This is a genomic window from Arthrobacter sp. 01T419 (assembly GCF_056398865.1).
Genome location: NZ_JBFTQF010000005.1, coordinates 1 through 55,469 on the forward strand (window position 1 = coordinate 1; position 55,469 = coordinate 55,469).

At 63.0% G+C, this 55,469-nt stretch carries 47 protein-coding genes, 1 tRNA gene and 3 pseudogenes; 21 read left to right on the forward strand and 30 right to left on the reverse strand.

What is annotated here, in order from left to right; translation table 11 throughout:
• Positions 1 to 786, forward strand: a pseudogene (locus AC1DLO_RS09065) (DUF3417 domain-containing protein); the annotation flags it as partial.
• Between the two features lie 73 nt (positions 787 to 859).
• Positions 860 to 2,194: pseudogene (gene glgC / locus AC1DLO_RS09070) on the forward strand (glucose-1-phosphate adenylyltransferase); the annotation flags it as partial.
• Between the two features lie 16 nt (positions 2,195 to 2,210).
• Here glgC and AC1DLO_RS09075 read toward each other — a convergent pair.
• The 6 genes and pseudogenes from AC1DLO_RS09075 to AC1DLO_RS09100 form a co-directional block, all read right to left on the reverse strand.
• Entirely contained in the window at positions 2,211 to 5,639 is a 3,429-nt protein-coding gene (locus AC1DLO_RS09075) for an error-prone DNA polymerase (protein WP_476889974.1), read from the reverse strand.
• 43 nt (positions 5,640 to 5,682) lie between these two features.
• Positions 5,683 to 7,284 (reverse strand): DNA polymerase Y family protein, encoded by a 1,602-nt coding sequence (locus AC1DLO_RS09080; protein ID WP_476889973.1) that lies wholly within the window; start codon positions 7,282 to 7,284, stop codon positions 5,683 to 5,685.
• Positions 7,281 to 7,937: a hypothetical protein gene (locus tag AC1DLO_RS09085; protein WP_476889972.1), complete on the reverse strand. Its 657-nt coding sequence runs from the start codon at positions 7,935 to 7,937 to the stop codon at positions 7,281 to 7,283. Before AC1DLO_RS09085 ends, AC1DLO_RS09080 begins: the two co-directional genes overlap by 4 nt.
• Before the next feature lie 176 nt (positions 7,938 to 8,113).
• A pseudogene (locus AC1DLO_RS09090) lies at positions 8,114 to 8,482 on the reverse strand (L-serine ammonia-lyase, iron-sulfur-dependent, subunit alpha); the annotation flags it as partial.
• 228 nt (positions 8,483 to 8,710) lie between these two features.
• Positions 8,711 to 10,075, reverse strand: a complete 1,365-nt coding sequence (locus AC1DLO_RS09095) for a DUF3100 domain-containing protein (protein WP_476889971.1) — start codon at positions 10,073 to 10,075, stop codon at positions 8,711 to 8,713.
• Positions 10,072 to 11,307, reverse strand: coding sequence for an amidohydrolase (locus AC1DLO_RS09100; protein WP_476889970.1), 1,236 nt, complete (start codon positions 11,305 to 11,307; stop codon positions 10,072 to 10,074). The genes AC1DLO_RS09095 and AC1DLO_RS09100 overlap by 4 nt, the downstream gene beginning before the upstream one ends.
• A 200-nt stretch (positions 11,308 to 11,507) precedes the next feature.
• On the opposite strand from AC1DLO_RS09100, the gene AC1DLO_RS09105 reads away from it, so the two are divergent.
• Complete coding sequence (locus AC1DLO_RS09105) at positions 11,508 to 12,509, forward strand: Lrp/AsnC family transcriptional regulator (RefSeq protein ID WP_476889969.1); 1,002 nt, start codon at positions 11,508 to 11,510, stop codon at positions 12,507 to 12,509.
• Here the strand turns inward: AC1DLO_RS09105 and AC1DLO_RS09110 are convergent.
• Genes AC1DLO_RS09110 through AC1DLO_RS09135 form a run of 6 tightly spaced genes read right to left on the reverse strand, consistent with a single transcriptional unit; the run spans position 12,473 to position 18,642 of the window.
• The gene (locus AC1DLO_RS09110) at positions 12,473 to 14,230 is read right to left on the reverse strand and encodes an ABC transporter permease subunit (protein ID WP_476889968.1); all 1,758 of its coding nucleotides are present in this window, start codon (positions 14,228 to 14,230) and stop codon (positions 12,473 to 12,475) included. The two genes, AC1DLO_RS09105 and AC1DLO_RS09110, sit on opposite strands and share 37 nt — an antisense overlap.
• Positions 14,230 to 15,756, reverse strand: coding sequence for an ABC transporter substrate-binding protein (locus AC1DLO_RS09115; RefSeq protein ID WP_476889967.1), 1,527 nt, complete (start codon positions 15,754 to 15,756; stop codon positions 14,230 to 14,232). Before AC1DLO_RS09115 ends, AC1DLO_RS09110 begins: the two co-directional genes overlap by 1 nt.
• Before the next feature lie 34 nt (positions 15,757 to 15,790).
• The gene (locus tag AC1DLO_RS09120; RefSeq protein WP_476889966.1) at positions 15,791 to 16,693 is read right to left on the reverse strand and encodes an MFS transporter; all 903 of its coding nucleotides are present in this window, start codon (positions 16,691 to 16,693) and stop codon (positions 15,791 to 15,793) included.
• Entirely contained in the window at positions 16,680 to 17,072 is a 393-nt protein-coding gene (locus AC1DLO_RS09125; protein ID WP_476889965.1) for an MFS transporter, read from the reverse strand. Before AC1DLO_RS09125 ends, AC1DLO_RS09120 begins: the two co-directional genes overlap by 14 nt.
• Positions 17,069 to 17,863, reverse strand: coding sequence for an ABC transporter ATP-binding protein (locus tag AC1DLO_RS09130; RefSeq protein ID WP_476889964.1), 795 nt, complete (start codon positions 17,861 to 17,863; stop codon positions 17,069 to 17,071). Before AC1DLO_RS09130 ends, AC1DLO_RS09125 begins: the two co-directional genes overlap by 4 nt.
• Entirely contained in the window at positions 17,860 to 18,642 is a 783-nt protein-coding gene (locus AC1DLO_RS09135; protein ID WP_476889963.1) for an ATP-binding cassette domain-containing protein, read from the reverse strand. The genes AC1DLO_RS09130 and AC1DLO_RS09135 overlap by 4 nt, the downstream gene beginning before the upstream one ends.
• A gap of 133 nt (positions 18,643 to 18,775) precedes the next feature.
• Between AC1DLO_RS09135 and AC1DLO_RS09140 the strand changes: the two genes are divergently transcribed.
• On the forward strand, positions 18,776 to 19,564 hold the full coding sequence (locus AC1DLO_RS09140; RefSeq protein WP_476889962.1) for an alpha/beta fold hydrolase: 789 nt from the start codon (positions 18,776 to 18,778) through the stop codon (positions 19,562 to 19,564).
• Positions 19,565 to 19,571: 7 nt separating this feature from the next.
• Here AC1DLO_RS09140 and AC1DLO_RS09145 read toward each other — a convergent pair whose 3' ends face one another.
• Positions 19,572 to 20,417, reverse strand: a complete 846-nt coding sequence (locus AC1DLO_RS09145; protein WP_476889961.1) for a phosphotransferase — start codon at positions 20,415 to 20,417, stop codon at positions 19,572 to 19,574.
• Between the two features lie 367 nt (positions 20,418 to 20,784).
• Between AC1DLO_RS09145 and AC1DLO_RS09150 the strand changes: the two genes are divergently transcribed.
• Positions 20,785 to 21,339: a hypothetical protein gene (locus tag AC1DLO_RS09150; protein ID WP_476889960.1), complete on the forward strand. Its 555-nt coding sequence runs from the start codon at positions 20,785 to 20,787 to the stop codon at positions 21,337 to 21,339.
• A 7-nt stretch (positions 21,340 to 21,346) separates the two neighbouring features.
• Here the strand turns inward: AC1DLO_RS09150 and AC1DLO_RS09155 are convergent, their stop codons facing one another.
• A complete protein-coding gene (locus AC1DLO_RS09155; RefSeq protein WP_476889959.1) occupies positions 21,347 to 22,222 on the reverse strand; it encodes a caspase family protein in 876 nt (291 codons plus the stop codon).
• 189 nt (positions 22,223 to 22,411) lie between these two features.
• On the opposite strand from AC1DLO_RS09155, the gene AC1DLO_RS09160 reads away from it, so the two are divergent.
• A complete protein-coding gene (locus AC1DLO_RS09160) occupies positions 22,412 to 22,783 on the forward strand; it encodes a sec-independent translocase (RefSeq protein ID WP_476889958.1) in 372 nt (123 codons plus the stop codon).
• A 4-nt stretch (positions 22,784 to 22,787) separates the two neighbouring features.
• Here the strand turns inward: AC1DLO_RS09160 and AC1DLO_RS09165 are convergent, their stop codons facing one another.
• On the reverse strand, positions 22,788 to 24,509 hold the full coding sequence (locus AC1DLO_RS09165) for an amidase (RefSeq protein ID WP_476889957.1): 1,722 nt from the start codon (positions 24,507 to 24,509) through the stop codon (positions 22,788 to 22,790).
• Positions 24,506 to 25,552, reverse strand: coding sequence for an agmatine deiminase family protein (locus AC1DLO_RS09170; RefSeq protein ID WP_476889956.1), 1,047 nt, complete (start codon positions 25,550 to 25,552; stop codon positions 24,506 to 24,508). Before AC1DLO_RS09170 ends, AC1DLO_RS09165 begins: the two co-directional genes overlap by 4 nt.
• Before the next feature lie 150 nt (positions 25,553 to 25,702).
• Here AC1DLO_RS09170 and AC1DLO_RS09175 point away from each other — a divergent pair, with 150 nt between their 5' ends.
• Positions 25,703 to 26,338, forward strand: coding sequence for a TetR/AcrR family transcriptional regulator (locus AC1DLO_RS09175; protein ID WP_476889955.1), 636 nt, complete (start codon positions 25,703 to 25,705; stop codon positions 26,336 to 26,338).
• Positions 26,339 to 26,347: 9 nt separating this feature from the next.
• Here AC1DLO_RS09175 and AC1DLO_RS09180 read toward each other — a convergent pair whose 3' ends face one another.
• Positions 26,348 to 27,334 (reverse strand): LacI family DNA-binding transcriptional regulator, encoded by a 987-nt coding sequence (locus AC1DLO_RS09180; RefSeq protein WP_476889954.1) that lies wholly within the window; start codon positions 27,332 to 27,334, stop codon positions 26,348 to 26,350.
• Positions 27,335 to 27,481: 147 nt separating this feature from the next.
• Here AC1DLO_RS09180 and AC1DLO_RS09185 point away from each other — a divergent pair, with 147 nt between their 5' ends.
• The 3 genes from AC1DLO_RS09185 to AC1DLO_RS09195 are packed head-to-tail and all read left to right on the forward strand — an operon-like array spanning position 27,482 to position 30,836.
• Positions 27,482 to 27,697, forward strand: a complete 216-nt coding sequence (locus tag AC1DLO_RS09185; RefSeq protein ID WP_476889953.1) for a hypothetical protein — start codon at positions 27,482 to 27,484, stop codon at positions 27,695 to 27,697.
• Complete coding sequence (locus AC1DLO_RS09190) at positions 27,694 to 29,190, forward strand: sodium:solute symporter family protein (RefSeq protein WP_476889952.1); 1,497 nt, start codon at positions 27,694 to 27,696, stop codon at positions 29,188 to 29,190. The genes AC1DLO_RS09185 and AC1DLO_RS09190 overlap by 4 nt, the downstream gene beginning before the upstream one ends.
• A 41-nt stretch (positions 29,191 to 29,231) precedes the next feature.
• Positions 29,232 to 30,836 carry an amidohydrolase gene (locus tag AC1DLO_RS09195; RefSeq protein WP_476889951.1) on the forward strand — a complete coding sequence of 535 codons (1,605 nt, stop codon included), beginning with the start codon at positions 29,232 to 29,234 and terminating at the stop codon, positions 30,834 to 30,836.
• Here AC1DLO_RS09195 and AC1DLO_RS09200 read toward each other — a convergent pair.
• Genes AC1DLO_RS09200 through AC1DLO_RS09215 form a run of 4 tightly spaced genes read right to left on the reverse strand, consistent with a single transcriptional unit; the run spans position 30,833 to position 34,696 of the window.
• Positions 30,833 to 31,690, reverse strand: coding sequence for a ribokinase (locus AC1DLO_RS09200; RefSeq protein ID WP_476889950.1), 858 nt, complete (start codon positions 31,688 to 31,690; stop codon positions 30,833 to 30,835). The genes AC1DLO_RS09195 and AC1DLO_RS09200 overlap by 4 nt on opposite strands.
• 46 nt (positions 31,691 to 31,736) lie before the next feature.
• Positions 31,737 to 32,246, reverse strand: a complete 510-nt coding sequence (locus AC1DLO_RS09205) for a nucleoside deaminase (RefSeq protein WP_476889949.1) — start codon at positions 32,244 to 32,246, stop codon at positions 31,737 to 31,739.
• Positions 32,247 to 32,257: 11 nt separating this feature from the next.
• Complete coding sequence (locus AC1DLO_RS09210; RefSeq protein WP_476889948.1) at positions 32,258 to 33,235, reverse strand: nucleoside hydrolase; 978 nt, start codon at positions 33,233 to 33,235, stop codon at positions 32,258 to 32,260.
• A gap of 33 nt (positions 33,236 to 33,268) precedes the next feature.
• Positions 33,269 to 34,696: an MFS transporter gene (locus AC1DLO_RS09215; protein WP_476889947.1), complete on the reverse strand. Its 1,428-nt coding sequence runs from the start codon at positions 34,694 to 34,696 to the stop codon at positions 33,269 to 33,271.
• Positions 34,697 to 34,855: 159 nt separating this feature from the next.
• Here AC1DLO_RS09215 and AC1DLO_RS09220 point away from each other — a divergent pair, with 159 nt between their 5' ends.
• Entirely contained in the window at positions 34,856 to 35,641 is a 786-nt protein-coding gene (locus AC1DLO_RS09220) for a GntR family transcriptional regulator (RefSeq protein ID WP_476889946.1), read from the forward strand.
• Between the two features lie 87 nt (positions 35,642 to 35,728).
• On the opposite strand, the gene AC1DLO_RS09225 is transcribed toward AC1DLO_RS09220, so the two are convergent.
• Together AC1DLO_RS09225 and AC1DLO_RS09230 are read right to left on the reverse strand one after the other, a co-directional pair.
• Positions 35,729 to 36,508 carry an SDR family NAD(P)-dependent oxidoreductase gene (locus tag AC1DLO_RS09225; RefSeq protein ID WP_476889945.1) on the reverse strand — a complete coding sequence of 260 codons (780 nt, stop codon included), beginning with the start codon at positions 36,506 to 36,508 and terminating at the stop codon, positions 35,729 to 35,731.
• 79 nt (positions 36,509 to 36,587) lie between these two features.
• Complete coding sequence (locus AC1DLO_RS09230) at positions 36,588 to 37,202, reverse strand: TetR family transcriptional regulator (RefSeq protein ID WP_476889944.1); 615 nt, start codon at positions 37,200 to 37,202, stop codon at positions 36,588 to 36,590.
• Between the two features lie 163 nt (positions 37,203 to 37,365).
• Between AC1DLO_RS09230 and AC1DLO_RS09235 the strand changes: the two genes are divergently transcribed.
• Entirely contained in the window at positions 37,366 to 38,250 is an 885-nt protein-coding gene (locus tag AC1DLO_RS09235; protein WP_476914464.1) for a ScbA/BarX family gamma-butyrolactone biosynthesis protein, read from the forward strand.
• A gap of 4 nt (positions 38,251 to 38,254) precedes the next feature.
• Here AC1DLO_RS09235 and AC1DLO_RS09240 read toward each other — a convergent pair whose 3' ends face one another.
• Complete coding sequence (locus tag AC1DLO_RS09240) at positions 38,255 to 38,911, reverse strand: ScbR family autoregulator-binding transcription factor (protein ID WP_260404716.1); 657 nt, start codon at positions 38,909 to 38,911, stop codon at positions 38,255 to 38,257.
• 33 nt (positions 38,912 to 38,944) lie between these two features.
• Between AC1DLO_RS09240 and AC1DLO_RS09245 the strand changes: the two genes are divergently transcribed.
• Both AC1DLO_RS09245 and AC1DLO_RS09250 read left to right on the forward strand, forming a co-directional pair.
• Positions 38,945 to 39,895: an NAD-dependent epimerase/dehydratase family protein gene (locus tag AC1DLO_RS09245; RefSeq protein ID WP_476889942.1), complete on the forward strand. Its 951-nt coding sequence runs from the start codon at positions 38,945 to 38,947 to the stop codon at positions 39,893 to 39,895.
• Between the two features lie 232 nt (positions 39,896 to 40,127).
• Positions 40,128 to 40,203, forward strand: a tRNA-Ala gene (locus AC1DLO_RS09250).
• Between the two features lie 216 nt (positions 40,204 to 40,419).
• Here the strand turns inward: AC1DLO_RS09250 and AC1DLO_RS09255 are convergent.
• The 4 genes from AC1DLO_RS09255 to AC1DLO_RS09270 all read right to left on the reverse strand — a co-directional run bounded on the left by AC1DLO_RS09255 (position 40,420) and on the right by AC1DLO_RS09270 (position 44,324).
• Positions 40,420 to 41,226, reverse strand: coding sequence for an amino acid ABC transporter ATP-binding protein (locus tag AC1DLO_RS09255; protein ID WP_476889941.1), 807 nt, complete (start codon positions 41,224 to 41,226; stop codon positions 40,420 to 40,422).
• Entirely contained in the window at positions 41,223 to 42,152 is a 930-nt protein-coding gene (locus tag AC1DLO_RS09260) for an amino acid ABC transporter permease (protein ID WP_476889940.1), read from the reverse strand. The genes AC1DLO_RS09255 and AC1DLO_RS09260 overlap by 4 nt, the downstream gene beginning before the upstream one ends.
• 12 nt (positions 42,153 to 42,164) lie before the next feature.
• Complete coding sequence (locus AC1DLO_RS09265) at positions 42,165 to 43,103, reverse strand: ABC transporter substrate-binding protein (RefSeq protein WP_476889939.1); 939 nt, start codon at positions 43,101 to 43,103, stop codon at positions 42,165 to 42,167.
• A gap of 843 nt (positions 43,104 to 43,946) precedes the next feature.
• Positions 43,947 to 44,324, reverse strand: a complete 378-nt coding sequence (locus tag AC1DLO_RS09270) for a cupin domain-containing protein (protein WP_476914465.1) — start codon at positions 44,322 to 44,324, stop codon at positions 43,947 to 43,949.
• 278 nt (positions 44,325 to 44,602) lie between these two features.
• Here AC1DLO_RS09270 and AC1DLO_RS09275 point away from each other — a divergent pair, with 278 nt between their 5' ends.
• Positions 44,603 to 45,727: a class I SAM-dependent methyltransferase gene (locus AC1DLO_RS09275; RefSeq protein ID WP_476889937.1), complete on the forward strand. Its 1,125-nt coding sequence runs from the start codon at positions 44,603 to 44,605 to the stop codon at positions 45,725 to 45,727.
• 31 nt (positions 45,728 to 45,758) lie between these two features.
• Here AC1DLO_RS09275 and AC1DLO_RS09280 read toward each other — a convergent pair whose 3' ends face one another.
• Positions 45,759 to 46,649, reverse strand: a complete 891-nt coding sequence (locus AC1DLO_RS09280; protein WP_476889936.1) for an aminoglycoside phosphotransferase family protein — start codon at positions 46,647 to 46,649, stop codon at positions 45,759 to 45,761.
• Positions 46,650 to 46,777: 128 nt separating this feature from the next.
• Between AC1DLO_RS09280 and AC1DLO_RS09285 the strand changes: the two genes are divergently transcribed.
• The 4 genes from AC1DLO_RS09285 (at position 46,778) to AC1DLO_RS09300 (ending at position 51,263) form a co-directional block, all read left to right on the forward strand.
• Positions 46,778 to 48,031, forward strand: a complete 1,254-nt coding sequence (locus tag AC1DLO_RS09285) for an ROK family protein (RefSeq protein ID WP_476889935.1) — start codon at positions 46,778 to 46,780, stop codon at positions 48,029 to 48,031.
• A gap of 101 nt (positions 48,032 to 48,132) precedes the next feature.
• Complete coding sequence (locus AC1DLO_RS09290) at positions 48,133 to 49,488, forward strand: extracellular solute-binding protein (RefSeq protein WP_476889934.1); 1,356 nt, start codon at positions 48,133 to 48,135, stop codon at positions 49,486 to 49,488.
• Between the two features lie 3 nt (positions 49,489 to 49,491).
• A complete protein-coding gene (locus AC1DLO_RS09295) occupies positions 49,492 to 50,388 on the forward strand; it encodes a carbohydrate ABC transporter permease (RefSeq protein WP_476889933.1) in 897 nt (298 codons plus the stop codon).
• Entirely contained in the window at positions 50,385 to 51,263 is an 879-nt protein-coding gene (locus AC1DLO_RS09300) for a carbohydrate ABC transporter permease (RefSeq protein WP_184735515.1), read from the forward strand. The genes AC1DLO_RS09295 and AC1DLO_RS09300 overlap by 4 nt, the downstream gene beginning before the upstream one ends.
• Before the next feature lie 51 nt (positions 51,264 to 51,314).
• Here AC1DLO_RS09300 and AC1DLO_RS09305 read toward each other — a convergent pair whose 3' ends face one another.
• A complete protein-coding gene (locus AC1DLO_RS09305) occupies positions 51,315 to 51,518 on the reverse strand; it encodes a hypothetical protein (RefSeq protein ID WP_265981384.1) in 204 nt (67 codons plus the stop codon).
• Between the two features lie 449 nt (positions 51,519 to 51,967).
• Here AC1DLO_RS09305 and AC1DLO_RS09310 point away from each other — a divergent pair, with 449 nt between their 5' ends.
• On the forward strand, positions 51,968 to 52,936 hold the full coding sequence (locus AC1DLO_RS09310; protein ID WP_476889932.1) for a methylenetetrahydrofolate reductase: 969 nt from the start codon (positions 51,968 to 51,970) through the stop codon (positions 52,934 to 52,936).
• 66 nt (positions 52,937 to 53,002) lie between these two features.
• Positions 53,003 to 55,336 carry a 5-methyltetrahydropteroyltriglutamate--homocysteine S-methyltransferase gene (metE, locus tag AC1DLO_RS09315; protein ID WP_476889931.1) on the forward strand — a complete coding sequence of 778 codons (2,334 nt, stop codon included), beginning with the start codon at positions 53,003 to 53,005 and terminating at the stop codon, positions 55,334 to 55,336.
• Positions 55,337 to 55,469: the final 133 nt, after the last annotated feature.

The window sequence follows — 55,469 nt, forward strand, 5'->3', positions numbered from 1 at the left end:
ATGAAGGCGGCCATCAACGGTTCGCTGAACCTGTCCGTGCTGGATGGGTGGTGGGATGAGATGTACGACGGCGAGAACGGCTGGGCGATCCCGACCGCCAACAACGACGCGTCCCCCGGCGAACGCGACGACATCGAGGCCGCCGCCCTCTACGAGCTCCTCGAGACCCAGGTGGCCCCGCGCTTCTACGGCTCCACGGTCTCCGAGCACGCCGGCGCCGCAGGTCCCTCCCAGTCCGCCCCGGAGGCCATCCCGACGCACTGGGTGTCCATGATCAAACACACCCTGGCCCACCTCGGCCCGGCAGTCTCGGCCGAACGCATGCTCCAGGACTACGTCAACATGCTGTACCGTCCGGCAGCTGTCGCCGGAAGGCAGGCGGGAACGGCCTCGTTCAAGGAAGCGAAGGAACTGGCAGCCTGGATCACCAAGATCCGCAATGCCTGGCCACAGTTGATCGTGGAACACGTCGATTCCGTCGGCGTCTCCGAGGAGCCGCAGATCGGCGACACACTCCAGGTCAACGCCTACATCTCCCTCCATGAGCTCACGCCCGAGGACGTGTCGGTGGAAGTGGCGTATGGGCGGGCTCAGGACGGAGACGCGCTCGAGGACGTAGCCCTAGTGGAGTTGACCGAAGCAGAGGACCTTGGCAATGGGCGCCACTTGTTCACCGGCTCCGTTCTGATCAACCGCTCCGGATCCTTCGGCTACACCGTCCGGGTGTTCCCGAAGCACCCCTCCCTGGCGTCCAAGGCCGAACTGGGCCTGATCGCCAACGCCTGACAAATCGCCACCCCCGCTGCCGGTCAAGCAGCGGGGGTGCGCACACCATCCTGAGCGTTATCGCTAGCGCAGGGTGAGCAGATCCAAAGCCAACAGTAAACACAAGGGAGTGATGATGGCTTCGAAGAAGGTCCTGGCGATTGTGCTGGCCGGTGGTGAGGGAAAACGACTCATGCCGCTGACCGGAGATCGCGCCAAGCCAGCGGTTCCGTTCGCTGGGAGTTACCGACTGATCGATTTTGCCCTGTCCAATCTGACTAACTCAGGCTACTGGCAGATTGTGGTGCTGACCCAGTACAAGTCCCACAGCTTGGATCGCCACATTTCAGAAACGTGGCGGATGTCCGCGCAATTGGGCAACTATGTCGCTTCGGTGCCAGCCCAACAGCGCGTCAGCAAGAGTTGGTTCCTGGGCAGCGCCAATGCGATCTACCAGTCGCTCAACCTCATCGAAGACGCGCGTCCGGACATCGTCGTCGTAGTGGGCGCTGACCACGTCTATCGGATGGACTTCGAGCAAATGGTGCGCAGCCACATCATCTCCGGTGCAAAAGCCACTGTGGCAGGCGTGCGTCAACCGCTGACCATGGCCGACCAGTTCGGCGTGATCGAGGTCGAGGAACCCGGCAGTTTCGACAATGCGAGCGACGGCACGGCCAAGAGGATCGCCGCATTTGTGGAAAAACCGGCTAGGACACGCGGACTTGCTGACGATCCCTCCCAGTTCCTGGCATCGATGGGGAACTACGTCTTCGACACCGATGCCTTGGTGGCTGCGCTTGAGCACGACGCCACGCGGCAAGACACGAAGCACGACATGGGCGGCGACATCATCCCCTATTTCGTTTCCCGCGGCGAAGCGTTCGCTTACGACTTTTCAAGCAACGATGTCCCAGGGTCCACGGACCGTGACCGCAACTATTGGCGCGACGTCGGCACCATCGACTCATACTTCGAGGCTCACCTCGACTTGATCTCACCGGAACCAGTGTTCAATCTTTACAATTCCGATTGGCCGATCTACACACGGCAGAGCACGTCGCCTCCGGCCAAGATGGTTCGCGGGGACGGCGACACTGTCGGAATGGCCCAGGACTCAATCGTTTCCAGCGGCGTCATCGTGTCGGGCGGTGTCGTGGAGAATTCGGTGCTCTCCAACGATGCCTTTATTTCCAATGGTGCTCGCGTTATCGACTCGGTGTTGCTGGACAACGTCACCATCGGCGAAGGGGCCGTGGTCAAGCGGGCTATCCTGGACAAGAACATCAGTGTTCCGGCTGGCGCAACCATCGGTCTGGATCCCGACCGGGATCGACTGCGCGGCTACAACGTGACAGATTCTGGCATCACGGTCCTGAGTAAAGGCCAACACGTGCCCCTCCCGGATGAACACGACCGGGAACTCGCTCGTGTGGCACTCCTAGCTACCTGAAGTCACGGGAGCTGGACTTCACTGTCAAGACCAACGGTTCCAGCTTGTCTGCCACGAGATTGGTGACGCCTTCCGGCGAGCGTTCGAGGAAGCCACGGATGATCAGCGCGGATGATTCCCGGGCTACGCGGCGGTGCCGCTTCCAGAGGCCAACGCTGCAGATGACGTTGAGGATGCCGCTCTCGTCCTCCAGATTGACGAAGGTGATCCCTTGCGCGGTCTGGGGGCGTTGGCGATGGGTTACGACGCCGGCCACCTCAACGCGCGTGCCGGATTCGACCTGGGATAGCCGGTCCACCCGTAGCACCCCCCTGGAATCCAGGCCGCCCCGAGCATGGCGCATCGGGTGGTCATCGGTACTGATTCCTGTGGCCCACATGTCGTAGGCGACATTTTCCAGGGGGGAGAGCTCAGGCAGCAGTGGCGGCTGGACGGCGACGTGGGTCCCTGGCAATTGCCCTTCCCGCTCCAGGGCAGCATCGCCGGCCTGCCACAGTGCTTCGCGGCGGTTCATTCCCAGCGAATCGAGTGCGCCGGCCGACGCGAGTGCCTCCAACTGGTCTGCGCTGAGATTCGCGCGACGGGACAGATCCGCCATGTCCCGGTAGGGGCCATGCTCTTCACGCTCGGCGACGATCCGTTTCGCCACCTCAGTCCCGATGGATGTGACGCCGTCGAGCCCTAACCGCACTGCATGGGAGCCATCCCGGCGGTGCAGGTGGTCTTCGCGTGGTTGATCCCGCTGGAAGAGGCCGATCTTCGGCTGGTGGAAGTCCAGGCAGGAATCCATCCCGCCCACCAGGCCTGGGTCCTCCGTCGGCTCGTCGAGCACTTCAAGGGTTGCTTCGGCAAGGGAACGGAGAACATCCGGACGCAACACGTGGACGCCATGCCTGCGGGCATCCGCCACGAGGGTTTGCGGGGAGTAGAAGCCCATGGGTTGTGCTCGAAGCAGGGACGCGAGGAATGCGCCAGGATAGTGCAGCTTCAGCCACGAGCTTGCATAGACCAATACAGCGAAACTCAAGGAGTGGGATTCCGCGAAACCGAAGTTCGCAAAGGCCTGGATCTTGGCGTAGATGGCGTCGGCGTCGTCCTTGCTGATCCCGTTGGCCGCCATCCCCGCATAGAGCTTGGCCTCAAGTGTCTCGATCTTCTCCCGGCCGCGTTTGGAACCCATCGCGCGACGGAGCAGGTCCGCGTCTTCGGCAGTGCAGCCACCCACGGCAACTGCCATCTGCATGAGTTGCTCCTGGAACAAGGGCACACCCAATGTGCGCTTAAGCACGGGCTCCAGCAATGGATGAAGATACGTGATTTTTTCCGTGCCCGCGCGGCGGCGGATGTACGGGTGGACGGCGCCGCCTTGGACGGGACCCGGGCGGATCAGTGCGATCTCCACCACCAGATCGTAGAATTCCCTCGGCTTCAGCCGCGGGAGCGTGCTGATCTGGGCCCGTGATTCCACTTGGAACACCCCGATCGAGTCGGCCCGGCAGAGCATGTCGTAGACAGCCTGTTCTTCCCGCGGGATGGTCTCGATGGTCCAGCGCTCACCGAAATGCTTGTCGATCAAGTCAAAGGAGTACTGCAGGGCGGCGAGCATTCCCAGGCCGAGAAGGTCGAACTTGACCAGGCCCATCCATTCGCAATCGTCCTTGTCCCATTGCAGGACCGTACGGTTCTCCATCCGGGCACGCTCGATGGGAACCACCTCGCCAACAGGCCGTTCGGTGAGGACCATGCCCCCGGAGTGGATGCCCAGGTGCCGAGGGAAGCCCAGTATCTGATCGGCAAGGTCCAGGACCGGGGCAGGGATGTTATTGGTCTTGCCTTCGCTGAGATCGCCCCAGTGATCGAGCCGCTTAGACCAAGCGTCCTGCTGGCCCTGGCTGTAGCCGAGCGCCTTGGCTATGTCCCTGACGGCGTTCTTCGGCCTGTAACTGATGACATTCGCTACCTGGGCCGCGTTGAACCGTCCGTATTTGCCGTAGACGTATTGGATGACTTCTTCGCGCCGGTCGGAGTCGAAATCGACGTCGATGTCCGGTTCTTCCTCGCGGAGGCTGGAGAGGAACCGCTCGAACGGAAGGTTGTAGAAGATACTGTCGACGGCGGTGATCCCCAGTGCGTAGCAGACGGCCGAGTTCGCCGCAGAACCCCGGCCTTGGCAGAGGATGCCGCGGGAACGGGCAAACTGCACGATGTCGTGCACAATCAGGAAATAGCCGGGGAAGTCCTTCGCCTCGATCACTGCGAGTTCCTGCTCGATCCGGCCATGGACCCGTTCGTCGGCGTCCGGGTACTTTTCCTTGATACCTTCGTCGACGAGGTGCCGGAGCCAGGTGATAAGGCTGTGCCCTGCGGGAACATCGAGCTTCGGGAGCTTCGGGCGGGCGGCCCGCAGTTGGAAGGCCAGTTCATCGGCGATCTCGACAGTCCGTTCGACCGCGCCGGGGTAGCGGGTGAACCTCGCCGCCATCTCGGAACCGCCCCGCAGATGGGCGCCACTGTTTGCGGGCAGCCATCCGTCCAAGTCCTCGAGACTGCGGCGTGCCCGGACGGCTGCCATGGCCGTGGCCAGCGGGTATCCCTCCGGGGCAGCGTAATGTACGGCGTTGCTAGCGATGAAAGGTATGCCCGCGCGGTCGGCGATACGGACGAGGGCGTCGTTGTGGCTGCTATCGAGAGGATTCCCGTGATCGAAGAGCTCCACCACCACATTTCCCCGCCCGAATCTCTCGATCAACGCATCCACCTCAAGGGCAGCGGCTTGTTCGCCGTCGCTGAGAAGGGCTCTCCGGACTGAGCCTTTGCGGCAGCCGGTCAGTACCAGGCAATGGTCTTTGAGGGCGTGTGCCAGGGTATCGAGATCGTAGATGGGGTGGCCCTTTTCCGCATCAGCGGCCAGATGTGCGGTGGTCATCGCCCCTGCCAGCCGGTGGTAGCCCTCTTCCTTACGGGCGAGGACGAGCAAGTGATCGCCTTCGGGATCGGCTTCGCCTTGTTGGGGTTTGCTGAGCCCGAGCGACAGCTCAGCACCGAACACTGTCTTCAGCTCGTAGGCTTCGGCGGCCTCCGCCATTCGCACGATCCCGTAGAAGCCGTCGTGATCGGTCAGCGCGAGGGCATGGATGCCCAGCCGGACCGCCTCCTCAACCAGTTTCTCGGGCGAGGAGGCGCCGTCCAGGAAGCTGTAGTGCGAATGCGCGTGCAGTTCGGCATAAGGCACGACGGCGGCACCCGCCCGGGATGCGGTCCTCGCGGGATCGAGGGGGACCGGACGGTAAGGCCCGCGTTTCCTTGACCAAGCGGGGCTGTCACCGCCGTCGCCTTTGGTTTTGTGTTTGTCCGGCGCGCGCCGGTCTGACAGCGTGCGTTCGAACTCCGACCATGGAATTGATGGGTTGTTCCAAGCCATCTTTGTCTTTCCTGCCTAAAAGTTTGGTGTTCCACTCTGGCGTTCAGTCGTAGCGGGCCTCTGCCCACCAGTTCTGCTCGTCCAGGAGAAGGAGCCAAGCCTCTCCGTTGCCGTCCACAAGCTGGAACCGGTCCGCTTCAAGGCGGTGATCGGCGTCCCACCATCTCTGCCGCAGCGGCCAGGGGCCCGCCCACTGAGCCACCAGTCGCCGTCGTGCGGGGTCTCCCGTGGGACAGAACCACATTGGTGGGGCAAGCAATCCGCCGCGATGGTCTGTGCGGACTTTTTCCTTGTCCGCATCGAGCAGCAGGACCGGGATGAGGGAAGCGAACACCGTGGCGGGCTGTGGGTCTGGAATCCTGCCTGGCCACGGCCTGGCGGCCAGGGCAGCCGTTCCCGCCGGCAAGGCATCTCCCCAAGGAACCAAGCGGCGCCGCTCGGCCAGCAAGCGACCTCCGGAGATCGCAGGCACTACTACGGCTTCATGTCCGAGCATGCTTTGGATCCGGCTGAGTCCGTGATGAATCTGCTCCTCGGCTCCATCTCCGAAGAGAGCGCGCCCATGATGGGCGATCGAATCCACCCGGACGGGGACGAACTCTACCCGGGTGACCGGTGAGGACAGCCCGCCGCCGGTTATGCCGCCGTCGGGCATTCTGTTGTTGGCGGGGGGCTGTGACTGAAGCTGCCAGCGCACCCTGTCCACGACGTCGCTGGCTGTGAAGTGGCGGGGGTGCCCCCACGTCCGTTCGGAGCGGCTCCCTTCCTCGTCAGTGATCAGAACCCTCAGTTCCGTACAGACCAAACCTTCCGTCTGGAGTCCGGCCACGAAGGTGTCTGCCGTGGAACGGAGCTGGAACGCGAGCTGGTCAACCCGGTCCAGGCCCGGTTCGAACTCTGCCCGTTCATCCAGTTTCCGTGGGGGCTTCCGGGGGATCACCCTGCGGGGATCCTGGCCGCTTGCCAAAGCGTGCGCACTGATTCCGGCAGCACCGAAACGGGCACGGACATCTGCAATTGGAAGGTTCGCGAAACTCCCCAAGGTGAGAATGCCAAGGCGTTTGAGCAAGGAAGCCAGCTTCGGCTGTCCCAGTACCTCCACAGGAAATGGACTCAGGAAATCCCGGGAGGAACCCGACGGCAGCACAAGAAGGGGGGAGAGCTCGCTGGTGCTCCGGGCTGCCTGCTCTGCGGCAAACACGGAGTCGGCGATCCCTACCCGGGTCTCCACGCCGAGGCGGTCGGCTGATTCAAGTACAGCGCCGGCGGCCGCTTCCTCGCCGCCGTAATATCTGGCGGCGCCACGGGCCCGGATAGCGCAGAGGCCCGGGCGGAGTACTTCCACGCCAGGAGCCCGTTCCTCAAGCGACGAGAGCACAGGTTCGAATTCCCGTGCATCCCGCACCGGATCAACGGCGCATACCACCAAGTCGGGACAACGGGTCTGCGCTTCCCGCAACCGCAAGCCCCGGACGACCCCTTCTGCGCGTGCTTCCGCGGAGCAGGCTGCTATGACACCTTGGCCGATGACTGCCGCAGGGACGTCCGGGGGCAGGGCATCTGCCAAGCGGGCGGCGACGAGAGGCCAATCCGGGAACCATGTCACCAACGCGCGCACCGGGGTTTCAAGCTGAAACAGCATCATGCCCCCATCCGATGGCGGGACAGATCTACCGGACCGCTGTCCGCAAGATCCACGGATGCCCTGCGGGAACTGCCCCGCAGAGCGACTTCGAGCTCGAGCTCCTGCTTGGCGAAATGTCCATGGCCCTGCCCGAGCCCGGCCCACTCATATCCATTCACCTGTAGGATGGCTTCACTCTGCGGCCATGGTCCCAAGACAAGCAGGACGGAACTCCGCTCGCGGAGCCTGGCTCCCAAACGGGCGGCCTCGGCCGGTGCGACCCTTTCCGGGGCGCAAGCAAGCACCACTGAGAGTACGTCCGCCATGGCGGCGATCACCGGGGTCCAGCTGGCCCCGGGGTCTGGCACCAGCACCAGCCGATCAAGCGCAACGCCGAAACCTGCGGCCGCCTCGACCCCGAAGTCAGGAAGCCCTGCCACCCCGCACCAAGAGCCGTTGAGTGAGGGGCCGGCCAACAATGCCATGGCCAGTGACATGGATCCCTGGATGGAATATGCCGCACCCGGACGAAGCCCGCCCGGGAGAAGCCTGCTGAGCGAGGGGAGTACGGGCAGGGATCTTTCACTGCCGCGTTTGCCCTGCATCAGGTGGATTTTCGCCTGCAAGTCATCGCGCAGCAAAGCCGGCGAGGCGGAAGTCAGGCGAGAAGGCATGCTTCAATTTTCGAACATATATTCGAATGAGTCAATTGCTCGGGATCCCGCTTGGAGGGTGGCCTCCTCAACGATCTACTGTTTTTGACGCGGGTTCCCGGTCCGGGCGCCTGGTTCCGGGCCGGCGCGGCAGTATCAGGGGCGAAACTGGTCGGTTGTTGAGGGCGAAAGGCCCCTCAGCACTCCACGACGTTGACGGCGAGGCCTCCCATGGCGGTTTCCTTGTATTTGGAGGACATGTCCTTGCCGGTCTCCCGCATGGTCACGATGACCTCGTCGAGGGACACCCGGTGCGTGCCGTCGCCCCAGAGCGCCATCTTCGCGGCGTTGATGGCCTTGGCCGCGGCGATCGCGTTGCGCTCGATGCAGGGGATCTGGACGAGCCCGCCGATCGGATCGCAGGTCAGGCCCAGGTTGTGTTCCATCGCGATCTCGGCCGCGTTCTCCACCTGTCCCGGGGAGCCGCCCATGACTTCGGCCAGGCCCGCGGCGGCCATCGAGGACGCGGACCCGACCTCGCCCTGGCAGCCGGCGTTCGTGCCAGTCGGGGGCCCGACGGCGGACCTTCAGTCCGCCGGCCAGGTTCAGGGTGCCGGTTCCGGCGATCGAGGCGAGCCGTTCCTCCACTTCCTCGGGAAGGATGACCTCGGTGGAAAAAAGATCGAAGGCGCCAACAGCCATGCCGGTTCCCTTATTGAATACACGAAGCGGGCAAGGGCTGCCGACGCCTCGGGGCGCCGGCAACCCTTGCCGTGGCAAGGAGAGTGCCGTACTTACCTCCAGAAGCCCAGCGTGAACTCGGCAATGAGGGAGGAGAGTAGGAACGATGCCGTGATTGCCACGAGCCCCACGGGAATGATTTTCCACCCGATGCGACGTAGCAGACTGAAGTCCTTGCCCAGCGAAAGGCCGGCCAACGTCAACACGATCGTGGTGATGGACAGGAAGTCAACGGAGCCGACGAGCCGATGGAGCGGTTCAGCCAGGGGCGACCAAGGGCTCGAGATGTAGGCTCCGATGGTGGTCACCCAGATGATCGCTGAGACCTTCTTGGTTACTTTCTCCAATGCCGTTCCCGCGAGCAGGAGGGCGATCATGACGGTGTATCCGCCGACGATTTCCCAACTGAATCCCTTCGCGGCCACGAAGGCCGTGGCTAGTCCGAGGACAGCTAGAACACTGAGCGACAGCCACAGGGGGATGGCAACGTGCGCAGTCGATTCTGCCACTTCCTCGCGGAATGAAGCGTTATCGTCATCCACCGCAGCGGCTGCCCCGGACGCCGTTCCGGAACCTGTTTGGCCGACCAAAACAGTCTCGGAAACTGCGACAAGTGAGCGGTTGCGGGTGAGGAAGCGATAGAAGCGATCAGCCAGGGGGAGCGCCACATAGATTCCGACGTAGACCCCCAGGAGGCTGGTGATGAGATTGGAGACTGCCGCCATGCCAAGGATCGCGTCTTTGTCCGCTGGATAAGCGGCGACGATACTCGCTGCGGACGCCGCCATCATCGATCCGGAACCGACGCCGGCGCCCATGGCCAAGGCCAAGGGGTCGAAGATCTTCCAGTTCGCGACGATGGACGTCACCAGGGTGATGTACAGGGCGCCGAAAAGCGTTCCGAAGACGTACATGGCCAGGACGCCGCGATATTGGTCGGAGTCCGCTCCGAAGCGGTTGGAAACCATGGCGAATGCCGATTCGCGGTCAATGGAGAACGTGGCACCAACAGTGGCTTTGCCCATGCGAAGCAAAACGGCGAGCGGGAGCGCCAGGACGATGGTTCCAAGCATGTGCCCTGCTTCTTGGAGAAGGAGGGCCGGGCCTGCGTGGATGAGCTTGGGCAGGCTGGGGCCGATGTCGAAGGCCAGCCGGGCAACCAGCAGCATGACCGCCGCCGCTGCAAGAGCGGAAGCTGCCTTCTGCAGCTTCATGGGGATCGGCTTGATCTTCTGGACTGAGAGGACGAGGCCGGCCAGCAGGCCCCAGACCATGGGAAAGATGACCAGTGAACCAATCCCGACATTGATCTTCAATTGTCCGATGAGCTGGACTGAGGCGGCGATTGCCAGCGCAAGGACAGCGATGGGAACAGCGATTCGGGGCCCGGCGATGGACGGTCTGGTGGAGGTAGTCATGCCCTTGCCTCTTCGTGGGTGCTGCGAACGTAGGAAGCCTCGATGAACCGTGCCTTCTGAACAGGGTCCGAAGCGGCAGCGGCAACCGTGAACGCCAGCCCGTACGCGGCGTCGAACATCACCTCGTAGGCAGCCTGCGTGTTGGCGGCCGCGGTAAATCCTGCAGAGTGAATGGGAGCCTCGGCACCGGGAACGCTGAACATTGGATGGATGCTGGGGATGACCTGGCTGATATTGCCCATATCCGTGGATCCTCCGCCCTTGTAGTCGGGGGCCGGAGCGGAGACGTCCCGGCCCCGCGCCGCCATGGCACCAATCCAATGGCCTGCCAGTTCCGCGTCCTGGATGAGGGGCTCGTAGAGGGGTTCGGTCGCTTCGATGGTCAGTTCCGTGCCGGTTGCCACGGCGGCGCCCTCGAAGCAGCGCTTCACTTTCGCGAGAAGCTCGCGGAAATCGCTCAGGGCAAAGGCGCGGCACTCGAATTCGACGACGGCCCGGTCGGGGATGATGTTCGTGGCGGCCCCGGCCTCGGCGATGAAAAGGCCGATCCGCTGATCTCCGGGTATTTGTTGCCGGAGCAGCCCGATGGCCACTTGGCTCACGATTGCGGCGTCGGCGGCGTTAATTCCGCGATGAGGCATCGCAGCCGCGTGTGCGGCCTGACCGCTGAATGTTGCACGGTAGCGCCCGACCGCCTGTGAACTCGTTCCTAGGGGATTCGCCGTCATTCCCTCGTGGCCCGGGTGGGCCATCAGAGCGAGCCCGACGCCGTCGAACGCGCCTGCTTCGAGCAAAAGGGCTTTACCGCCACCGTGCTCCTCAGCAGGTGTGCCGATTGCCTTCAGGGTGATGCCGAGGTCGTCTACATAAGGGGCCAGGGCGACGGCTGCCGCCACAGAAGCTCCGGCGATGAGGTTGTGGCCGCAACCATGTCCGATATCCGGCAGTGCGTCGTATTCGACGCACAGGGCCACGGTGAGCGGACCGGTTCCGATCGTGCCAGTGAAGGCAGTGGGTATTCCCCCGGTTCCACGCTCCATGGCGAATCCTGCCGAGGACAGAAAGCCGGCGATGGACGCCGAGGCAGCTTCCTCACGGAAGGACAACTCCGGCCTGCCGTGAATGCCCTCTGCCAATTCCTGGACTCCAGACCGGCAGTCTTTGATGCTCTGCCCAAGGTGGAGCCTGACGTCCACTGCCTGGGGCATGTCGGCTGACGGAATGTGATTCATGGTTCTCCAATGTGGGCGGGGAGGAATCTGTGCCCATTGTGTTGTCGAAATAAACGTCCATGGGGCCGCAGCCAAGGGGAGCGTCGTCGGGGCGAACGTCTGGGTGGGCGGCGCAATGCTTTCAAGAAGAATATGGATAAGCGATAGTATTCATTGAGAATCGCAGGATAGTGACAAGACAACTGGAGAATGTGCAGGAAATGGCTTTTGATGAGCTGGATCTCCAGCTGCTGAACGCCCTCCAGGTCCAACCCAGGGCATCGTGGACGAGCCTCGGGAAGATCCTGGGGGTTGATCCGGTGACGTTGGCGCGCCGTTGGGAAAAGCTCGAAGGCGAGGGCCTCGCGTGGGTAACCGGCTATGCGAATTTTGGCTCGTCGCCGGTTGGCGCGATTGTCGAAATCGAGGCGAAGCCGGGCAAGCTGCTGGAATTGGCGCACGTTCTGGGGAATGCTTCCGAAGCCCTGACGGTCGATATCACCGGCGGAGCCAGGGATCTGGTGGTCACCGTGGCGGCTGCCACTGACCAAGCCCTGTACCGATACCTGCTTGAGCGTATTGAAACGTTGGACCTCGTGGCGAGAGTCCATTCCCACCCCATTGCCAAGCTTTTGACGGACGCCAGCCAATGGCGCCTCCGCGCACTCGACGGGGCCCAAGTGGAAGCGCTCCGCCGATTGGCATCCGGGAGGGCTCGGACTAAGGGGAGTAGCGAGATTGACGATGCGATCGCTCTGGAGCTGGCCCGGAATGGGCGGGCTACGGCTGGGGCGATTGCCGCACGCCTCGCCCTCGCTCCCCGCCGCGTACGCGAGTCCATCAACGCCCAGCTGGCCGCCGGCACCTTCAAACTTCGTACTGAAATTGTCCGGTCGCACTCCGGTTGGCCGGTCTACGCTTGGTACTTTCTTTCCGTCCCGGCGGCCCAAACCGAACGTGTCGGGAGTCAGCTGAGTCGCCTGGATGAGATCCGTACGGTCATGTCGGTGGTTGGCCGATACAACATCGCCATGGCCGTGTGGATGCGCACGCTCGAGGACATTTCACGGCTCGAGGCGGCCATCGAGAGACAGCTCCCGGACGTTCGCATTGCTGACCGATCCGTGGTGATGCGAACGACGAAGCTCGTCGGAAACCTCCTCGATGAGGACGGCCGCAGGCAGGGCTACGTTCCCATTCGGTTGGCTGCAACAAGAGGCTGATCCTTGCGCGACCACGTCACGCTCGACATGGACACTGCCAGGATCGAGGCGAGGATCAACGCCGACGCCGGGGCGGCAACTGCCCATGGGGCCCGCTCCACGTAGTTGATCCCCTCAGCCAGGATGAGGCCCCACTCGGGCGATGGCTGATGGGGGCCGAGCCCCAGGAACCCCAAGGCGGCAAGGGCCAATGCGATTCCCGGTATCCGGAGCATCGAATGCCTGAAGACGGGGCCAAGGATCGCCGGAACGATGTAGCGCCAGAGGATCCGGACCCGCCCCACGCCCAGGACCGGAAGGATCTTCACATGGGGTTGCGCCCTGGCCTCCTGCGCCAAAGCCGCAGTGTGCGCGGCGAGGGGCGCCCAGCTGACTAAGGTGACGGCAATCGCTGCGCCTTCGGCCGACGCCCCGGTCACCACCGCAACGATCAATCCGGCCAGGATGGGTGGAGCGGCGTTCGCTACTTCAAGGGGACCGGTCGTCGCGAGCGGGAAGAGCCCGACGACGATCCCGATCAAAAGGCAAGCCAGAACCACGAGCAAAGCCGTTCCCAAAGTGGGTACGGCACCGTGTCCCACCCGGGCAAGGAGGTCGCGTCCGCTGGCATCGGCCCCGAAGGGCAGCTCGAAGCCCGGGCCCGCAAGCCGTGCATGGCTCGACGTGAATGGATCGCGCAGCAAGCCCGCGACGACGATGAGCAGCAACGCTCCCGCAGCGACGAGCGGAATGGCGACATCCCGCCGTCGTGATCTTCCCGGCGAGTCCGGAACAGGAACTGTCCCCGAACGCAGTGCTGCTCCCAGCAAGAGGTACCGGGCCGCTGCGCTCACGGAACCTGCTCCAACGGCCAGTAGCAGAAGCGCCAGCACTCCTGCCTGCAGCGCGGGTATGTCCTGGGCGCTCGCCGCGCCCAGGACTGCCCGGCCCAATCCGGGAATCGCAAAAACCTTCTCCACGGCAACCGCTCCGCCGGTGAGGCCGATGAGGACAAGCCCGATCTGGCTCATCACCGACGGCAGCGCGCGGCGAAGTACGGCCGCGGTGAGCCTGACGCGGCCTGCTCCCGCCATGGCCCAGGTACCCACCCATTTTTCCGCGAACGCCGAGCTGACGGCGTCGGAAAGCAAGCGTCCGATCAGGCCGCCAGCGGGCAGGCCAAGAGAGAGGGCCGGCAACACCGCGTGGTCCAGGCCCTGCCAGCCGTATGGCGGAAACCAGCCAAGCCACACCGCACCGATCACAAGGAGCATCGCTGCCAAAAGGAACTCAGGGAGGGCGGTCATGGCCGCCGCCACGACGCCGGAGCCTCGCCCGGGGTTCCCGGCCAGCCCCCGTAGCACGGACGGAACGCACAGGCCGGTAGCCACCACTGTTGCGACGACCACCGCACAGGCCATCAGGGTGACGGAGACTCCCAGGGTTTCCAGGGTGCCGGGACCAACAGGCGTGTTGGTGATCCAGGAATTTCCCATATCTCCCCGCAACAGCCCTCCGGCCCAGTCAAGGAAGATGTGCAGGGGTCCTCGATCGAGCCCGAGCTCGGCACGGATCATGCCCAGGGTTTCATCAGTCGCTTCCCGGTCGGCGTACCGCGCCCGCAGGATGGTGTATTCCGGCCTTTGTCCCGAAAGCCATGGCAAGAGCCCGATCAGCACAACAATCGAGAGGAGTGCCACGGTTCGGGAAACCGCGGTTTTGATGAACGCCGGGGCCCACATTAGTCAGTGATTCCTGTCTTGCTGGTGATCAGTGCGCGCTCGCGGGGATCACGTTCTACATTCAGGACTCTTGCTGATTCGCCTTGGATGACGCGTTCGTGGAGCAGCGGCACGGCCGCGTCCTTCGAGAGGATCAGTGCCTCGGCGGCGGCGATTGCTGCCCGACGCTCAGAGCCTGCGGGAATCGCTGATGCTTGGCTCAGTGCCGCGTCCACCTCCGCATCGCAGAACTGGGAAATGTTGAAGGACCCCTTGCAGGCAAAATCGCTGAACATGTAGGCCACGGGGTCGCCGGAATCCAGGACCGTGGCGCGGGACAGGATGAAGGCATCGAATTTGCCGGCCAGGGCGTCCGCCTCGATGTGCTGGTACTCGCGGACTTCCTGCTCCACGATGAAGCCGGCGGCTTCGAGCTGTTGCTCGAGCTGCACGGCGACCTCGGGCAGCTCGGCCCGGTCCGTGAACGTGCCGAGCTTGATGCGGCGGCCAGCGGCGGGGGCCGCTTCTGCCCGCTTCTTCAGGGCCTCGACGTATGAGGTGTTTTGCCGTTCCTTGGCCGCCCAGGGGAGGGCCGGGCCCAGGAGGCCCTCGGCGACGTCCGCACGTCCCTCGTAGACCCGTTCAACAATCGTGGCCCGTTCGATCGACATGCGTGCCGCTGCCCGGACCGACGGATCCGCGAAGGGTCCGGCCTTGGTGTTCAGGTAGAGGGTATTGGTGCGGGGCATGGGCACTTCGTGAATCAAGTCGGCCTTGATCTGGGCGACTTGGCCTACGGGAATTGCCTCCACGACGTCGGCAGTTCCGGTCCTCAGCGCTGCTGCGCGCGCTGTGCCGTCGGGGACGTACTGGACATCGACGCCGCTGCTTGCGGCCTTCTCTCCCCAGTAGTCGGCGAAACGGTTGAGGGTTGCGGAGCTAGTACCGTCCGCAGACGCAAGGAGATAGGGTCCGGTGCCGGAGTTGATGGGGCTGACGACTCCGCCGGGCTTGTAGGCGGATGCGGCAAGGATCGAAAGCTGGGGGCTCGAAAGCCGCTGGGGAACCAGCGGATCGTCCGCCTGAGTGGAGACGACGACGGCGTTCCCGCCGTCAGTCCGGACGCTTAGCTGGACGCCGTCGAGGATTCGCGGCTTGGGCTTGGCATTGGCCGCCGCCGTCAACGATGCCGCCACTTGCTCCGCCGTCAGTAGCGTCCCGTCATGGAATTTCACACCTCCACGGAGCTCGAAGCGCCAGTTTTTGCTGTCCAGCTGCTTCCAGGCTGTTGAAAGCGATGGCTGGGCATCGCCGAGGGCATCCAGGACAACCAGGGTCTCCGCGGTCTTCCATCGCGAGAGTTTGAAAGCATCGTCGCTGAGGGGAGTGAGTCCCGACCGGGGTGGCTGCAACATGGCCACCTTGATGCGGGAGTCAGTACTGCTGGCGGCTGGCGTGTTGCCTGGGGCGACGCAACCGCTGAGGGCGGCAGCCATTGCGGAGGCGAGGAGTATGGCGGCAACTGCTTTTGGACGTGAAATGGCCATGGATTGGTGCCTTTCTTTCGTGGGTGTGAGTGGATTAGGCAGGTTGAAGTTGTTGCGGGCGCGACGCCGGGATGCGTGCCGGAAGGAAGCGACGAATGAGTGAAGCGGAGACTGTGGCGAAGACTGCCGACACCAGCCATGGAGAGGCCGCGGCCAGGGATGGCGTGGTGGCATGTTCATAGAGCGGAGCAAGGACCACATTGCCGAGGAGAACCATCGTTCCGCCGCAGCTCGCGAGCAATCCGTAGTAAGCGCCGGTGGGGCGTCCTGAGGCAAAATCGAGGACCAGATCCATGGCAACGGGTGCCACGCACATGTGCCCAAAGGCGAGCGCAGTGACCAGCAGGAACGCCGGCAGCGCAGGGAATGCGGCGGGCGGCGGGAAGACGGCCATTGCTGAGATAGCCACGAACCCCAAGGCGTGAATGGCAAATCCCGTGGCGAGCGCAACGCCCGGTCCTTTCTGTTTCATGAGCCTCGCGATGGGCCACTGCAGGGCGATGGTCAGGATGGACGCATAGGCGAAAATCGCGGAAAGCGCACCCAGTCCCGCGCTACTTCGTTCCAGTTCGATCGGCATCCCGAAGTAGAGCTGGTTGTAGGCAAAGAGGTTGGTGCTGTAGAAGGCCGCAAAGGCGACGAAGCGCTTTTCCTTGAGGCATGACCAAGTGCCCGACGGCGGTGCGGCGGCGGGGTGCCCGGCGGAAGGTTTGACGGCGCTCGCCTTAGCCGCTGGAAGGAAGAAGCGGAAGACCACCGACATCACGGCAAAGACACCCGCCCCGACGAACAGGGCCGAGTCGAAGCCTGTATCAAGCAGGACGGACCCGAGCAACGGACCGGCCACGGCCCCGATTTCCCCGCAAATGACCAGCAGGGCAAACAACGTGGTTCTGTGTGGGTGCGTGGCGGCGCGTCGCTCTTCAGCCGCACCCACAAGGCTCTCCAACGCAGGAGAAAAGAGGGCGCCACCCGCCCCCGGTGATGACGGCTCCCAGGAGGAAAAGGGGGAAATCCGCGGCCCAGGCCAACAGCACGTAGCCAGCGATCCTGGCCAGGCATCCGGCGATCATTGCAGGCCGGGCTCCCCAACGATCCGCGACCGCGCCGCCCGCGAGGAACAGTCCTTGCTGGGCAAAGGTGCGGGCACCAAGGACAGTCCCCACGGCCATTGCCCCCATGCCGAAGTCCTCACGCATGGAGACCGCCAAGAAGGGGACAACGGAGTAGAAGCCGAGGTTGAAGATGAGCTGGCTGGCGAGCAAGAGTCGAGGCGCCGTTTCCGGGCGTGAGTTCAATGTAGTGGGTGCATTCATGGGGTGCCTTTGAATCTGCTCAACCGGGGGATCGAAGCTACGAGCTCCCTGGTTTCCCGGGCCCGCGGGTGGGTGTACACGGCCGCGGTAGGTCCCTGTTCCACGATGCGTCCCCCGGAGAGAACCAGCGTCTGCGAACACAACCGGGCGACGGCAGCCAGATCGTGCGAGACAAACAGGAGCCCGAGTCCGTCCCGATGGATCAGTTGTTCCATCAGCGCCAATACTGTGTTCCTGAGCGGAAGATCGAGCCCGCTGACCGGCTCGTCTGCAAGGAGGATGCTCGGCGACGGGACCAAGGCACGAGCAATGGCCACGCGCTGGTTCTGGCCGCCGGAGAGCTCACGTGGCCGACGCGTTAGCAGTCCTGGATCCAGGCCGACTCGTTCCAAGGCGTTCAGGACCATGCGCTGGTGGTCTCCCCTGACGCGCAGTTGCCTCAGTGGTTCCAAGAGGAGGCGCTCCACATTCATGCCCGGGTCGAGGCTCGTCGCGGGATTCTGTGGGATGTACTGCACCAAGCGCCGGTACCACCTCAACGACGAGGCCGAGCCAGGCACCACCGGGGTGTCGTTGAACTTCACGGCTCCGGTATCCGGTTTTTCCAGCGCGAGAAGGATACGAAGGAGGGTCGATTTTCCGGCGCCCGAGCCACCCACCAAGCCGATGCTGTCCCCGGAGGCAACGCTGAGGGAAACCTCCTGCAATGCGGACCGGGCTGAGCGTTGCTTCAGGAACCCTCTGTCTAGGTAGTTGTGTCCCAGGTTGTCGGCGCTCAATACAGCATTCATGCTGTGGCTTCCGGGGGAAGGGAATCAAAGCCGACATGGGCGGCTTCCACCAATTGCTGCGTGTAATGGTGCACCGGCCGGTCCACAAGGGACTCCATCGATCCCTTTTCGACGATCCTGCCTGACTTCAGGACAAGGGCTTGGTGGCAAAAGGCCGCAGCGACAGCAAGGTCATGCGTAATGAACAACATGGCGCCGGCGGATGTGAAATTCCGTGCAAGGGCATCGAGGACTTTTGCCTGGCTGACCATGTCCAGGGCGGTAGTGGCTTCATCCGCCACCAGAACGGTGCTACGGCAGGCCAAGGCGAGTGCGATGCAGACCCGTTGCAGCTGACCGCCCGACAATTTGCCGCTGAAGCTTTCCATGGTCCGTTCGGCTTCCTCTATTCCCACCGACGTGAGTAGTTCAAGTGCCCGCTTCCGTGCCATGGAGGCCGGGAGGCCCGCATGCCGCAGCGGGATCTCAAGCTGTTTGCCCAGGCGCACCAAGGGATTGAGTGCGGACATCGGGTCCTGATGGATTGCGGTGATCCCGGCGCGACTGCTTCGCCTCTTGGACAACGGCACTTCCACTCCGTTGATCTGCAACCGCCCGGAAGCACTCATCGCGGCTGGAAGCTGTCCCAGCAGGGCAGCGGCGGTCAGGGACTTGCCCGAACCCGAGGCTCCGAGAAGAGCCAGTCTTTGACCCGGGTCAATAGCGAAGCTGACTCCTTCAATCAGGGCGCGTCCCCGGAGGAACACACTCAAGTCTTGAACCAGGAGGGCAGAGTGCATGGGGAACTTTCGGGTAGGAGCGATGAATGAGTATTGATGCTATCAATACTCATTCTCATTAAGCGAAATATTGAGGCGCGTTGAGTTCCCACGCTCTTGCCAAGTAGCTACAGTCTGCGATTAGGGTGGGCACGTGGACTTTGAGCACGGCTACGCGCACAACGGCGCCCTGCGGATGTATTACGAGGTTCATGGCGAACCTCGGCCGGACCGTACGCCCTTGTTATTGATCCATGGGGGCGGATCCACGATCGAGTCGAACTTCCGGGAGCTCATCCCGCTGCTGATCGAGACAAGGCACGTCATCGCCGTCGAAGAGGAAGGCCACGGCCACACAGCGCCGATCGATCGCCCCCTCACCGCCGAAAATTCAGCCGCGGACGTCGCGGCGGTCCTGCGTCAGCTGAACGTTCCCCTGGCAGATGTGCTCGGCTTCAGCGCCGGCGGGCACACCGCCCTCGCCTTGGCCATGGAACATCCGGCGATGGTACGCAAGCTGATCGTCGCGTCGTCCATGGCCGCACGCGACGGAATGGTAGAAGGATTCTGGGATGGACTCCAAAACGCCACCTCTGCAGACATGCCGGAGGTCTACCGCGAGGCCGACCTCAAGCTCAATCCGGACCCTCAACACCTTGAGAAACTTTTTGTCTTGGACAGCCAGCGAATGCTGACTTTTCCGGGATGGTCCGACGAACAATTGGGCTCCATCACGGCTTTGACTCTCGTGTTGCTCGCCGACCGCGACGTGATCAGGCCCGAGCACGGAGTGCAGTTGGTCCGGGCCATCCCGGGGAGCCGCTTGATGATCGTGCCGGGAAACCATGGTGACTACCTTGGGGAGCAAGCAGCCAGCGACGGCGATCTCCGGACCATGCGCGCGACACTTCCTTTTATCCTGCGCCACCTCGACGAAGCTTAGAGGCAAGTCACGTTATTGCGGCGTGGAGAGCTGCCGCGTTTTCGGCCAGCCACGCTTGGCGGCGAAGAATCTTGTCACCGACGCCTTCATCCCACATCCTCTTCCAGCCGCCGCCCTTTGTGAGCGCCCTGCGCCTCATCAAATGCCAGGAGCGCTCCGCGGCGTTCCTGGCCACGTCAACTACCTCGGCGCGATCAAGCGGACCAAGGCCATATGCGTTTAGCAGCGTGCCACCCCGGGAGGCTGCGTCCACCTTTCGCATCACGGGATCGCGGTCGCTGACGGGCATCCAGGCGCCCCACCAGAGGAGCAAGTTCGCGACTTCTTCCACCCGGCTTGCGGGGCGCACCAAATCGAAGTCGATCAGGGCGACGGCGGAACCGTCCCGGAAGACGACATTCTCCGGGGTGATGTCCATGTGGGCGAGGAATGTTGCCGGTCCCGCAATCGAGCTCGGGCACCCTTGAGGATCGGCATCGGCGCCCGTGCGTGCCCAGCCGGGTACACCAAGCGGCTTCACAGCATCGTCGTAGCTCCGCACCAAGCGCGCCACGCTGACGGCACTCGATTCGTCGGCGACCCAGCTCGGCCAAGGGCGGCCGGCGGTGTCCCCAGGAATGAAACTCAGGGTGTCTCGGCCGCTTTCGTCGATGCCCAGGAAACGGGGCGCTCCCTGGAATCCGGCCGATTGCAGGAAGTCCAGGAGACGGCGGACCCGCTGCGAAGCGTCGCTTGCAGGGCGCCGGACTGTATCGCCCACCCGGACGAGCCCCTCCGTCACGTCCCCGCCGAGTAGCGGAACTGCAGGTTCCGGGCGCTCGGGCTCGACGTACGGGCGGGTATCTGTAGTCATCGTCCGATGCTGCCACGGCCGGGTCGATGGCGCCAGCAAGGGAAATTTTCCCTGCCGCGGCCGGCACCGCTAGGCGCGATTGTGCACTGCGCAAGACCCCTTGCTCCAACGAGGTAGTGTCTGGAGCCCGGCCGGAAACTGGGTCATCCCTGCGGTGTACATCGTTCTCGGGGCCACAATCATTGTCCGCTCCGGAGTCATTGCGCTGCTGTTCCAGAGGTGACCGACACGCCCTGGTCCAAGGACGGCGCGGACTCTCCGGTTCCTGGAGACCCGGACGCTGCAGGGCGTGCAGGGTTCTCCCATTCCGGGGTGATATGACTGCGAGTGGTATTCAGCCGGAAGTGCGCAGGAGGATTGACAGGGTATGTTCCGAAGTTGGTTTGTTGTCAGTGCTCTGCTGTTGCTTTTCGGGGCGGCAGCTGTGTTGGGTTTCGGAGCCATCTTCCGGGCCACAAGCGTAGCTGCCCGGATTGAGGCGGCCGCCGCAGGAGTCCTGGCCGCGGCGATGGTGGTGGTGGGGCTGGGATGGGCGCCGCTCGCCGTCGTGCCGTTGGGGGTAGTGATCGGCCTTGTCTTCGTTTCTTTCGCCGCGAGAATCGTGTACCAGGGGAAAGTGCCCGGACAGACCGGTCGATTCTCAGCGATCTATGGCGCGCTGATGACGGCCTTTTCAGGCTGGGTGCTGCTTTCCGCGGCGAGTGGAACTGGATCGGCTTCGGATCATCCAGCACACGAACTCGGGGCCATCCTTGTTGACATCATGGGAGCCCTGCTCATGCTCTTCGCGGCCACAGGGTGGCTGCTGGGCACGTTCGCGATGCCTGCCGAAAGCAAATCGCATGCTGTCCCTCGCCTGAAGGGGGTCCGCGAGGCCCTGATGGCTGCTGGGCTCGCCGTCGCGTTCTACGCCGTCTCCTAGGCCAGTCTCAGGATCCCCAACTGGCGTTCTTTTGGGCAGCAGTGGCCTCCAGCTGCACCACCTGGTCGAACCGACCCTCCTTGAGCGCTTTCGAGACAGCCTTGAGCAGCTCGGCTCTGGACAAGGAGTGATCCGTCTTGAGGGTCCTGACGAAATGGTAGGTGAATGCTCCGTTGTATCTGCCGTCAATGAACGCATCTGTGGCGGTCTGGTCGTCCCTGCACGCGGCCATCAGCACCGCTTGTCCGCCGTCGGCGCCTTGGGTGCGCTCGGACAGTTCCTTCAGTGACTGCTTTCGGGTGGTCTCGAGGTTCTCCACGTCCCTTAGTCCCTCGGGGGTCGGGGGCGGCAGGAATCGGGGGCGCCGCCCCGGGATCAAGTCCAAGGCGCGCAGGCCGGTGCCGCTGTGGCACGTGTCCAGGACAACGTCCATGCGTGCTGCGGCGGGAAGGCGAAGCAGCAGTTCGTGCAACTCGTCGTCGATGATCACGGTGTCCTTGTTCCAGGAATCGCCGGCGCTGTCGATGTCGTAGCACGCGAAGCATTCGTCCAGGCCGTCGGCCTCATCGCCATTCGTGTCCGGGATCTGCGTGCCGTGGCTGGAAAAGGTGAACACAATCTGGCCTAGGTCTCCGCTTTCCGCGCGTTCCACCAGCCCGGTCAACGCCCCAAGGACGGCCGTCTTTGACGCTTCGGCATCGACCAGGACCGTGACGTCTTCAGGGGCGAAACCGTATTGCTCCCGCAACAGGGCCGCGAGGTCGTTTGCGTCGTTGACGCACCCGTGGAGCCAACTGCTTTGCGGCAAATTCTTGAAGGTGTTGATTCCCACGCACAATGCGGCGCGAGTGGGATTTGTCTTGTGTACGGCTGTTTCGCTCATGAACCCACATCCTCATCCGGGATAGCCCCAAGGAACCACGGCTGCCGAGTACCCGGCGCCACCATCGTAGTCCTGTTGGACCTTCTTGCGCCTTCGAAATCCCGGACACGTTTCTTGAGTTAAGTGAGGGCCATCGGAGCTGGCCGGACGTCAACGCGAACGGCCCAACGGCAGCTCTAGAATGGATCCATGATCGACATTTCGGTCGAGAAGGTGGTCCTTCTCCTGATCATCGCTGTGCTGGTTCTTGGACCAACGAAACTTCCCGAGTATGCGAGGAAGTTTGGACGGCTTATCCGCAAATTGCGGCGCATGGCCTCCGGCGCGCAGGAGAAGCTCCGCCAGGAGCTCGGCCCGGAATTCGAGGACATCGATTGGCGCAAAATGGATCCACGCCAATACGATCCGCGCCGGATCATCCGCGAAGCACTCTTGGAGGAAGAGGCCCCTCCGCAGCCTGTCACCTCCATCCAAACACCGCCTCCGGCGTCGCCTCCTGCCCGCCCGGTTGTGCGGTTGGCGGCCGGGCAGAAGGCTCCTTTCGACGACGAGTCCACCTGATCCGTTAGTCGAGGCGCGGCGTGCGCGGGGGAGCGGTGCGGCGCGCGCCCGTGGCTTCGAAGGCTGCGGCCAGGGCCAGGAGTGTGGTGTCGTCGTAGGCGCGGCCGGCGAAGGTGAGCCCTACGGGCATGCCAGTATCGGTCATGGTCCCCATAGGAACCGTGACGGTCGGGATGCCTAGGTGCCGCGGAACGAGGTTGCCATTGGCGACCCAGACGCCATTGCGCCAGCCGAGGTCAGCTGAGGCGTCGTTGCGGTCCATGTCGGCCGGTCCGACGTCGGCTGCCGCAGGGAAGATGACAGCGTCCAAGCCGAGGCGGTCCATCCATTCCTCGAGGTCCACCCGGCGGGTCTCTTCGAGGCCGCGGAGGCCTTCTTCGAGGTGGGGGATATCGGTGACGGAGGATACCCGGTGTGCACGGATGTGCGCGGGGTAGTCGGCAATGTCGTCGTCGAACCCGTCATAGCGGTCCGGGAGCGCGCCTTTGGGGTGCGGGAAGATCGCGGTGCCGTCGACGTCGGCCAGGCTGTTAAGCGCCGGATCCCCGTTTGCCGAGAGGAAGTCGTCCCAGGCCCACGCCGAGAGATCGACGATTTCTCGTCGGAGGAACTCCGGGCTCACCAGTCCGCGGGTGGCGATAGTGGGTGAGCCAGGACGGTCGCCCTCGTAGTTGGAGACGGCGGGGAAGTCCACGAGTACTACGTCGGCTCCTGCTGCTTCGAGGTCGCGCCGCGCGGCTTCCCAGAGTTCGATCACGGAATCGCGCGTCTGGATGCGTTGGCCGGTGGGTCCGCCGATGCCGGGGGTTTCGCTGGTGCCTGCGTCAGGGTCTGCATTGATGTACATGCGCGGCACCCCGAAGCGCTTGTCCTTCAAGGCCGAGCGAGCGCCGGCGGGGCCCGCAGGTGCTAGTGACGGGTAGGATGCCGGACGGACCTGGGATGCGGCCGGTATCTCAACCCACGGCTGCGCGCGCCAGAAGTCGCCGCGGGTTTCGGCGTCGTCGGCAACAATGACATCCAGCAGTTCCAAGAGGTCTGCCATGGTCCGGGTGTGGGGCACCACCACATCCATGGTGGGGACCAGGGGCCAGTTGCCTCGCACCGAAATGACCCCGCGCGAGGGCGTGTACGCGCACAAGGCATTGTTCGACGCCGGTGCGCGCCCACTGGACCAGGTCTCCTCGCCCAGACCGAAGGCTCCAAAGCTCGCCGCGGTCGCGGTTCCCGAGCCGTTCGAGGAGCCGGAACCGAAAGCCGCGGTGAGGAAATCGCCGTTGTATGGGCTTTCGGCGCGGCCGTAGACGCCGCGCTGCATGCCGCCGTTGGCCATCGGCGGCATGTTGGTCAGGCCGATGAGCACGGCGCCTGCCGCGCGGAGGCGCTCGATGGTGAAGGCATCGCGCTGGGCGATGAGGTTTTCGAACGCGGGGGAGCCCGCAGCGGCCGTGAGCCCCTTGGCCAGATAGCTGTTCTTGGCGGTGTACGGAATGCCGTCAAGGGGCCCGAGGGTGGTGCCGCTCGTCCGGCGTTCGTCTGAGGCGCGGGCGTCTGCGAGCGCCTCCGGATTCATCACCACGAGTGCGTTGAGTTTGATGCCGTTGCGGTCGTATGCGTCGATGCGGTCCAGGTAGGCCTGGGTGAGTTCCTCGCTGGTCACCTGGCCGGTGTCGAGAGCGGCCCGCAGTTGCGCGATCGAGGCTTCGACGACGTCGAAGCGGCTCATCGTGCCACCGGCCCGTTGAGCTTGGGTTGCTGCTGCGTGATGCAGTGGATGCCTCCGCCCCGGGCAAGGATCGGCCTGGCGTCGAGGGTGACGACGCGGCGGCCCGGGTAGGCCTCAGCGAGGATCTCGGCGGCCAGCGCGTCAGCTCGCTCTTCGCCGTACCCGCAGGCGATCACGCCGCCGTTGACCACAAGGTGGTTGACGTAGCTCCAGTCGACGAAGCCTTCTTCGTCGCGCAGGGTTTGAGGCGCAGGCAGCGGAATGATCTCGAACGGCTTGCCTGTGGCGTCTTTCTGGGTCTCGAAGAAACGTTGCAGGGTACGGCTGACCTCGAAATCGGGATGCTCGGGGTTGGTCTGTGAGTGCAACAAGACCCGGCCGGGGGAAGGCAGGGTGGCAACCATGTCGATGTGGCCGCGCGTTCCGAGGTCCTCGTAGTCACGGGTGAGGCCCCGCGGTACCCACACAGTGTGCGTGGTGCCCAGCGTTCGGGACAGTTCCGCCTCGACGCGTGCCTTGTCGGCGTAGGGGTTCCGGGCTGGATCCAGCTGAACCGTTTCGGTGACGAGCACGGTGCCCTCACCGTCGATGTGGATGGCTCCGCCTTCGTTGACCAGCAGCGAAGCGACCAGTTCCGCACCGGCCTTGTCGGCGACGAAGCGTGCCATCCCGGCGCTCTTCTGCCACTCGGACCAGGCCGGCGCGCCCCAGCCGTTGAAGATCCAATCCACTGCGCCGAGCACGCCTGGACGTTCGTCGTCGACGACAAAGGTGGGCCCGACGTCACGCATCCAGAATTCGTCGAGCGGTGCTTCAAGCTGCTCGATCCCGGAGCCGAGCATGCGATTGGCCCGGTCGCGTTCGCTCGGGTCGACCACCATGGTGACGGGTTCGAATTCGGACACGGCGTGCGCGACGGCGGTCCAGGTGGCGTAGGCCTCTTCCGCTGACGCCGGGTCGTCGCCCAGCGTCAGGCCGGTGCGGGGGAACGCCATCCAGGTGCGCTCGTGTGGTGCGGTTTCAGCTGGCATTCTCCAGGCCATGGAAGTCTCCTGTGGGTTTTGAGGTAGTTGCCCGCTGGCCAGGGCGTCCTTGCCTTGGCTTGGGGCAGAGCATTTTCGATTCGGCGTGTTGAGGATTTCTTATTGATCGCATGATCAATAGGTTGAAAACTTACTTTAGACTGTTGTGTGATGTCAAGCACCATACAGAAACGCACTGGGCGGAAGACGCCGGCCGAACGCGCGGCCGAAATAGCCGAAGCTGCCAAGGAAATAGCGCTTGAGCAGGGGCTTTCGGCCATCACGCTGCGCAACGTCGCTGCGCGGGTGGGCGTGGCTTCAGGCCTTGTTGCGCATTACCAGCCCAATGTGGATGCCCTGGTGGCTGGTATTTTTGCGACCATCGTAGCTGCGGAGACTGACGAGGTTTCGGGTCTCCTCGATCGATTGCCGACTCCCTTGGAGCGGCTTGGGATGTTGCTCGAGACGCTCATGGATAACAGCCGTATCGACGTCACGGCCATTTGGGTCGAGGCGTGGACCCTGGGGCGCCGGAACGAGGCACTTGCGGCTTGCGTCCGTGAGCAGATGGATGCTTGGCAAGAAGTGGTGCAGGGCGTTGTCGAAGCGGGGATCGCGGCCGGTGAGTTCGAGACTTTTGACGCTCCGTCCGTAGCCTGGCAGATCCTGGGCATGGTGGATGGCCTGAACGCGCAGGCTTTGGTGCGTTGGGACGGCGTCAGCGACCGCGGTACGCACCTTGCCCGCGCGGTGGAAGGCATGGTGGGCGCGGCCCGCGGTTCGCTGGTACCGCCTCCGGCTGGATAGCTCGTCGGCTCATAGGGCGAAACGCACGCTCGCGCCGTCGAACCATCGGTGAATGGGCTCTCCGTCCGTTTCCCGGATGACGACGTCGAGGAGTTCGGTTGCGGCCGCCCCATACTTCCGTGCGGCGAGGTCGATCGACGTGATGTGGGGGTTCCCGGCTTCGAGGGAAGGAATGCCGGCGAAGGATACGAGGTCGAGTTGCTTGCCGAGCGTGAGGCCGCGGCCTTCGAGCACAATCTGGCATTGCGCGGCATGTCCTTGGGAGCCACAAACAATGGCGTCGGCTCCACCATGGTCGACGGCGTCCGTCACGGCGGCGACCAGCTCGCGCGGGCTTGCGTTTGCTCCGACCTCGTACACCCTGGGCTCGATGCGCTTGTGGCGGCACCAGTCCAGGTAGGTGTTGCGGGTTTCGACAGCCCATGATGACGAGAAAGCGTCGTCGACGGCGATCAGTGCCGGACGTCGTCGTCCGCGGGATAGCAGGTGGTCCAGGACGGCGGTCTGCAATTCAGCGTGGTGGGCCTCTAGTGTTCCCCGCACCCGTTCCTCGCCGGGGCCGGCGTACTTGCCGACGGTCACGGTGGGTACGCCCTCCTCAAGGAGGGCGGCCACGAGGGATTCGCCCGGCGCTGGATCGATGGCGATCACGCCGTCCACCTGGAACGCCCGCTCCGGGGAGAACTCGCGCGCGAAGAGCATGACATCGTAGTCGGCTGCAGAAGCTCCCTCGGTGACTCCGAAAGCGAAGTCCATGTAGAAGGCCAGGCTGCGGGCTACGGGTGGGATGTATAAGCCGATGGTGCCGATGCGGCTGACCCGGAGGCTGCGGGCTGCGCGATTGGTGACGTAGCCGAGGCGGTTGGCCGTCTCGCGGATCAGTTCGCGCTTTTGATCGGAGATCCGGCCCGTGCCGCCCAAGGCGCTTGAGACTGTCGTTTTCGAAAGGCCAAGTTCGCGCGCAATGTCCACAATCGTCGCTCTGCTTCTCGCCATGTCCTCATCCTAGGCCGACCGGCTCTACCTCTTGACATTGGGCGATGCCCGCTCCAGAATTTATTTGCGGGAACGTTCCCGCAAACCATTCCAGCTCTTGAAAATCTCCGTATTCGGCCAATGATGTCCCGGAAGAATGGAAACCCAATGTCCACACCCGTTTTGACTTCGGACAGTAGAAGTCACGTTCGCAGGACGATCTTCGTGGTAGATTTCCTGCTCCTGCTCGCTCCGCCTGTGCATTGGCTGTTCAGCGACGGACAGTCCTCCGTCTGGTACTTCCTGGTGGCTAATGCGTTGGTGACCCTGTCCCTCTTCGCGTTGTGGAAGGCCAGCGGCAATGAAGGAGGGGAATCGGCATGAACATGGTGATCGGTTACGGCGCTATCCTCCTCTTCACCGCGCTGGTGGTGTTCGTCATGAACCGTGGTCGGCGCGGGGACTCCTCCATGAGCGACTACGCCACCGGCGGACGTTCCTTCAACTCCTGGTTCGGAACGATGTCCTTCCTCAACACATGGCTTGCCGGGACGGTGTTCATCGCCTTCGCCGGGCTGAGCGCCAGTGCGGGCGTCATGGGCATGTACTCGCTGTCATATTCGCTGCTCAGCGTGGTGTTGATGTTCTTCCTCGGTACACCAGTGAACAAGTGGGGCCGGATCCATGACCTCCGTACGCAGGCGGACCTCCTGGGGCTGCGTTATCACTCCCGGTCCGTGCGGGTCATCGCGGCGGTCATCGGCGTCCTGGCCTCCGTGCCCTGGGTGGTCCTCGGCATGCAATCGCTGGGCCTTGTCTTCTCCACGCTTTCCTTCGGCCAAGTCTCTCCATACTTGGCCGTGATGATCGGCGTGCTCTTCATTGCCGCCCGCCAGATCTGGACTGTCAAGCTCGGGACTCGCGGAATCATCATCAGTGACATGGTCCAGGGTCTCTTCGCCTACGGCATCGGATTCCTGGTGATTCTGGGCCTGCTGGTCTGGCTCTTCGCCAACGGCCATGGTTTTGGAGCGATCGCACCCCAACTTCTTCAGTTGCCAGGCCTGAACAGCCCCGCCGGAGCGCTCTATCTGTTCTCCCTGATCTTCACCGGAATGATGGGTGCCTGGTGCTGGCCGGACCTGTTCGTCCGCATGTTCAGCGTCCGGTCCCCGCGCACGGTCCAGAAGTCCGCTTTGCAGGCCGCGCCGCTCCTGTTCATCTTCTCCGCAGCGCTCACCACCATGTCCCTGCTCGCCTCAAGTGTCCCAGGGGTGTCCGATGCCCCGGACACCGTGTGGTTCATCATGGCCGGAATCGGAGGCGTTGGCCTGGTTGCGGTGGCGGGGATATGCGTTGTCGCAGCCACCATGGGCAACGTGGGTGCCAACCTCCAGGCGCTCGGCACCCAGATCGCCAACGACGTGGTCGGAGCTAGGAGCGGGGAACGCGTTGAATCCTCCAAAGGTGCCAAGATCGCCGTCGCCGCGGTCACGGTTGTCTCCGCAGCAGTAGCCCTCGCAACAGCGAACCAAGTCTCCGGGTTGATTGTCATTGCGTTCGTGTCCTATCAAGCCATCTGCCAGCTCGCCCCGACCCTCCTCTTGGGCATTTTCTGGCGCCGTGGAACCGCGGCTGCGGCCAACGCCGCCATGGTCTCCGGCATCCTGGTGGCCGCGGTGCTTGAACTCATGTACCCGAGCCCCCTGTCTATTCCGTGGCTTGGAGGACTCACCTCGGGCGTTGCAGGCCTGATCGTCAACCTCACCGTCTACTTAGTGGTCTCCCTGGCCAACCCTGCGACACAGGCCGAACAGGAACGCGTCGATTCCCTCTTCGCGGACCTGAAGCGGGAAACCGTCACGATCAGCCGCTAGGCATGTTCACCACCACCAAAGGAATTGCCAAGGAGAATGCCATGACAGCAGCCGAAACGATCATCCTCGCCGGCCGCATCCACACGCTTGACCCCCAAACGGAAGGCGCAACAGCGATTGCCGTCAAGGAAGGCCGCCTCCTCGCGGTCGGCAGCGCCGAGGATGTCGAAACCTACCGGGGCCCGGGAACCGCCACACTGGACTATGGGGCCGCCACCATCGTCCCCGGCTTGAACGACAGCCACACCCACGTGGTGTACGGCCTCGAGTTCGCTCGGGGCGTGCAGTTGACAGACCTCGGGCCGCTAAACGAAGTCAAGAGGATCATTGGAGAGGCCGCTCGCGCGGCCGATTCAGGCGAATGGGTCATTGCTTGGGGCCTGGACCCCAACCTCTTCACCGAAACCGGGTTCAATGGCAAGGTGTTCGACGACGCCACGCGCGACGTGCCCATGTTCCTGCGGATGCGTGACGGCCACTCCGCCATCATCAACTCCGCCGCGCTCGCGGCCGCCGGTATCACCGGCGCGGTCGAGTTTGCCGACGAGTCATGGATCGACGTCGACGACGACGGCCAACCGACTGGCTACATTGTGGAGTTCAGTGCCCTGGACCTCGTCACAAAGGCCATTCCCCAGGAGAGCTTCGAACTTCGGGCGGAACGGCTCGGGACGCTCCTGCGCGAGATGGCCGACGTCGGGATCGCTTCAACGCATGTCATGGACTTCGTCGAAGGTTCGGCTGAACTGGCCGCCCGCCTTGAGTCCCCTGGAGAGTTGCCGGTGCGCCTGCGGTTCTCGCCCATGGTCAACGCCGGTGTGTCTCGAAGCGAGCTGGAGGAGATTGCCGCGCTCCAAGGCACCGGAGGCCGGCGCTGGAAGGTCGAAGGGGTCAAGTTCTTCATCGACGGGACCATCGACAACGGCTCGGCCTGGCTGGAGCAGCCAGACATCTACGGCGAGAACAACGAATCGGTATGGACCGACCCGGAGGACTTTCAAAAGGCCCTGAGGTTCTTCGTGGAGCGCGGAATTCCCACCGCCACGCACGCCATCGGGGACCAAGGAGTCCGCTACGTCCTCGATGCGCTCGCCGCCGCTGGCGAGGACCGCTACCGGGCAGCGCACCGGATCGAGCACATCGAGACCATCCCGGACGACGTCGTCGCGCGTTTTGCCGAACTCGGTGTGGCAGCGAGCATGCAACCCGTCCACGGAACGCACCACACCCGCGCAGACCGCAGCGACAATTGGTCGGTGCGGCTAGGCGCAGAGCGGGCATCCCGGGGCTGGCGTTGCCGGGACCTCCGTGAGGCCGGGGTGACGGTGGCCCTGGGGTCCGACTGGCCGATTACCCCCTATGATCCCCGTGCCATGATGGCGGATTCCATCCTGCGCAGGCCGGTTGAACAGCCGGAAACGAAGCCCATACAGCCTGAACAGGCACTCACCCCACTCATGGCCTTGGAGGGATACACGACGCACGCGGCGGCAGCGGCCGGGCTGGGAGCTGACTCGGGTTCGATTTCCGTCGGCAAACGCGCAGACCTCACCGTCTTTGAGAGCGACCCCCTTGCCCTCGCACCGGAGGATTTGGCGCGGGCACGCGTGCTCACCACGTTCCTTGACGGTATTCCGACGCGCTAGGCGCGCCGGACGGAACGCCCATCCACGTAATGGTCCAGCCGCTCGAACTCCGGTTGTGAAAGTTCGCTCCCGACGGCGGCGGCCCCCACCGCGCAAGCTGTCGCCAGGCTGCTTTCCTCACCCAGACCCGAGGCCAAGGCCAGCACAAGTGCTGCGCAGAAGGCGTCACCGGCACCCACACTGTTCACGACGCTCGTCTTGGCCGCGGGCGCATGGGCGGTCTTGAGCCCTTGTGAGTACATGGATGCCCCGCCGGCGCCGTACGTCACGGCCACCCGTTTGGCGTTCCGGAGCTCGGGAATGAGTTCGTACTCGGACTCATTGACGATCACCAGGTCACATCGTTCCAGAAGCTCGGCTGGAAGCGTCTGGGCCGGCGCCGCATTAAGGGCGAAGAACCCGCTGGTACGGCGCGCGGCTTCCAGCACGGTTTCGACGGCGATCTCCAGCTGTGCGAGGACCGGCCCACCGTCGGAGAGGTCGGCGCCATCCAGGGAAACCAGAGTGTTGGCGCCAGGCGCAACGGCGATCTGGTTTTCACCATCGCTGTCGATCACGATCAACGCCGTGCCCGTAGGCGCGGAGACCTGCTCCACTGCCGAAATATCAACCCCTGCCCGCTCCAGGGCCTCCATGAGGAGCCGGCCATCCGGGTCCTCGCCCACCGCGCCCACCATGCGGGCCGCACCCGCCAGCCTTGCAGCGGCCGCGGCTTGGTTGCCTCCTTTTCCGCCGGGCTGGCGGGTAAGGGTGCCTCCGCCGATGGTTTCGCCGGGGGAGGGGAGGCGGTGGACGCGGCACGTCAGATCGACGTTGAGGCTGCCAACAACTGTGATCGTGGTGGGGATGGGCATGAGTTGTCCTTCTAGTGGTGCTGGATGGCGGTGTCGGGTTTCCGGTTTAGTGCCAGAAGCCCACATGGACTTCTGTTGCCTCGGGAAGGGGGACCGGACCCGTCACCATGACCTTGTGGCCGCCGCGGGCAAAGACTTCGCGGCAGGGGAGATCGAGGGTGGGCACTCCGGACTGTTCGGTGACGATCGAGGCAAGATCCTTCTCGGACAAGGCATAGACCACACGTCCGATGCCCGCCCAGTAGATGGCTCCCGTGCACATCGCGCATGGTTCGGTGCTCGTGTACAGGGTGCTGCCGGCCAATGCCCCGGCATCAAGCGTCGTGGCGCTGAGACGGACCAAATTGGTCTCGGCATGCCCGGTGGGATCGTGTTCCGTGTTGACAGTGTTCGTGGCCTCCACAACGGTCCCGTCCGGGGCAAGCAGGATTGCGCCGAACGGGTGATCGCCGCGGTCCCGGGCCGCCCGGGCGAGGGAAATGGCGCGGTGCAGCAACTCGAGGTCGGCCTGGCTGGGCTCGGTGCCGGAAGACGCAGCGTTCTCGGAAGTGTTCATCGTAAAGCCTTTCAGCTGGCGGTCGGCAGGGACAGGATTCGCTCCAAAAGGTGCGCAGCGGCGTCGCCCTTGACGGACAACACAACCCGGGACGCCCGTTCCGGCACTTCCCGGCCGTTGGCGGCTCCGCCGTCGAACCGCTCACAATGGGTTTTGCCGCGCCCGGCACCTACGCTCGTGTCCACCGTTATTCCGACGTGCGGGGCGTCGTCGAGCTCAAGGGCACCGACAGCGATGGCCGCTGCGAGGGGATCGTGGAGGGCAGCGCAGCGCTCGCCGAAAATCGTGGTGTAGAAGGCGAAGTACTGGTCCAGCATGCCGGACAGTGCGCTGGCCACTGCATGCGCGGAAGCCGCAAGCGCCGCCCGGTGGGTCTCGTCGAAACGGTGGTTCATCGTGACGTCCAAGGGGACCAAAGTAACCGGCCAGGCAGCATCCATCACGGCGGCCGCGGCCTCCGCGTCATTGAAGATGTTGGCCTCGGCGGCAGGGCTGATGTTTCCGCGCACAAATGCGGCTCCGCCCATGATGGTGACATCGCGGACGAGTGCCGGGAGCTTCGGGTCCAATTCCAGCGCGAGGGCCAGATTGGTGAGCGGACCGACAGCGATGACGCGCAATTCGCCGGGATATTCGTGGGCGAGGCGCACAAGCATTTCTGCGGCAGTCTCTGATTCGGTCTCAACCCCGGACTCGCCCAAGGTGATCCCGCCGATGCCGTTGTGCCCGTGAACGTGGGGAGCCCCGCCGTCGAACGTGCCGGTGAGGGGATCGTGGGCACCCACGGCGACCGGAATCCCGGTCCGGCCGGCGGCATGGAGCAGGTTCAGGGTATTGCTCGCCCCAACGGCGGCGCTCACGTTTCCGCTGACGGTTCCGATCCCCGCCAGCTCAACCTCGGGACTCGCCAACAGATAGGCGATTGCCAAGGAATCGTCGATGCCGGTATCGCAATCGAGATAGAACGGCTGCGGTGTGGTGGTTGTCATGGTGCTCCTTCGTAGGTGGGTGACGGGGTTGCGTTAAGCATGGGCGACGACGACGGCGGGAGCCGCTGCGGCGCTCGCAGGGACCGGACGGAGGATCAGTGAAGCAGCAAAAGCTGCGAGGGCAAAGCCCGCGGAGATCCAGAGGGCCGTTTGGTAGCCGGCGATGGTTCCGGCGGCGACTGACGGTGCGACGACGGCGATTCCCACGCTGGCTCCGATCCCGAAACAGGCCCCGTTCAGGCCGGGCACGGAACCGGGTGCCGATTTGGGCGAGTTCAGCACGGCGATGCCGCTGACAGTGCTTTGGAACTGGCCGAGGTACAGGATTCCCATGATGATCAGCAGGGCGAAAACCATCCAGCGATCTCCGGCGAAGATGGCGACCGCGACCGCAGCCACGACGATCAGCCCGCTGCTGATCCGCAGCGCCTTGAACCAGCCGATGCGCTGCGCGAACCAGCCGGAGAACACCGCGGTCAGCACGCCAACGAACGCTGTGGGGGTCAAATACAGGAGGGCGGACATTGAGGCTGACAAACCGTATCCGGCCTTAGCGTCCTGGCTGAGGAGGATCACGGTGAAGTTGAGCGCCGAGAAGATGCCGGCGAGCGTCAGCACCGTACTGGCCAGGACGGGCCATACCTGGCGGGACCGCAGTTGCTCGATGGCGATCAACGGACGGGCCACCCTCTTTTCCACGGAGACGAACGCAAGCCCGGCAATCACGGCGCCCGCGAGATAGCCAAGTGTCCAGACATCGCCCCATCCGGAGGTAGAAGCCTGTCCGATCAGGTTGCTCAAGAGAACCAGGAACGTTCCCAAGGTGCCCGCGCCCCACCAGTCCATGCGCCCTTCACTCTTGCGGGCCGAGCTTTTGGGGACCACGACGGCGACCAAAATGATCGCGATCACGCCCACGCCGAGGACCAAGACAAAGAGGAACTGCCAGCCGATCGTGTCGGTGATGAAACCGCCCAGGAAGCCGTCGAGTCCGCCGATCCCGCCGTTGACCGCCGAGATAACCCCGACGGAAATGCCGAAGAGACGCTTGCTGAAGCGTTCCGACAGGAGCAGGAAGGAAATGGTGAACGTGGCGCTCGTTGTGCTTTGTAGAACCCTGCCCACGAGAAGGATGGTCAGGTTCGGCGCCAACAGGCAGAGGACCGTGCCGCACAGCATCAACGTGAGGACGATCAGGAGGGTGCGTCGGCGTCCCAGGAAGTCGCTCCAGCGGGAGAACGCCATGCCGAGGACCGCTCCGGTCAGGAAGAACAGCGACTGGACCTTGGCCACGTTCTCCGTGGATTCCTGAAAATGCGCGGTCATGGCTGGCAGGGCCGCGGAGAACAGGCTGGCGTTGAGTTGGTAGCTGAGAATCGAAAGGATGAGCGTGGCGATGAGGACAGGCACTCGGGCTGCTTTGCGCCGGTGCGGAAGCGCGGTACGCGGTTGGGTTGTCATGGACAAACTTCCTTGTTTGAAACAAAACGGCTTCGGGAGGCGGCTCGATGCAGGTGTGGCGCAGAGCACAAGGTGGCTTATATGTGAATCATACACGCTTGTTATACAAGCTTGGAATACCCATCGCGTAAACTCTCAATATCGACGAAGGGAGTCATCTTGGATCGCAGTGCTGAAGCCGTTCTTTCGGAACCTTTGGATGCCTCGGCCAACATCCCGCTGCGCGTTGCGGTGTACTCGCGCATCATGAGCGCGATCCGCGCGGGGCTCTTCCCCGTTTCGTCGCTATTGCCTTCGGAAACGGACCTTGGTTCTGCAATGAAGGTCAGCCGGACAGTGGTCCGGGAGGCCCTCATGCTTCTCGAAGAAGACGGCTACGTACGCTCCCGGCGAGGCATTGGCCGTTTTGTGGCCACCCGGTTGCCGCGTGTAGGCCTCGAGCGGATCAGGCCCATGGAGGAGATCTTGGCCGAGGCCGGTTCCGGCGTCCAGGTCTGCCGTACGCAGCATGTTCTGCACCCGTCGTCGTCGGTGTTCACCGCCGAACCCCTTGGCATCCGCGAAGACGAGCCTTCCTGGTTCTTCGAGAGCGTCCTCAAGCGCGACGGCTCACCCATTGCCCTGGTCCAGGAGCACGTGGCAAGGACGGGGGCGCTCACTGAAGGTGATCCCGAAGCGGCACGGGCCGTCGCGGACGACATCGGGCAAGAGGCGACGCTGTTGGCCAACCTGATCTCCGCCGTCGGCCCGGCCTTTGGTCCCGGAGAGACGGACATCGCGGCCGGCACTCCGGGCGTGGCGCGCGGCGCGCTACTTGAGCTCGATGCAAAGGACCCGGTACTGATTTTGACCCAGACCGTGGAACATTCCGGCCAGGTTGTCTACCTGGCAAAGACACTCGTCAACACAGGCATCGTTCAAATAGGAATCATCCAGGGAACCTAGGGTGCCAGGCTGCCCGTTGTCGTGTGGTAGCCCAACTGACTGGCAGTAGGTGTCGTTTTGAACGCTCAAAACGACACCTACTGCTTGCTAGTTGGCCGGACGGACGGCCCGTCCCGCGGCCGCGATGACCAACTTCTCCGGGAGCAGCTTGACGGCCACGCGGGCTACAAAGGAGTTGAGTCTGCCGTCCACGACGCTCGGCTTGTTCGCGCGGATCGCGGACAGGGCGGTGTCCACCACTTGCTCGGGAGTTCGCATGGATCCGGCGGCTGCCGCCTCGCCGGCGGTTTCGAAGAAGGGCGTGTCCGTGGCGCCCGGGCAAACCGCAAGGACCTTCACGCCCGTGCCTTGGGTTTCGGCCCAGAGCGCCTGGGTGAATGAAAGCACGAACGCCTTTGTCGCGCCATACACGGCCATGTGGGGAATTGGCTGAAACGCCGCCGTACTCGCGATGTTGATGACGGCACCTGTGGCGCGCTCGACCATGCCGGGCAGGTATCGCGTTGTTGTTCCGACCAGGGTGGAGCAGTTCAGCAAGATCTGTTCGCTGAAGCGATCGGCGTCGGCGTGGAGAACTTGTCCGTGTGTTCCGAAGCCTGCGTTGTTGACCAGGATGTCCACCGTGAGTCCCAGGGCTCCGGTGGCGAGATGGAGTTCCTTGGCTGAGTCCGGCAGGCTCAGGTCCATGGCCAGGACGGTCACTTCGGTGCCGGTTTGACGGAGTTCGCGTGCTAGCTCGTCAAGTTTGTCCTGGCTGCGCGCAACCAGTATCAAGCGGGCGCCCTCAGCGGCCAGCCTTCGGGCAAAGACTGAACCGATGCCTGTGGACGCTCCTGTGATGAGTGCTGTTTGGGTTGAGATGTTCATTTCTACTCCTAATAAACTGACTGTGCGGTTTGTTTTTTGGCTAAAGGTGGAGGTCTTTGGTTTTTGGCATGACGCTTTGCTAGCTGGAAATGAACTGCCGCTCGAGGATTTGCAAGAGAAGTGTCGCGCGCCGTTCGAAGGCGTCGAGATCCCGGGGATCGAGGGCATCGGTGACGGACTTCAGTCCATCGAATGCGGCCACAATCACCGTTGCGGCGTCACTGGGATCTCCCGAAAACGTCAAGACGCCACTTGCGCGGCCCCGTTGCAGGATGCCCGCCACGAGGTCCACCCAAGCGGCCAGCGGAGAGGTGCCCCCTGGGTGGCCCTTTACTGAGGCCAGCTGATTGGCAAGGTGCACCACGCCCCACGCCGAAGAGTCGCTCAGGACGGTTCTGACCATGAACTCCCCGAGATTGCGCAACTCCTCAGGTGGATTGTTCTTGCTGAGAATTTCCTCCTGGACGCGACGCAACCAACGTGCCTTTTGCTCGTCGACGACGGCCTGCGCCAACAATGCTTTCGAAGAGAAATGAAAATAGATGGCTCCCTTCGTGAGCCCGACTTCGCGGATGATGTCGTCCATCCGGGTCTGCTCGAAGCCTTTTCGCGCAAAGACATTCGCGGCAACCCGAAGGATCTCACTGCGTGTGGCTGCGCCCTTGGGGGTGCTGCCGGTGTCGCCAATGTCCATAGGAACAAGCTACAAACCGACTAGAAGGTTTGTCAATGTCGCGGGGTTGAGCCTCTTCGATAACCCCGTGAGGCCTCCTAACCGATAAGATTTGGTCGTTTAATGGTGAGCGCAACAGCAGCTTTGGCTGGACTGGCAGGTTCTGGGAGGAATGGGGGACCGGATGAGCGATGTGGCGCTTTTTGAAGCATCCGTCCGGCGGGAGCTTGTTCATAAGCGCTCCGTTTCGGAAGTCTTCTTGACTGACTTTGTTCAATCAAGTTCCCGACGGTTCGTTGCGGGAGCGCAATGGCCGCGATGGCACGTGTTTTATGGATCGCGGGACGGTTCACCGGATTCTGCGCTCATGGCTGAGACGTTGAGGCAGGCAGTCATCTTCTTGTCCCATTTGTGCGGAGTTCCCTTGACGCACAAATTCATCATGCCCCACATGGGCATTTCCGTCGAACCCACGGCTCTGGATCCCCTGGTTCCTGCGCAAGTCGCCGTCGAACTGGATGTCAAGGACATGAAACTTAGTGCCGGGCAGCTCTCTGCTCTGACAGTGTCGGCACGGTTCCTTGTTGACGGCACTGCCATAGGGGAGGGGACAGCAGGCGCCCGCATTGTGAATCCGGCGACGTACGAGCGATTTCGTGGAACGGTCCCCACGGAGCCGCCCGCAGCCGGCGAAGACTTGCTGGCCTGCGCCGACGTCGGGCATGCCACCCAGCGGAACGTGATGCTCGGGCAAAGCCGGCGCCCGCTCGTCTGGCCGCTGAGAGTTGATCCAACCCATCCCATCTTCTTCGACCATCCTCTTGACCACGTCCCTGGAATGCTCCTGGTGGAGGCTGCGAGGCAGGCTGTGCGCGCAGCCTGTTCACGACCGGATGCGGATTTTGCCGTGTTCGAGGCGGACTTCACGAAGTTGGTCGAGTTCAGTTATCCCGTGGATGTTGCTGTGACCCCGGTCGGGGAAAACAACGCCCACGCTGTCATGAGGGTTCGGATGCGGCACAACGAGGAGACCCTGATGTCCTTGTTGGCCCGGGTCAAAGTCCCGTGACAGTTCAGGGAGTCTCTGCGTCGTGAGGCTGGATCGGCGCGATGGCCGGCATGATGAAACGCCACATGTCGTCAATCCGCTTGAGAACGTCCCGTCGTTCGGTCAGCACGTTGGAAACCATTTGGACGCCCGTGAAGGACGCAACCAGGTACCGGGCGAAGTCTGCGGCATCAATATCGGGCCGGACGTCGCCCTCCAGTTGTGCTTGGCGGGTCAATATCTCCATGGTGGCGACCCAGTCAAAGTAGGGGCCCTTGACATCTCCGTTGAACGCCGAGGCCTCAAATGTCAGCCGAATGCCTGCCCGCACGATTGGCTCATCAAGCAGTTGTTGCCCGAATGTCCTGCACATGGCGATCATTGTCTCCAGTGCCGGTAACCCGGCGGCGGCAATCTTCTCGCCCGCGACACGCACAATGTTGTGCTGTTCGGCGATGACGGCGAGCGCCAGGTCTTCCTTCGACTTGAAATGGAAGTACAGCGCGCCCTTGGTGACGGAGGCGCGCTCCGTGACGTCGCTAAGGCTCGCATTCCCGTATCCGACCTCTTCAAAGATCGAGGCTGCTCCCTCAATCACTGCTGTTCGGGTGGCTTTGGCACGTTGTTGCATGATCAGCGTGGAGACCTCTCCGGTTTCTGCATCCGGGATACTTGAGTACATGAATCCGACTGATCCCGCGGACCGGTGAGGGCAATGCCAACGTCTGTTGAACACGCGCCCCGGATTTTGGTCCTGGGTTCATCCGGCTTCATTGGAAGTCGGGTCGCAGCGTCGCTTGCCGGATCCGGAGGGGCGCACGTTGTGGCGCTCTCACGAAAACCCCGCATCGGGCTACGAAACCATAACGCTACCATTGTGTCCGCCGACATTTCGGTTCCTGGGAGCCTGATCCCAGTCCTGGCAAGTACGGATGTCGTAGTCCACGCCGCATCATATGTGGGCTCCGACCCTCGTCTTGCCCATGAGATCAACGAACTTGGCACAAGCAACGTCATTGAGCAGTGCCGGCAAGCCGGTGTTCACCGGCTGATCTACGTCAGTACTTGCAGTGTTTACGGGACTGGCCCCCACCGCGGCCTCCTTGAAACCGAAGCTCGCTATCACCCGGCCTCCGTGGCCAGCTCCAGCCGCGCCATAGCGGAGCAAATGGTCCTCGCCTACGGGGGTGAAGTAGTTCGTCCAAACCTCGTGTTTGGAGCGGGAGACCGGTGGTTCGTTCCGGGCCTGCTCAAAGTCATGAATGTGGCTGGCGGGTGGCCCGGTGATGGTTCGGCGTTGCTCTCGCTCATCGGTGTGGAAGCGCTGGGAAGGTTGATTTCCGGGCTTGCGCTGGCTCCTCGGCAATCCGGACAAGCTTTCCACGCTGCATATCCGGAACCCGTTCCGGTGTCCCTCCTCTTGCGAAGCGTCGCTTCGGCATTTGGCGTGGAGTACCCGAGGTTTCTGGGGAATGACGAACGTGCGGGCGCGGCATTGCGGGCCGCGGGATTCACCGGCCACCAGGTTGACTTGGTCACGACGGACCATTGGTACTCCTCTGAACGTCTTTGGCGGATCTCGGGGTACAAGCCGGAGACATTCCGCGGCGCCCTTGCTGAATTTTCTACCTCCTGCTTGGTCTCTCCGGCGCCCGGCGCGTCATAAACCGGTTGAACGGTTTGTTTAATGGCGATACTGACTCTACTCTTTAAAGCAGTGGCTCGTTGTGTTTTGAAGCAACCAGCTGAGGGCAGGAATGGGGGGAGGTGCGGCCGAGTAATCGACCGCACCTCATCTGTCCGAAGCTGACGGCGTTCGATTTCCTATCTCACATCCTTGTGGTTTAGTATTGACGAGTTGCTCCGGCGCGGATGGAAGTTCCCGGCGAGCAAAGTTCGGGGCTGTGGCGCAGCTGGTAGCGCACCTGCATGGCATGCAGGGGGTCAGGGGTTCGAGTCCCCTCAGCTCCACCATAGAGGCCTTATTCGAAGCGTGGACCAAGTTCATGCCGCCGAGTGAGGCCTCAACTTTTTGGAAATTGAGAGAGCCACCCGCAGGGGTGGCTCTCTCGTTTTATCGGCCCCATCAAGCGGCCCAGTCTGAATTGGGCTCAAGCTCTAGCTGCTCCGGTACGGCCACCAGCTCGATCGAGGATGCCGCGGTGTTTAGCGAGCTGGCGTCACGTTTTCTCAGCGGACAGAGGCAAGGAAGGCGCGGGTGCGTTCGTGCTGTGGGTTGCCGAGAACCTCCGAAGGGGGGCCTTGTTCGATGATGCGCCCGCCATGCATGAAGACGACTCTGTCTGCCACATCGCGGGCAAAGCCCATCTCATGGGTGACGACGATCATCGTCATCCCCGATGCCGCAAGCTGCCGCATCACAGCGAGGACATCGCCAACCAACTCCGGGTCCAGGGCTGACGTCGGTTCGTCGAACAGCATGAGCTTGGGCTGCATGCACAAAGCGCGGGCAATGGCGACACGCTGTTGCTGGCCGCCAGAGAGATGACGAGGATACGCATTCACTTTGTCGGCGAGCCCGACCTGTTCCAGGAGGCTGATGGCCCTGGGACGAGATTGTTCCGGACTCTGGCCCAGCGCCATCTTGGGTGCCAGCAGGAGGTTTTCGATCACCGTCAAATGAGGAAACAGATTGAAGTGCTGAAAGACCATCCCTGTGTTGGCGCGTTCACGGCATATCTCGGCGTGGGTCTTCTCATGGAGCTTGTGGCCCTTGACCGTATATCCCACCATTTGATCTTCAATCCAGAGGCGGCCGCCGTTGATCTTTTCCAGGTGGTTGATGCACCGCAGGAACGTACTTTTGCCTGAACCGGACGCCCCGATCAGGCAAACCACTTCCCCTGGCTGTACTTCCAGATCGATGCCCTTCAAGACTTCGTTCGATCCATAGCTCTTGCGGACACCAACCGCACGGACCATGGCCTGGTTCTTGGCGGGGTCAGCGGCTACGTGCGGCTTTTCCATTGTATTCATTGCATTGGAGCCTTTCGGACGGCCAGGGGTGCGTGTGTTCGCAAAAGGATCAGTACTTTCGCCAGCGTTGACGGCGGAAGGTTGCGATGTGAGCCGCGGGCAAAGTGCCGTTCCAGGTAGTACTGGCCCATGCCGAAGATGGTGGTGATGATGATGTACCAGATGCTTGCCACCAGCAGGAGCGGAATTACCTGGAAATTCTTCGAATAAATGATCTGGGATGAGTACAACAATTCCGGTACGGCAATCACGCTGACCAAGGACGTTGTTTTGAGCATGCCGATCACTTCGTTGCCTGTCGGCGGAATAATGACGCGCATCGCCTGGGGCAGGGTGACCTTGAGCATCGTTTGCATTCGGGTGAGTCCGAGAGCGGCCGATGCTTCATTTTGGCCGTCGTCAACGGAGACAATGCCTGCCCGTACGATTTCGGACATGTAGGCGGCTTCGTTCAGACCCAGGCCAAGAATTGCCGCCAACATCGGAGTGATCAGAGAGTTGGCATCCAGGTGCAGACCGGGAATGCCGAAGGTGATATCAGGGTAGAGTGCCGCCAAGTTGAACCAGAACAACAACTGCACCAAAACCGGCGTGCCACGGAAGAATCCGACGTATCCAGAAGCGGCCGCTCTGACTAACGGGTTCACTGACAACCGCATGACGGCCAGCACCACGCCAAGAGCCACACCAACAACCATGCAGACGGCAGTCAGGCCGAGGGTAATGCCAATACCGTTGATGATGGTCGTATCGCGAAAATACAAAGCGACCTGATCCCAACCGAACCGGGGGTTTGTGGCCATGGAGTACAACAGGAGGCCGAATAGTGCGGCCACTAGCAAGGCAGCAACCCATCGCGCGGGATGTCTGTGCTGTACTACAACGTAGCCGTCTGCGGCTGCTGCAATGTTCTTACGGACGGTCACGGCTGACACTGCCTAGCCAACCTGCGCGGCAGTGATCTCGGCTCCGGCGGGTACTTCCCATTTCTGGAAGATCTTGCCATAAGCGGGATCGGTGGTCAGAGCCTTGACAGCGGCGGCGATTGCGGGCGTCAGCGGTGAGTCCTTGGGCAGGGCGATTCCTCCGGGCGCCGCCTTGAATTCTTTGCCTGCCGCCAGCTCGAAGCGTCCATTCGCGAGCTTGCCTTGGTACGCCAGAGACACACTGGTGGACATGACACCATCCACCCTCTGAGAGGTCAGGGCAAGGTTTGCTTCGTCCTGGGACGGGAAAAGTTGAATGTCCAATGCCGGCTTACCGGCATCGGTGCATTGCTTGGAGAATTCGGGCAGGAACGTAATCGCTTGCGTTGTGCCCTTTTCTCCAGCAATTTTCAGCCCGCACATGGTCAATGGATCGTCGAGCGAGAGCTTCTTGGAGTTCCCTGGCAAGACCGCAAGCCCTGATCCGGTGGCCTCGTACACCACAAAGTCAGCGTGCTTCTGCCGCTCAGGGGTCACCGAAAAGGACGACATGGCGATGTCGTACTTGCCCGACGCGATTCCGGGAAGGATCGTGTCGAAAGTCGCCGGGACCATTTGAATCTTGATTCCGAGCGTCTGGCCAATGGCCGCAGCCATGTCGGCGTCGAACCCGACAACTGTTTTGTTATCGCTCCCGTAGAACTCAAACGGTGCATACGTAGGGTCGGTCGCGACCGTCAGGATCCCTTTGGAGGCGATTTGGGGAGGCAGGAGGGCGGCAGCCTTGGAGTTGAGCGGCGCGGCCGAAATCTGCTCTGTTGCACCGTTCGAGGGTGCTGAGCCTGCCGCTGTTGAACCGGACGTTTGTGATGCGTTCGTGCATCCGGCCAATGTTGCAGCCGCCGCGATGGCGACGCAGCCTACGACGACGGGTCTGCGGAAGTAGCGCATGGGAAACCTTTCAAGATGTGTGAGTTGAAGGTGAATCAACGGACGGTGTCTTTCCCTCGGGCGGGAAGGACCTTGGCTATGCCGCTTGATGGCGGTCACGTGCCTCTTGGAGTGGTCGCTTTGTGGGCATCTCCGTGTGCACCTTCGGCTGGGGATTGGCATTGAGGGGCCTGGCGGAGCCGGAAATCAGCGTGATCTAGGTCTCTCTCAGAAAGAACTATAGGTGTTTTGGTATGCCATGTCTATGGAGGGGTGACTGTGGCCCGATTGAGCTTGCTCTAAATCTGGCAAAAAAATGCCGCGCTTGCAGGGAATGACTCGAATGCCTCCCGAAGACATCTCCTCTCAAGATTTCTTATGGTATACCAGACGGAGAGATTGTAGTTGCGTCAGGCAAGAAGGCGGTGGGTCTGGCGGGACTGGACTCGAGGACGAAGTCCGAGCTGGCGCTGCCCGCGCATCGAGGAGATTTGTCGACGATTGCTTGTTGTCTTGTCCGTTAGGGGAGAGACTCGCAGGGCCGGCAAGGGAAGACCAAAGGCATATCCACTCACCCGGTTGGCAGGGGAGATTCGCCCACACGCGTTTGTGCCGCCGAGCGTAACGCGTTCGCTGGCGCGGCCCGGCCGTGAAGGTGAGGCATCCGAGAAGCTGGTCGCTGACGAACTCCGGCCGTCCCGCGAGGAGAACCGCCGTTCTTGCGGTCAGGACGACGCGGGGAGGGACTCCTGCGTCCTGGCTTTCGCGACGCCACCGCCCACCGGGTGCGAGTGTTCTCCTGCCGGTGTCCCGGGTGAAGGATCCGGGACACCGGCAGGAGGTGTTGCAAGGGAGGCCGGGCTGCTACTCGGGCTTGACTCCATAAACTGCTGCGCTGACAAACTCGATGGCCGAGTACTTCTCGTCACCTACTACCCAGGCATTGTGTCCTGGCGGGATGGTGTAGGAATCTCCTTTGGAGATGCTGATCTTCTTGCCGTCGGTCGTCTCGACTTCCAGTGCGCCGGAAAGGCAGTACCCTACGTGGTTGGCCTGGCAGGAATCGGTTTGGACCACCGGTTTGATGCAATCGGCCCACGTCCAGCCTGGCTCGAACGTGAAGCGGCCTATGGTGTAGTCGCCAACGGTGACGATTTCGATCACGGTTTTGTCCGGACGGCGGGTTTCATCGGGTGAATTGTGTGACTTTACTTCAAGCTGCGTGACGAGATTGACAGTCATGGTCTGCTCACAAGGGGAGTGGGAGCCGGGTCTTCTAGGTCCGCAGCGTGGCTCGCTCTCCGCAGCGGACCCTGGTGTCTGGGCTGCTTGCGGCGCGTGCCGTGCCCTTCAGCAGCGGGCAGACGGTCGGTTACTTGCAATCTCTACCATCCTCCGCAGCCCTCGTGTTGTCGAGGGTTCCCGTGGGGGATAGATTGCTGGAGGCCGCCGGACCATTCGGCAAGCCGAGAAGCGAAAGAAGGCTCGAGTTCAGCGTGACCCTATTGGACCCTCATGAAATGGACCTTGATGCACTGTTTGGCGGCCTGCGCCGGTTCCCTGACGTTGAGGCCGAGAACCTGCAGGCGCACGATGCCACCGACCGGCTCCTCCTCGAGACCGCGGCACGGTACGTGCTTAGTCCGGAGATCCGCGTTGCAGTGATCGGTGACCGCTACGGAGCCCTGACCTTGGGCGCCTTGGCGGCTCTCGGCGTCGAGCACGTCCGGGTGACCCAGGACCTCTACGTGAGCAGTCTCGCACTCCAGCGGAACGCCGCGGCGTCAGGGTTGTCCGGTCGCTTCGAAGAGTTCGAGTTGGGAGCCGGGTTGCTCGACGGCGCCGAACTGGTGATCATGCAGTTACCCAAAGCGCTCGCGGAGCTGGAGGAGATCGCCGACGCCGTTGCACGCTTTGCAGCGCCCGGCGCCGTCGTGTTGGCCGGTGGACGCGTCAAGCACATGTCCTTGGGCATGAACGCCGTCCTGGAACGTAGCTTTGAGTCTGTGCAGCCACAGCTCGCGCAGCGGAAATCACGGGTCCTCATTGCCCGGGAACCAAAACGTCCGGCCACTGCGGCGCCCTTTCCTGTCTCGGAACGGAACACCGAGCTAGGCATTACAGTCTGTGCCCACGGGGCCGTGTTCTCGGGCACGAAGCTGGATATCGGCACCCGCTTCCTTTTGGGCTTCCTGGACAAGATTCCCGACGCCCGCCACGCGGTGGACCTCGGCTGCGGGACGGGAATCCTCGCCACCATGTACGCGCGGGACCGGCCCAATGCCCGCGTTACTGCCACCGACCAATCAGCCGCAGCAGTCGCGTCCACCAAGGCCACCGCGGCAGCCAACGGCTTGGGAGATCGGGTCACGGTAGTTCAGGACGACGCCATGTCCGCCTTTGAACCGGGCAGTGCAGACCTCATCCTGCTCAACCCGCCGTTCCACCTCGGCACCAGCGTGCATGCCGGGGCGGCCACGAAGATGTTTGAGGCCGCCGCGCGGGTCCTTGCTTCCGGCGGTGAGCTCTGGACTGTCTACAACAGCCACTTGCAGTACCGCTCGGCTCTGGAAAGACTGATTGGGCCCACCACTGAAATAGGCCGGAATCCGAAATTCACTGTGACACGCAGCGTTAAACGTTAGGCGCCAGCGAAGGTTAGTCAGCGCAGGTCAGTTAACGCGGTTCAGATAGCAACTGGTCCAGCGCGAAGCGCCCGATGCTCGACATCTGAGGGTTGTCATCCGAAAAACTCACCATGGCCGTCGCCAACAAGACGGCCCAGCCGCGGGCGCGGCTCCATGTGCCGGCATCAACGGCGGGGCCCATGGCCGCCATGAAACGCTGCCGCGCACCGCCGTCGAACATCAACCACGCGACGGCGAGATCGACGGCGGGATCCCCGGCCCCAAGGTCTCCGAAGTCGAGGACAGCCGCGAGCCGCCCGTCAGGACGCAGGAGGATGTTCGCGGGGTGGAGGTCACCATGCAGCCACAGCGCGGACCCCGCCCACGGCACGGCCATGCAGGCTTCGGACCAGAGCTTCCGCAACCGCGGGGCCTCCGGATAGCGGCCGTAATCTTCGAGTCGGCCCAGTAACGCGTCTGACCTCGTCTCCAAGGGCACCCCGCGGACGGGGTTGACCGGGGCGCCCGGTGCTGCGGGCACGTGGATGGCGATGAGGAACGCTGCCATGTCCAAGGCCGCAGCATTCCGGGTTGCTTGGGGCACAAGCGCCGCGGAGATCCCATCCAACCAAGGGGTCACGCTCCAGTGCCACGGATAGTCTGCAGATGGGCGGCCTGAATGGACAGGGCTCGGGAGGGGAACGGGGGAATGCCGGGCGTACGTCTGGAGGTACTGCTGTTCATGGAGTACTAGCTGCGCTGCCGCCTCCCGGCGAGGCAAGCGAACGGCCCAATCCTTGCCGAGACGGTAGATGACGTTGTCCCAACCGTTGGCCACCAGCTCCAACGGAAGTCCGGAGATAGCGGGCAGCTGCTCCTCGAGCAACGCCCTCACTAGCCTTGCGGTCACGTCCAGCTCGGCCTGTGGCATGAGTGCCATGTCCCAGTGCCTCCCGTCTCCAATATCCGTGTCCGTTCCAGATGACGAGCGTGTGGGCATACCGGGACGCGCACACGTGCCGTACGATGCAAATGCAACAGCATTATTCGAATGATTTAGGGGAATCCGTGACTGAGATCCGCCAGCCGAGTCCGAGGCGCGGAACCAATCTGCCACGCATGGGGGACTTCAACCTGACCGTCATTCTCGACGCAATCAGGCGCTCATCCGGCGGACTGAGCCGCGTCGAACTGGCCCAGATCGTTGGCCTCTCACCGCAGACTATCTCGAATATCTCACGCCGCCTGCTTGATCAACGGCTCATTGTCGAAGCCGGCAAGGAAGGTAGCGGTCCGGGCAAACCTCGTACCATCTTGCGCCTGAACCCTGCCGGAATGTATGCCTTGGGCGTCCACCTTGATCCCGCGGTCATTACTTCCGTGGTCCTGGACCTGGTGGGCGACGTTGTGAAGCATTCCCGGATCCCCACTCCTGGCGGCAGTGATCCATTGCGCGTCATCGCCGCCATCGCCGATGAAATCAAGACGCTGATCGAAGAATCCGGCGTCGATCAGGGGAAGATCGCGGGACTTGGCGTCGCGGCGCCGGGTCCCATAGATCTCGATGAGGGCACCGTCGTCGACCCGCCCCTGATGGTGGGTTGGGACCGGGTGCACTTGAGGGATGCCCTCGCCGAAGCCACCGGGCTTGAGACCCTCGTGGACAAGGACGTGACCAGTGCGGCCGTCGCGGAAACGTGGGCGGGCGGTCCCAGCGGTACGGGCAGCTTCATTTTCATGTACATGGGCACCGGCATCGGCTGCGGGATCGTCCTGAACGACGAAGTGGTCCGCGGAACATCAGGCAACGCCGGCGAAATCGGCCACATCATTGTCGACCCGGACGGCCCTGCATGCGATTGCGGCCTCCGCGGGTGCGTCAAGTCCTCCTGCATCCCGCAGGTCCTCGTGGCCGAGGCCGAAGAGCAAGGTGTCCTGGACGGTGGCCGCAAGGGGACAGAGGGGCCGGAAGTGCAGGAGGGCTTTGCCAAGCTGTGCGATGCAGCTGACTCCGGCGACGAACGCGCCATCGCGATCATCGACAAGTCCGCGGTGCTGGTTGCCCGGGCCGTTGCGGTGGTGACCAACACCCTCGACGTCGAGCGGGTAGTCTTTGGAGGCCCCTTCTGGGGCCGCATGTCAGAGCGATACTTGAATCGCATTCCTGCCCTGCTCGCCGCCAACAGCGCCGCCAGCAGCATTCACGGCATTGAAGTTGTCGGAACCGGAGTGGGCGAAGACGTCGGCGCTATTGGCGCGGCCTGCCTGGTACTGGAACACACGCTTGCGCCGCGCGCCCAGCGGCTCCTCTTGGAAGGCTGAGGTCTTTCACTGCCCTGCGTCGCAGGGCTTTTTATCAATATCGGCAAGAGGCTGGGCCAGCTGAAGTGTGGGGGCTGCAGCCGTATGAAGATCGGAGCGTCATGCGTCGCCTAGCCAGGATCGGAGCAGCACTGCTCGGCGTAGTCGGCCTTTTGGCCTCGGCCGCGTGTTCCACCCCATCACAAGCCAATGACAAAAGGACGATCAAGATCGTCTATCAAAAGACGGACTCTTTCACGGCGCTGGATAAGGTCTTCACGGACGCCAAACGGGAATTCGAAGCCGCCAACGCAGGCGTCACGGTGGACCTGCAGCCTATCCAAGCCAACGACGACGACTACGGCACCAAGCTCGCGCTGGCTCAACGGTCTCCGGACACGGCGCCGGACGTCTTCTACGAGGACACCTTCAAAGTCCGTTCGGACGTTGACGCCGGCTACCTCCTCAAACTCGACGGACAACTGGCCACCTGGGACGAGTGGTCCAAATTCAACGAGGGCGCAAAGGCTGCGGGACGCGGTGACGACGGCGGTATTTACGCGATCCCGCTTGGCACCGACACCAGGGCGATCTGGTACAACAAGACAGTCCTTCAGAAGGCCGGCATTCCCTTGCCATGGCAGCCGAAAACCTGGGATGACATCCTGACGGCGGCCCGCAAGATGAAGGCCGCGGATCCGGGCGTTGTGCCATTCAACATGTACGCCGGGAAAGCCACCGGTGAAGGAACAGTCATGCAGAGCTTCTACGAGCTGCTTTATGGGACGGGAAGCTCCTTGTATTCAGAAAACGACAAGAAGTGGGTGCTGGGATCCAAGGGATTCACCGATTCGCTCCAATTCCTGAAGACCCTGTACGACGAGAAGCTCGCCGTGACACCGTCGGAAGCGCTCGATTCCAATGTGTGGAAGAAAGTCTTTGGTGAGTGGCTGCCGAAGGGCAAAATGGGCGCCACCGTGGAAGGCTCCTACACGCCGTCGTTCTGGCAAAAAGGCGGTTCCTACGAATGGGCCGGCTATGCGCAGGATATGGCGGTAGCCAAGTTCCCCACCCAGTTCGGGCAGGATCCGGGCGGCGTGAGCATGTCCGGTGGATGGACCCTCGCCGTCGGTGCGAAGACCAAGAGCGCGGACTTGGCTTTCAAGTTCCTGACCACCGCCGTGAACAAGAAGAACGCGCTTGCCTTCGACGTCAACAATTCGCAGATCGCCGTCCGCACCGATGTCGCTTCTGATCCCGGTTACCAAGCGGCCAACCCGTTTGTGAAGGATGTCTCCGATCTCGTGGCTGTGACGCACTATCGCCCGGCAACCGCTGACTACCCGAAGATTTCCCTCGCCGTCCAGCAGGCCACCGAGGCTGTCATCACCGGCAAACAGAGCCCGGCCGAGGCGGCGGCCGAATACGACGCTTCGGTCAAGAAACTGGTCGGTGACGCCAAGGTCATGCAGAAATGACGCATGCCAGTCCCTGATTCCCCTGATCGCGGCTCACTGCGTCGCAGGTTCCGCTTGCTGCCGGTAGTGCCGTCGATCCTGTTGCTGGTCCTCTTCATGTTGGCGCCCGTGGCGTGGTCCTTCTATGCCTCCTTCACCGACGCAGCGTTGTCCGGCAGGGCGGCCCTGAACCCTCAGTGGATCGGCCTGGACAATTACGTCCGGATGTTGACGGACTCCGTCTTCCCTCTCTCTGCCTGGCTGACGGTGGTCTTCGTGGGCGCGTCTGCAATCCTCGGACAAAACGCCCTGGGCCTGGTCATCGCCCTGCTGATGACCAAATCCGGGGGTGCGACGGCGTCGCTCGTGGGCACCGCAGTGGTTGCCTCGTGGGTGCTGCCGGAAATCGTTGCTGCCTTCGCTGCCTATGCGTACTTCAGCCAGGACGGTACGCTCAACCAGCTCTTGGGAATGCTCGGCGTTCACGGCGCCAACTGGCTGTATGCCTTCCCCATGGCTGCGATCATCCTGGCCAATGTCTGGCGGGGCACAGCGTTTTCCATGTTGGTCTACCGGGCGGCGCTCTCCCAGGTCCCGCGGGACGTTTCCGAAGCCGCCCTCATGGACGGTGCCCGGGGGTGGCAGCGGCTCGCCTTCATCACCCTGCCGATCATCCGCGGGAGCATCGCTACAAATCTCATGCTGATCACGCTCCAGACGCTCGCGGTCTTCACCCTGATCTGGGTGATGACGGCGGGCGGCCCCTCCAACGCGAGCACCACTTTGCCGGTGCTCGCGTACCAGGAAGCCTTCAAGCTTGGAGATATCGGCTACGGCACCGCGATCGCTTCGGTTTTGATCCTGATCGGCATGGTCTTCGGAACGGCGTACGTCAGGCTCCTTCGCAGGGTGAACCCATGACATCCTTGCGCCGGGGGCCGCGGCTTAGCGAAAGACGCCCGACTGCGGTGGCCGGGGGACGGCCCCGTGTCCGGTTCGCTGCCAATGCGGCTTTGGCGGTGATCGGTTTGTGCTTTGTGCTGCCCTTGGGGTGGCTGCTTCTTGCCTCCGTTGATCCGCACGCCGGGTACCAGACGCGCTGGCCGCAATCGCCGTCGTTAGCTAACTTTGCCGCCGTGCTGACGCCTGACTTGCTGTTCCAGCCGCTCGTGAACAGCTTCCTGCTCTCCGCTGGAACCGCCGTCGTCAACCTGGCTGCCGCCGTGCTCGCGGCCTATCCGCTGTCCCGCTACCAGTCGCGGTTCAACAAGCCTTTCCTGTATGCGATCCTGTTCGGCACGTCGCTCCCGGTCACGGCAATCATGGTGCCGGTCTATGGCCTGTTCGTGCAGCTGCAGTTGCTGGACTCGATGCCGGCAACCATCTTCTTCATGGCAACCACCACCTTGCCCATGGCCATTTGGATGACGAAGAACTTCATGGACTCCGTGCCGCTCGAGCTGGAGGAAGCTGCCTGGATGGACGGTGCCTCGGGACTCGCCACGCTCCGGAGAATCGTCGTGCCCCTGATGAGGCAAGGGCTGGGCGTGGTGTTCATCTTCGTCTTCATCCAGGCCTGGGGGAACTTCTTCGTTCCATTCATCCTGCTGTTGTCTACCGCCAAGCAGCCGGCCGCGGTGTCCGTCTTCAGCTTCTTCGGCCAGCACGGAGCCATCGCCTATGGGGAACTCGCCGCGTTCTCCATTTTGTATTCAGTCCCGGTGCTTATCCTCTACACCGTGGTGGCCCGGGGCTCGGGCAGCGCATTTGCACTCTCCGGGGCGATGAAGGGCTGAGCAGCCGTCAGCGACGCCATCGCTGGCCCCCGTAGTCCGCGTCGCAGCGTCCTAGTCGATGTCCTCCACGATGGTGCCGTACGGAATGGAATCATCAAGATGGGCCTGGTGACCGGTAAGCCCGGGGTTGTAGAGGACACGGACACCGTGAAGCTTGTCCGCCGCGGATTGCATCAAGATGGGGCGGATGGTCTGGATGAACCGCTCATCCTTGCCGTCGAGGTATTCCTGATAACTGGCTGGAAGCTGAATCATGGCAAAAGAATAGTCCTGCCGGACCGTGATGGGGAGGGCTCCCAGACGCGGTTCTCTGTGGGGTACTCCTTGCGGCTTAAGCCCGGCCGAAAGCCCAACGAACAATCTTCAGAAATCAGGCGAAACGTAGCGTAAAACTGCGTCTTAATTCGGTGGACGATTTGTGGCGCCCGGAACCCCGATCTAGAGTCGTAGTCAAGTTACCGCGGTAACGTGTCAGCGATCCTCCGCCGGATCTGCCTCTCGAAGGCAGGCAGGAGGGTGTGGGTGCCCCCATGTGGGCCTGACATTTGCACACGGACAACTTCATTCCAGGCGTAACAGTCGCGGCTGCGCCCTGCTGGAGTTCGTTGCGTGTATCCCCAAACTCAATTCACCGATTCTGCAGTTTTAGGACTTGGAATTCAAGTCCCGGATCGCAGACCCGCTGACACAAGCCAAGGACGCAAATGTCACCACCAAGCCTCATCGACACCCATCCAAACCTGACCGGCGCTGCACCCGTCGCCTTGTCCTACGAACTCTTCCCGCCCCGCTCTCCAGCGGCTGCGGAATCGTTGTGGACCACCATTGGGGAGCTTGAGGCCACGGATCCCGACTTCGTCTCTGTCACCTATGGTGCCAGCGGCTCCAACCGGGACACCGCCGTCGAGCTCATCAACCGGCTGCTGCTTGAAACCACCCTCCGGCCGCTGGCACACCTGACTTGCGTTGGAAACACCCCGCAGGAACTGGCTGAGATCATTGGCGAACTGCTGGACAACGGCGTGCGCGGCATCCTTGCCCTGCGCGGCGACCTGCCCAAGGACAGCGGCCAGCCGGTCAGCGGCTCCTTGCGTTACGCCCAGGATTTGATCGAATTAATCCGCCGTGTGGAGCAGCGACGTTCCGCCCTGCTGTGCGCAGGCAAGATCGCCGTCGGCGTGGCCGCCTATCCCACTCGCCACCCGGAGTCACCGAGCGTGGAGCACGACGTCGAGGTGCTGCTTGCGAAGCAGCGCTCGGGCGCCGACTTCGCCATCACGCAGGTCTTCTTCCACACCGAGCAATATGCAGACCTGATCTCCCGTGCCCGACGCGCAGGCGTCACCATCCCGATCATTCCCGGGGTTATGCCGCTGACGAGCCTTCGTCGGCTCAAGCGCCTCGGCGAGCTCACCGGCGTCGAACCGGCACCGGAACTCATCGAACGCCTTGCTGCCGCGGACACTGACGCCGAGCGGCGCAAGATCGGAGTCCGCGCCACGGTGGACCTGGCCAACGCAGCACTCCAAGCCGGCGCTCCAGGCATCCACCTGTACACCTTCAATGAGCACACCTGCGCCTTGGACGTACTGGACAAGCTTGCGCTGCCCCGCCCGGCCCGCCCTGCCAGCCGGCTTCATGCCATCGCCCGCCGCCAAGAACTCGTCAGCTGATCAGCCAACGCTGCTCCGCTACCCCTAGACACCTCGATTTGCACCTACTGTCCGAAGGAAACTCCCATGACTGATCAGAACACCACTCAATTCCCGGCAGCCTCGATCCTCGGCTACCCGCGTATCGGCCGCCGTCGCGAACTCAAGAAGGCCGTTGAAGCCTACTGGGCCGGCAAGATCGACGCTGCTGCCCTTGACGCCGCTGCCAAGGACATCCAGCTGACCGTTGCCAAGCGACTCCAGGAACTCGGCCTCAACGAAGCCGCCGCTGTTCCGGGCGCCTTCTCCTACTATGACCAGGTGCTCGACGCCACCGCACACCTGGGCGCCGTCCCGGCCCGTTTCGGCCAACTGCTCAACGCCGAAGGCCAGCTCGACATCGATGGCTACTTCACCCTGGCCCGCGGCAACAAGGAACAGCAGCCGCTGGAAATGACCAAGTGGTTCGACACCAACTACCACTACCTCGTTCCGGAAATCGGCCCGGAGACTGACTTCAAGCTCGCTTCGAACCGCATCGTCGAGGAATTCGAGTTCGCCCTGGCCAACGGCATCGAGACCCGTCCGTACATCGTCGGCCCGGTGACCTACCTGCTCCTCTCCAAGGCTTCGGACGATGCCCCCGCAGGCTTCGCTCCGCTGTCCCGCCTCGAGGACATTCTCCCGGTCTACGTTGAACTGCTCGGCAAGTTGGCCGCTGCTGGCGCCAGCTGGATCCAGCTGGACGAGCCGGCCCTGGTTGTTGACCAGGACACCCCGGCCGCAGAAATCCAGGCTGCCGTCGCACGTGCCTACGAGGTCCTCTCCGGTGCCGCAGAGCGCCCGCAACTCTTCGTCTCCACCCCGTACGGTTCCCTCGATGGCCAGCTCGGCACCCTTGCCGCGACCAACATCGACGCCTTGCACATCGACGTCTTCAAGGGTGCGGTCCCGTCCGCCGCAGCCCTGGCGGCCCTCGGCAACAAGACCCTGGTTGCCGGCGTCGTCGACGGCCACAACATCTGGCGCAACGACCTCGCCGTCTCGGCCGCAAAGCTGGACGAACTGAAGGCCGCAGCCGGCAAGCTCGCCGTCAGCACCTCCACCTCCACCCAGCACGTTCCACACGACACGGCCGAGGAGACCCAGCTCTCGGAGCAGCTGCGCAGCTGGCTTGCGTTCGCAGACCAGAAGGCCGTCGAGGTCAAGACCCTTGCGGACTACCTGGCCAACCCGGCTTCCGCTCAGGCCGCCATCGACGAAGCTTCCGCCGTGATCGCCTCCCGCGCCACCGCCGAAGGCGTGCAGCGTGCCGATGTCCGTGCCCGCACCGCCGCCCTCACTGACGCCGACTTCAACCGCTCCGAGTATTCGGTCCGCGAAGCCGCCCAGGAAGAAGCGCTGCACCTGCCGCCGCTGCCCACCACCACCATCGGATCCTTCCCGCAGACCTCGGAAATCCGTTCGGCCCGCGCCCGCAACAACAAGGGCGATCTCACTAACGAGCAGTACGAGCAGCTCATGAAGGACGAGATCAAGCGCGTCGTCGAGCTGCAGGAAGAGCTCGGCTACGACGTCCTGGTGCACGGCGAGCCCGAGCGCAACGACATGGTTCAGTACTTTGCCGAGAACCTGGAAGGCTTCGACGTCACGGTCCACGGCTGGGTCCAGTCCTACGGCTCCCGTTGCACCCGTCCGTCCATCCTTTGGGGCGACGTTACCCGCTCGGCTCCCATCACGGTTGCCTGGGCCGAATACGCGCAGTCCCTCACCAGCAAGCCGATGAAGGGCATGCTCACCGGTCCGGTCACCATCCTGGCCTGGTCCTTCGTCCGCGACGACCAGCCGCTGGGCGAGACCGCCAACCAGGTCGGCCTCGCGCTGCGTGACGAGATCGCCGACCTCGAAGCTGCCGGCATCAAGGTCATCCAGGTGGACGAGCCCGCACTGCGCGAACTCCTGCCGCTGCGCAAGGCTGACCACGCCGCCTACCTGAAGTGGTCCGTTGACTCCTTCCGCCTGGCCACTGCCGGTGCTGCCGACGCAACCCAGATCCACACCCACCTCTGCTACTCGGAGTTCGGCGTGATCATCGACGCGATCGACGGCCTCGACGCCGACGTCACCTCCATCGAGGCAGCGCGCTCCCGCATGGAGGTTGTCCACGACCTCGAAGCGCACCACTTCGGCCGCGGCGTTGGTCCGGGCGTCTACGACATCCACTCGCCGCGCGTCCCGGGCGAAGCCGAAGTCACCGAGTTGCTGGCCACTGCCGTCAAGCACGTTCCGTCCCGCCAGCTCTGGGTCAACCCGGACTGCGGCCTGAAGACCCGTGGCTACGCCGAGACTGAAGAGTCCCTGCGCAACCTGGTCAAGGCCACCAAGACGGTCCGCGCAGGACTGCTGGAAGCAGCCAAGTAGACCACTGATGCAATAAGAGAGCTCGCAGAGGCTCCAAGGTTGGTGCGGCCTGCCGCGCCAACCTTGGAGAAGCGAGCGAACGGGCGGCCAGTCACCTCGAAAGGTGACCGGCCGCCGTCGTACCCTTTACTCC

What these genes read in the sequence shown, in the direction of transcription:
- AC1DLO_RS09145 (WP_476889961.1), bottom strand. Translation starts at nt 20,417, where the DNA reads ATGACTACAGATACCCGCCCGTACGTCGAGCCCGAGCGCCCGGAACCT.
- AC1DLO_RS09115 (WP_476889967.1), bottom strand. Translation starts at nt 15,756, where the DNA reads ATGGCCATTTCACGTCCAAAAGCAGTTGCCGCCATACTCCTCGCCTCC.
- AC1DLO_RS09235 (WP_476914464.1), top strand. Translation starts at nt 37,366, where the DNA reads ATGAGCGATGTGGCGCTTTTTGAAGCATCCGTCCGGCGGGAGCTTGTT.
- AC1DLO_RS09305 (WP_265981384.1), bottom strand. Translation starts at nt 51,518, where the DNA reads ATGATTCAGCTTCCAGCCAGTTATCAGGAATACCTCGACGGCAAGGAT.
- AC1DLO_RS09295 (WP_476889933.1), top strand. Translation starts at nt 49,492, where the DNA reads ATGCCAGTCCCTGATTCCCCTGATCGCGGCTCACTGCGTCGCAGGTTC.
- AC1DLO_RS09180 (WP_476889954.1), bottom strand. Translation starts at nt 27,334, where the DNA reads ATGGCGAGAAGCAGAGCGACGATTGTGGACATTGCGCGCGAACTTGGC.
- AC1DLO_RS09100 (WP_476889970.1), bottom strand. Translation starts at nt 11,307, where the DNA reads ATGAATCACATTCCGTCAGCCGACATGCCCCAGGCAGTGGACGTCAGG.
- AC1DLO_RS09240 (WP_260404716.1), bottom strand. Translation starts at nt 38,911, where the DNA reads ATGTACTCAAGTATCCCGGATGCAGAAACCGGAGAGGTCTCCACGCTG.
- AC1DLO_RS09265 (WP_476889939.1), bottom strand. Translation starts at nt 43,103, where the DNA reads ATGCGCTACTTCCGCAGACCCGTCGTCGTAGGCTGCGTCGCCATCGCG.
- AC1DLO_RS09125 (WP_476889965.1), bottom strand. Translation starts at nt 17,072, where the DNA reads ATGAATGCACCCACTACATTGAACTCACGCCCGGAAACGGCGCCTCGA.
- metE (WP_476889931.1), top strand. Translation starts at nt 53,003, where the DNA reads ATGACTGATCAGAACACCACTCAATTCCCGGCAGCCTCGATCCTCGGC.
- AC1DLO_RS09245 (WP_476889942.1), top strand. Translation starts at nt 38,945, where the DNA reads ATGCCAACGTCTGTTGAACACGCGCCCCGGATTTTGGTCCTGGGTTCA.
- AC1DLO_RS09175 (WP_476889955.1), top strand. Translation starts at nt 25,703, where the DNA reads ATGTCAAGCACCATACAGAAACGCACTGGGCGGAAGACGCCGGCCGAA.
- AC1DLO_RS09310 (WP_476889932.1), top strand. Translation starts at nt 51,968, where the DNA reads ATGTCACCACCAAGCCTCATCGACACCCATCCAAACCTGACCGGCGCT.
- AC1DLO_RS09255 (WP_476889941.1), bottom strand. Translation starts at nt 41,226, where the DNA reads ATGAATACAATGGAAAAGCCGCACGTAGCCGCTGACCCCGCCAAGAAC.
- AC1DLO_RS09160 (WP_476889958.1), top strand. Translation starts at nt 22,412, where the DNA reads ATGATCGACATTTCGGTCGAGAAGGTGGTCCTTCTCCTGATCATCGCT.
- AC1DLO_RS09110 (WP_476889968.1), bottom strand. Translation starts at nt 14,230, where the DNA reads ATGTGGGCCCCGGCGTTCATCAAAACCGCGGTTTCCCGAACCGTGGCA.
- AC1DLO_RS09095 (WP_476889971.1), bottom strand. Translation starts at nt 10,075, where the DNA reads ATGACTACCTCCACCAGACCGTCCATCGCCGGGCCCCGAATCGCTGTT.
- AC1DLO_RS09105 (WP_476889969.1), top strand. Translation starts at nt 11,508, where the DNA reads ATGGCTTTTGATGAGCTGGATCTCCAGCTGCTGAACGCCCTCCAGGTC.
- AC1DLO_RS09215 (WP_476889947.1), bottom strand. Translation starts at nt 34,696, where the DNA reads ATGACAACCCAACCGCGTACCGCGCTTCCGCACCGGCGCAAAGCAGCC.
- AC1DLO_RS09080 (WP_476889973.1), bottom strand. Translation starts at nt 7,284, where the DNA reads ATGATGCTGTTTCAGCTTGAAACCCCGGTGCGCGCGTTGGTGACATGG.
- AC1DLO_RS09165 (WP_476889957.1), bottom strand. Translation starts at nt 24,509, where the DNA reads ATGAGCCGCTTCGACGTCGTCGAAGCCTCGATCGCGCAACTGCGGGCC.
- AC1DLO_RS09135 (WP_476889963.1), bottom strand. Translation starts at nt 18,642, where the DNA reads ATGCACTCTGCCCTCCTGGTTCAAGACTTGAGTGTGTTCCTCCGGGGA.
- AC1DLO_RS09300 (WP_184735515.1), top strand. Translation starts at nt 50,385, where the DNA reads ATGACATCCTTGCGCCGGGGGCCGCGGCTTAGCGAAAGACGCCCGACT.
- AC1DLO_RS09275 (WP_476889937.1), top strand. Translation starts at nt 44,603, where the DNA reads ATGGACCTTGATGCACTGTTTGGCGGCCTGCGCCGGTTCCCTGACGTT.
- AC1DLO_RS09280 (WP_476889936.1), bottom strand. Translation starts at nt 46,649, where the DNA reads ATGGCACTCATGCCACAGGCCGAGCTGGACGTGACCGCAAGGCTAGTG.
- AC1DLO_RS09170 (WP_476889956.1), bottom strand. Translation starts at nt 25,552, where the DNA reads ATGGCCTGGAGAATGCCAGCTGAAACCGCACCACACGAGCGCACCTGG.
- AC1DLO_RS09185 (WP_476889953.1), top strand. Translation starts at nt 27,482, where the DNA reads ATGTCCACACCCGTTTTGACTTCGGACAGTAGAAGTCACGTTCGCAGG.
- AC1DLO_RS09200 (WP_476889950.1), bottom strand. Translation starts at nt 31,690, where the DNA reads ATGCCCATCCCCACCACGATCACAGTTGTTGGCAGCCTCAACGTCGAT.
- AC1DLO_RS09155 (WP_476889959.1), bottom strand. Translation starts at nt 22,222, where the DNA reads ATGAGCGAAACAGCCGTACACAAGACAAATCCCACTCGCGCCGCATTG.
- AC1DLO_RS09085 (WP_476889972.1), bottom strand. Translation starts at nt 7,937, where the DNA reads ATGCCTTCTCGCCTGACTTCCGCCTCGCCGGCTTTGCTGCGCGATGAC.
- AC1DLO_RS09130 (WP_476889964.1), bottom strand. Translation starts at nt 17,863, where the DNA reads ATGAATGCTGTATTGAGCGCCGACAACCTGGGACACAACTACCTAGAC.
- AC1DLO_RS09290 (WP_476889934.1), top strand. Translation starts at nt 48,133, where the DNA reads ATGCGTCGCCTAGCCAGGATCGGAGCAGCACTGCTCGGCGTAGTCGGC.
- AC1DLO_RS09075 (WP_476889974.1), bottom strand. Translation starts at nt 5,639, where the DNA reads ATGGCTTGGAACAACCCATCAATTCCATGGTCGGAGTTCGAACGCACG.
- AC1DLO_RS09205 (WP_476889949.1), bottom strand. Translation starts at nt 32,246, where the DNA reads ATGAACACTTCCGAGAACGCTGCGTCTTCCGGCACCGAGCCCAGCCAG.
- AC1DLO_RS09190 (WP_476889952.1), top strand. Translation starts at nt 27,694, where the DNA reads ATGAACATGGTGATCGGTTACGGCGCTATCCTCCTCTTCACCGCGCTG.
- AC1DLO_RS09150 (WP_476889960.1), top strand. Translation starts at nt 20,785, where the DNA reads ATGTTCCGAAGTTGGTTTGTTGTCAGTGCTCTGCTGTTGCTTTTCGGG.
- AC1DLO_RS09210 (WP_476889948.1), bottom strand. Translation starts at nt 33,235, where the DNA reads ATGACAACCACCACACCGCAGCCGTTCTATCTCGATTGCGATACCGGC.
- AC1DLO_RS09195 (WP_476889951.1), top strand. Translation starts at nt 29,232, where the DNA reads ATGACAGCAGCCGAAACGATCATCCTCGCCGGCCGCATCCACACGCTT.
- AC1DLO_RS09225 (WP_476889945.1), bottom strand. Translation starts at nt 36,508, where the DNA reads ATGAACATCTCAACCCAAACAGCACTCATCACAGGAGCGTCCACAGGC.
- AC1DLO_RS09230 (WP_476889944.1), bottom strand. Translation starts at nt 37,202, where the DNA reads ATGGACATTGGCGACACCGGCAGCACCCCCAAGGGCGCAGCCACACGC.
- AC1DLO_RS09270 (WP_476914465.1), bottom strand. Translation starts at nt 44,324, where the DNA reads ATGACTGTCAATCTCGTCACGCAGCTTGAAGTAAAGTCACACAATTCA.